This window comes from Sphaerospermopsis sp. FACHB-1194, assembly GCF_014696235.1.
Classification (GTDB): Bacteria; Cyanobacteriota; Cyanobacteriia; order Cyanobacteriales; family Nostocaceae; genus Sphaerospermopsis; species Sphaerospermopsis kisseleviana.
The window spans coordinates 1-57,671 of the sequence record NZ_JACJPU010000019.1 but is presented as its reverse complement, the minus strand read 5'-3'; the positions used below and the strand labels follow the sequence as shown (position 1 = coordinate 57,671).

49 protein-coding genes and 4 pseudogenes are annotated in these 57,671 nt (G+C 37.1%); 29 read left to right on the top strand and 24 right to left on the bottom strand.

Annotated features, from left to right (window positions below; translation table 11 throughout):
* Positions 1–49: 49 nt before the first annotated feature.
* The 8 genes and pseudogenes from H6F45_RS12985 to H6F45_RS12950 all read left to right on the top strand — a co-directional run bounded on the left by H6F45_RS12985 (position 50) and on the right by H6F45_RS12950 (position 8,057).
* A complete protein-coding gene (locus H6F45_RS12985; protein WP_190347364.1) occupies positions 50–622 on the top strand; it encodes a hypothetical protein in 573 nt (190 codons plus the stop codon).
* Between the two features lie 104 nt (positions 623–726).
* Positions 727–885 (top strand): annotated as a pseudogene (locus H6F45_RS12980) (transposase); the annotation flags it as partial.
* A gap of 619 nt (positions 886–1,504) precedes the next feature.
* Complete coding sequence (locus H6F45_RS12975) at positions 1,505–2,176, top strand: glutathione S-transferase family protein (protein WP_096572499.1); 672 nt, start codon at positions 1,505–1,507, stop codon at positions 2,174–2,176.
* 93 nt (positions 2,177–2,269) lie between these two features.
* Positions 2,270–3,229: a sulfurtransferase gene (locus H6F45_RS12970; protein WP_236104158.1), complete on the top strand. Its 960-nt coding sequence runs from the start codon at positions 2,270–2,272 to the stop codon at positions 3,227–3,229.
* Positions 3,230–3,256: 27 nt separating this feature from the next.
* Positions 3,257–3,415 (top strand): hypothetical protein, encoded by a 159-nt coding sequence (locus H6F45_RS12965; protein WP_187039102.1) that lies wholly within the window; start codon positions 3,257–3,259, stop codon positions 3,413–3,415.
* 11 nt (positions 3,416–3,426) lie between these two features.
* Positions 3,427–4,410 (top strand): formylglycine-generating enzyme family protein, encoded by a 984-nt coding sequence (locus tag H6F45_RS12960; RefSeq protein WP_190347363.1) that lies wholly within the window; start codon positions 3,427–3,429, stop codon positions 4,408–4,410.
* 127 nt (positions 4,411–4,537) lie between these two features.
* Complete coding sequence (locus tag H6F45_RS12955; RefSeq protein ID WP_190347362.1) at positions 4,538–6,877, top strand: arylsulfatase; 2,340 nt, start codon at positions 4,538–4,540, stop codon at positions 6,875–6,877.
* 304 nt (positions 6,878–7,181) lie between these two features.
* Entirely contained in the window at positions 7,182–8,057 is an 876-nt protein-coding gene (locus H6F45_RS12950; protein ID WP_137668989.1) for a bile acid:sodium symporter, read from the top strand.
* Between the two features lie 718 nt (positions 8,058–8,775).
* On the opposite strand, the gene H6F45_RS12945 is transcribed toward H6F45_RS12950, so the two are convergent.
* The 6 genes and pseudogenes from H6F45_RS12945 to H6F45_RS12920 form a co-directional block, all read right to left on the bottom strand.
* Positions 8,776–9,156: a hypothetical protein gene (locus H6F45_RS12945; RefSeq protein WP_190347361.1), complete on the bottom strand. Its 381-nt coding sequence runs from the start codon at positions 9,154–9,156 to the stop codon at positions 8,776–8,778.
* A gap of 292 nt (positions 9,157–9,448) precedes the next feature.
* Entirely contained in the window at positions 9,449–9,766 is a 318-nt protein-coding gene (locus H6F45_RS12940; protein WP_137669537.1) for a DNA-binding transcriptional regulator, read from the bottom strand.
* Positions 9,738–10,133: a type II toxin-antitoxin system RelE/ParE family toxin gene (locus tag H6F45_RS12935; protein WP_190347360.1), complete on the bottom strand. Its 396-nt coding sequence runs from the start codon at positions 10,131–10,133 to the stop codon at positions 9,738–9,740. The genes H6F45_RS12940 and H6F45_RS12935 overlap by 29 nt, the downstream gene beginning before the upstream one ends.
* A gap of 614 nt (positions 10,134–10,747) precedes the next feature.
* Complete coding sequence (locus H6F45_RS12930; RefSeq protein WP_190347359.1) at positions 10,748–11,380, bottom strand: hypothetical protein; 633 nt, start codon at positions 11,378–11,380, stop codon at positions 10,748–10,750.
* 264 nt (positions 11,381–11,644) lie between these two features.
* Positions 11,645–13,348 carry a pentapeptide repeat-containing protein gene (locus H6F45_RS12925; RefSeq protein ID WP_190347358.1) on the bottom strand — a complete coding sequence of 568 codons (1,704 nt, stop codon included), beginning with the start codon at positions 13,346–13,348 and terminating at the stop codon, positions 11,645–11,647.
* Between the two features lie 337 nt (positions 13,349–13,685).
* Positions 13,686–14,039, bottom strand: a pseudogene (locus tag H6F45_RS12920) (transposase); the annotation flags it as partial.
* Between the two features lie 72 nt (positions 14,040–14,111).
* On the opposite strand from H6F45_RS12920, the pseudogene H6F45_RS12915 reads away from it, so the two are divergent.
* Both H6F45_RS12915 and H6F45_RS27025 read left to right on the top strand, forming a co-directional pair.
* Positions 14,112–15,141, top strand: a pseudogene (locus H6F45_RS12915) (transposase).
* A gap of 104 nt (positions 15,142–15,245) precedes the next feature.
* The gene (locus tag H6F45_RS27025) at positions 15,246–15,380 is read left to right on the top strand and encodes a hypothetical protein (protein ID WP_255427055.1); all 135 of its coding nucleotides are present in this window, start codon (positions 15,246–15,248) and stop codon (positions 15,378–15,380) included.
* Between the two features lie 58 nt (positions 15,381–15,438).
* Here the strand turns inward: H6F45_RS27025 and H6F45_RS12905 are convergent, their stop codons facing one another.
* The 10 genes from H6F45_RS12905 to H6F45_RS12860 all read right to left on the bottom strand — a co-directional run bounded on the left by H6F45_RS12905 (position 15,439) and on the right by H6F45_RS12860 (position 28,129).
* The gene (locus H6F45_RS12905) at positions 15,439–17,733 is read right to left on the bottom strand and encodes an FAD/NAD(P)-binding protein (protein ID WP_347237732.1); all 2,295 of its coding nucleotides are present in this window, start codon (positions 17,731–17,733) and stop codon (positions 15,439–15,441) included.
* Positions 17,734–17,806: 73 nt separating this feature from the next.
* Positions 17,807–18,373, bottom strand: a complete 567-nt coding sequence (gene ssuE / locus H6F45_RS12900) for an NADPH-dependent FMN reductase (protein WP_096572493.1) — start codon at positions 18,371–18,373, stop codon at positions 17,807–17,809.
* Between the two features lie 34 nt (positions 18,374–18,407).
* Positions 18,408–19,577: an FMNH2-dependent alkanesulfonate monooxygenase gene (gene ssuD, locus H6F45_RS12895; protein ID WP_137666494.1), complete on the bottom strand. Its 1,170-nt coding sequence runs from the start codon at positions 19,575–19,577 to the stop codon at positions 18,408–18,410.
* 165 nt (positions 19,578–19,742) lie between these two features.
* A complete protein-coding gene (gene ssuC, locus H6F45_RS12890) occupies positions 19,743–20,582 on the bottom strand; it encodes an aliphatic sulfonate ABC transporter permease SsuC (RefSeq protein ID WP_096572905.1) in 840 nt (279 codons plus the stop codon).
* 149 nt (positions 20,583–20,731) lie between these two features.
* Positions 20,732–21,775, bottom strand: a complete 1,044-nt coding sequence (locus H6F45_RS12885; protein WP_190347357.1) for a sulfonate ABC transporter substrate-binding protein — start codon at positions 21,773–21,775, stop codon at positions 20,732–20,734.
* A gap of 61 nt (positions 21,776–21,836) precedes the next feature.
* A complete protein-coding gene (locus H6F45_RS12880; RefSeq protein ID WP_137666496.1) occupies positions 21,837–22,700 on the bottom strand; it encodes a TauD/TfdA family dioxygenase in 864 nt (287 codons plus the stop codon).
* Positions 22,701–22,734: 34 nt separating this feature from the next.
* Positions 22,735–23,856, bottom strand: coding sequence for an aliphatic sulfonate ABC transporter substrate-binding protein (locus H6F45_RS12875; RefSeq protein WP_096572489.1), 1,122 nt, complete (start codon positions 23,854–23,856; stop codon positions 22,735–22,737).
* Between the two features lie 213 nt (positions 23,857–24,069).
* Positions 24,070–24,867 carry an ATP-binding cassette domain-containing protein gene (locus tag H6F45_RS12870; RefSeq protein ID WP_096572488.1) on the bottom strand — a complete coding sequence of 266 codons (798 nt, stop codon included), beginning with the start codon at positions 24,865–24,867 and terminating at the stop codon, positions 24,070–24,072.
* A gap of 516 nt (positions 24,868–25,383) precedes the next feature.
* On the bottom strand, positions 25,384–26,205 hold the full coding sequence (locus tag H6F45_RS12865) for an NADPH-dependent oxidoreductase (protein WP_137666497.1): 822 nt from the start codon (positions 26,203–26,205) through the stop codon (positions 25,384–25,386).
* 178 nt (positions 26,206–26,383) lie between these two features.
* Positions 26,384–28,129 (bottom strand): iron uptake porin, encoded by a 1,746-nt coding sequence (locus H6F45_RS12860; RefSeq protein ID WP_137666498.1) that lies wholly within the window; start codon positions 28,127–28,129, stop codon positions 26,384–26,386.
* A 457-nt stretch (positions 28,130–28,586) separates the two neighbouring features.
* Between H6F45_RS12860 and H6F45_RS12855 the strand changes: the two genes are divergently transcribed.
* The 10 genes from H6F45_RS12855 to H6F45_RS12810 all read left to right on the top strand — a co-directional run bounded on the left by H6F45_RS12855 (position 28,587) and on the right by H6F45_RS12810 (position 38,848).
* Positions 28,587–29,627 (top strand): NADP(H)-dependent aldo-keto reductase, encoded by a 1,041-nt coding sequence (locus H6F45_RS12855; protein ID WP_137666499.1) that lies wholly within the window; start codon positions 28,587–28,589, stop codon positions 29,625–29,627.
* Positions 29,628–29,808: 181 nt separating this feature from the next.
* Entirely contained in the window at positions 29,809–30,780 is a 972-nt protein-coding gene (locus H6F45_RS12850; RefSeq protein WP_137666500.1) for a threo-3-hydroxy-L-aspartate ammonia-lyase, read from the top strand.
* Between the two features lie 183 nt (positions 30,781–30,963).
* A complete protein-coding gene (locus H6F45_RS12845; RefSeq protein ID WP_096572483.1) occupies positions 30,964–31,620 on the top strand; it encodes a class I SAM-dependent methyltransferase family protein in 657 nt (218 codons plus the stop codon).
* 3 nt (positions 31,621–31,623) lie between these two features.
* Positions 31,624–32,835: a glutathione S-transferase family protein gene (locus H6F45_RS12840; RefSeq protein ID WP_137666501.1), complete on the top strand. Its 1,212-nt coding sequence runs from the start codon at positions 31,624–31,626 to the stop codon at positions 32,833–32,835.
* 22 nt (positions 32,836–32,857) lie between these two features.
* Complete coding sequence (locus H6F45_RS12835; protein WP_096572481.1) at positions 32,858–33,298, top strand: sulfur transferase domain-containing protein; 441 nt, start codon at positions 32,858–32,860, stop codon at positions 33,296–33,298.
* Between the two features lie 134 nt (positions 33,299–33,432).
* A complete protein-coding gene (locus H6F45_RS12830; RefSeq protein ID WP_190347356.1) occupies positions 33,433–34,233 on the top strand; it encodes an SDR family oxidoreductase in 801 nt (266 codons plus the stop codon).
* Between the two features lie 170 nt (positions 34,234–34,403).
* On the top strand, positions 34,404–36,029 hold the full coding sequence (locus H6F45_RS12825) for an FAD-binding protein (protein ID WP_190347355.1): 1,626 nt from the start codon (positions 34,404–34,406) through the stop codon (positions 36,027–36,029).
* A 221-nt stretch (positions 36,030–36,250) separates the two neighbouring features.
* Positions 36,251–36,580: a 4Fe-4S binding protein gene (locus H6F45_RS12820; protein WP_096572479.1), complete on the top strand. Its 330-nt coding sequence runs from the start codon at positions 36,251–36,253 to the stop codon at positions 36,578–36,580.
* A 198-nt stretch (positions 36,581–36,778) separates the two neighbouring features.
* Positions 36,779–37,726 (top strand): D-2-hydroxyacid dehydrogenase, encoded by a 948-nt coding sequence (locus H6F45_RS12815; protein WP_137666505.1) that lies wholly within the window; start codon positions 36,779–36,781, stop codon positions 37,724–37,726.
* Positions 37,727–38,071: 345 nt separating this feature from the next.
* Positions 38,072–38,848: a PhnD/SsuA/transferrin family substrate-binding protein gene (locus H6F45_RS12810; RefSeq protein WP_137666506.1), complete on the top strand. Its 777-nt coding sequence runs from the start codon at positions 38,072–38,074 to the stop codon at positions 38,846–38,848.
* 105 nt (positions 38,849–38,953) lie between these two features.
* On the opposite strand, the gene H6F45_RS12805 is transcribed toward H6F45_RS12810, so the two are convergent.
* Positions 38,954–40,204: a tetratricopeptide repeat protein gene (locus H6F45_RS12805; RefSeq protein WP_096572475.1), complete on the bottom strand. Its 1,251-nt coding sequence runs from the start codon at positions 40,202–40,204 to the stop codon at positions 38,954–38,956.
* A gap of 281 nt (positions 40,205–40,485) precedes the next feature.
* Here H6F45_RS12805 and H6F45_RS12800 point away from each other — a divergent pair.
* Positions 40,486–40,773, top strand: a pseudogene (locus H6F45_RS12800) (NAD(P)-dependent oxidoreductase); the annotation flags it as partial.
* 74 nt (positions 40,774–40,847) lie between these two features.
* Positions 40,848–42,053, top strand: a complete 1,206-nt coding sequence (gene chrA / locus H6F45_RS12795; protein ID WP_096572474.1) for a chromate efflux transporter — start codon at positions 40,848–40,850, stop codon at positions 42,051–42,053.
* Positions 42,054–42,244: 191 nt separating this feature from the next.
* Here chrA and H6F45_RS12790 read toward each other — a convergent pair whose 3' ends face one another.
* The 5 genes from H6F45_RS12790 to H6F45_RS12770 form a co-directional block, all read right to left on the bottom strand.
* The gene (locus tag H6F45_RS12790; protein WP_096572473.1) at positions 42,245–42,775 is read right to left on the bottom strand and encodes an MgtC/SapB family protein; all 531 of its coding nucleotides are present in this window, start codon (positions 42,773–42,775) and stop codon (positions 42,245–42,247) included.
* 416 nt (positions 42,776–43,191) lie between these two features.
* Entirely contained in the window at positions 43,192–44,223 is a 1,032-nt protein-coding gene (locus tag H6F45_RS12785) for an aliphatic sulfonate ABC transporter substrate-binding protein (protein ID WP_190347354.1), read from the bottom strand.
* 335 nt (positions 44,224–44,558) lie between these two features.
* Positions 44,559–45,821 (bottom strand): MFS transporter, encoded by a 1,263-nt coding sequence (locus tag H6F45_RS12780; protein ID WP_190347353.1) that lies wholly within the window; start codon positions 45,819–45,821, stop codon positions 44,559–44,561.
* 223 nt (positions 45,822–46,044) lie between these two features.
* On the bottom strand, positions 46,045–46,794 hold the full coding sequence (locus H6F45_RS12775; protein WP_190347352.1) for an SDR family NAD(P)-dependent oxidoreductase: 750 nt from the start codon (positions 46,792–46,794) through the stop codon (positions 46,045–46,047).
* 72 nt (positions 46,795–46,866) lie between these two features.
* Positions 46,867–47,919, bottom strand: a complete 1,053-nt coding sequence (locus H6F45_RS12770) for an Mrp/NBP35 family ATP-binding protein (RefSeq protein WP_236103992.1) — start codon at positions 47,917–47,919, stop codon at positions 46,867–46,869.
* Positions 47,920–48,133: 214 nt separating this feature from the next.
* Here H6F45_RS12770 and H6F45_RS12765 point away from each other — a divergent pair, with 214 nt between their 5' ends.
* From H6F45_RS12765 to H6F45_RS12735, 7 genes are all read left to right on the top strand, one after another.
* Positions 48,134–49,207: a sulfonate ABC transporter substrate-binding protein gene (locus H6F45_RS12765; protein ID WP_096572468.1), complete on the top strand. Its 1,074-nt coding sequence runs from the start codon at positions 48,134–48,136 to the stop codon at positions 49,205–49,207.
* A 120-nt stretch (positions 49,208–49,327) separates the two neighbouring features.
* Positions 49,328–51,043: a fumarate reductase/succinate dehydrogenase flavoprotein subunit gene (locus H6F45_RS12760; protein WP_096572903.1), complete on the top strand. Its 1,716-nt coding sequence runs from the start codon at positions 49,328–49,330 to the stop codon at positions 51,041–51,043.
* A gap of 82 nt (positions 51,044–51,125) precedes the next feature.
* Positions 51,126–52,436 carry an O-acetylhomoserine aminocarboxypropyltransferase/cysteine synthase gene (locus tag H6F45_RS12755; protein WP_137666510.1) on the top strand — a complete coding sequence of 437 codons (1,311 nt, stop codon included), beginning with the start codon at positions 51,126–51,128 and terminating at the stop codon, positions 52,434–52,436.
* Between the two features lie 120 nt (positions 52,437–52,556).
* On the top strand, positions 52,557–53,618 hold the full coding sequence (gene metX, locus H6F45_RS12750; RefSeq protein WP_190347351.1) for a homoserine O-acetyltransferase: 1,062 nt from the start codon (positions 52,557–52,559) through the stop codon (positions 53,616–53,618).
* A 39-nt stretch (positions 53,619–53,657) separates the two neighbouring features.
* Positions 53,658–53,885 carry a ferredoxin family protein gene (locus H6F45_RS12745; protein ID WP_027401230.1) on the top strand — a complete coding sequence of 76 codons (228 nt, stop codon included), beginning with the start codon at positions 53,658–53,660 and terminating at the stop codon, positions 53,883–53,885.
* 10 nt (positions 53,886–53,895) lie between these two features.
* Positions 53,896–54,870: a HEAT repeat domain-containing protein gene (locus H6F45_RS12740; RefSeq protein WP_190347350.1), complete on the top strand. Its 975-nt coding sequence runs from the start codon at positions 53,896–53,898 to the stop codon at positions 54,868–54,870.
* Positions 54,871–54,928: 58 nt separating this feature from the next.
* Complete coding sequence (locus H6F45_RS12735) at positions 54,929–55,459, top strand: dual specificity protein phosphatase family protein (RefSeq protein WP_137666515.1); 531 nt, start codon at positions 54,929–54,931, stop codon at positions 55,457–55,459.
* Positions 55,460–55,505: 46 nt separating this feature from the next.
* Here the strand turns inward: H6F45_RS12735 and H6F45_RS12730 are convergent, their stop codons facing one another.
* Entirely contained in the window at positions 55,506–56,060 is a 555-nt protein-coding gene (locus H6F45_RS12730; RefSeq protein WP_190347349.1) for a DUF2808 domain-containing protein, read from the bottom strand.
* Between the two features lie 403 nt (positions 56,061–56,463).
* Positions 56,464–57,671: tetratricopeptide repeat protein (locus tag H6F45_RS12725; RefSeq protein WP_190347348.1), on the bottom strand; the 1,208-nt coding region annotated here is incomplete at its 5' end.

The following is a 57,671-nucleotide window of genomic DNA, read 5'->3' as shown; positions in this document are numbered from 1 at the left end:
AGATGTTAATTGCTGAATTATATTAGCGTATTGTTTCAGGAGGTTAAAAATGAAGTTCTTAGATAATTATAAATTCTCAAAAATTCAAATTACATTAGGTATTTTTTTTCTGTGTTTAGTTGGAATGATAGGGTTTAGTTTATTTAAAGTGTTTCTTGCAGATACACCCGAAAGAAGTACCAATAAATATTTAAAAGCATGGAAAGAAAATAATGTTAACGAGATGAAAAAATTAAACTGTTTTTCTAAAGAGGTTTTAGATGCTCCTAATTTTGATGTTCAGTCATGGGATATACAGTCATGGAATATAATAGAAACAAAGGAGAATAATGAAAACATGGACTCTAAATATTTTAGCATTTTTGTAAAAGTAAATTACTTTTATGGTAATAATTCTATCAAACGTACAATTGTTTTTGATGTATGGAATAGTGAAGAATTATTTGAAGCTGGTAAAAGAGCAATAGATAGCCATCAACAAAGCGTAGCCAAAATTTTGGATTACACAAATGAATGGTTAGGTAAGCCTACTGAAAGTCACCGTGATAACCCTATTATTGTAAATCGTGAGTCTTATTCACTAGAAAAGTACTGTATTTATAAAATGAAGGAGGATAGTTAGGGTTGCTTCGACCTTTAGAGGATGTTTGAAAAGTCGGAAAGGATGTAAAAAAGCTCTCTCAGTATAAGCTGTGAATAGATAATAAACAGGACCCAGAGAGTAGTATGAGTAAAGCATACCCCAGTAACCTGACCCGTGACCAATATGAATTAATCAGCGACCTGATTCCAGAGCCTAAACCTAGAGGACGCAAGCGTGAAGTCAATATGTGGGAAGTCCTAAACGCGATTTTTTATATCTTGGTAGAAGGAGTGAGATGGAGAGCATGTTAAAGCTTTATTAATCGAAAAGTATTGGTATGAGACATTAACTTAACAGATGGAAGTTCGCTAAACGACCCGGCAATGAACGCGGTACTGAAGAAAAGCAAGGTATGGACAAGTGTTAGATTGTTGGGCATTTTGGCTCTACATTTTGAGAAAAATGTTTGCTAAAAGACTTGTTTTTTAGTAAAAACTATGAAATACTCTTAGAATACTACTAAAAGTTGACCGATAAACCGTAGTTAATGTTGACCTCTGGTATTTTGCCAGTCAAAAGAATATAACTCGTAGAAGAGAAGCAATTTCACTTCTATCTTTGGCTGTCATTCAAATTGCAATTTTTGTAATTAGAGGATGTGGAATAAATGTAAAACCTAGACAAATCAAAGGATTGAGGCGAAAAATAGAACAATGAGGTGCAAGGTTTTTCAAGATAGGAGTAGCAAAATTGAAAATAGTGAGCGTGAAATAGGGAAAAATTTGTTGCCAACAGATAGCCCAGACTCTTGTCTTTTGCCTGTCTATACGAGAATACTTTTATGGCTTACGCCACGCTCTGCTATCAGCAAGCCCTAATTAACTAAAAAATCAAACAAATCCCAATCAAGGAAAGGACTAAATGAGTACATTACAACTGTATTTTGCTAAAGCCTCTACTTTTTCCCAAAGAACCCGTGTAGTGTTGCTGGAAAAAGGAATTGATTTTACACCGATTGAAATTGACTTACAGAATAAACCAGAAGCTTTTACCCAAGTTTCTCGCTATGGAAAAGTTCCAGCCATCAAACATGGTGATGTGGAAATATATGAATCCGCAATTATCAATGAATATTTAGAAGAAGTATTTCCCGAACCAGCTTTATTACCTCATGATCCTGCTCAAAAAGCGGTTGCAAGAATTTGGATAGATTACGCTAATACCCGTTTAGTTCCAGCTTTTAATAAATTCCTGCGTGGTAAAGATACCCAAGAACAAGAACAGGGAAAGAGAGAGTTTTTAGAGTCTCTTTTGTATATTGAAGAAGAAGGATTAGGTAAACTTTCTGGTAATGGTCCCTACTTCTTAGGCGAACATTTGAGTTTAGTTGATATCAGCTTCTATCCTTGGTTTGAAAGATTACCAGTTTTAGAAAAATTCCGTAATTTTACATTGCCCACAGAAACATATAAATTACAGGAATGGTGGGAGAATTTACGTCAACGGGAATCTATTCAACAAGTTGCTAATCCTACAGAATTTTATGTAGAAAGATTCGCTAAAATTCTTGGTTTAACGGTAACAACGGCGTAGAATGCGGTTTTTGAGATTACTTTAACATTCCTGTTAATTAAAGTAATTTCACTAAGTAATGAAGATTTTGATGAAATAGAAATAAAGGTGAAAATGATGTTTAAAAGTTTTTATTTAAAGAATTTGAAAAAACCTAAGTTATTTGCTCTGGTGACAGTGTTTTTTGCATTTTTAGTAAGTATTCCCTTATTACCTTTGCCAGTATTATCAGCTAATTCTCGCGCCAATATTCAGTTTGTTTCGCCAAATTGGGTAGCTGAAAACGCCAAAGATCCTAACCTTAGAATTTTAGATGTACGTAATTTTCCTCTCGACTATATAGAAGGACATCTTCCTAATGCTGTCAACATTGCTGATACAGCTTTTAGAGGTCCAAAAGAAGGATTACCGGTACAATATTGGGAAAATCAAAAATTAGGAGAAATATTTGCTAATTCTGGTGTAACAAATAATAGTCGTGTTCTTGTATATTCAGATGGTAGAGATGTTTTAGGTGCAACAATGGTTGCTTATTTACTAGAACGTTCTGGATTGAAAGATATTGCTGTATTAGATGGTGGTTATGCTGGTTATAAAACCGATCAAGCTGTCACAAAAGAATTTCCTAAATACTCAGTCGGTAAATTCACAGTTAAAGATAACCCTTCAGTGCGTGTGAATTTAAGTGATGTGAAAAAACTGATTGGTAAATCAGGAGTTGTTTTTATTGATCCTAGACCAGAAAAATTGTTCCGGGGTGAGGAAAATATTTGGATACGCAATGGACATATTCCTGGTGCGCGGAATATTCCTTGGGTAACGTTTACAGATGCTCAAAATCCTCACAAATTAAAGTCATTAGATGAGATTAAGAAAATTCTGGCAGATAAAAAGATTACTCCTGAAAATGACATTATTGTTTCTTGTAGTACAGGACGAGAAGCTACATTACAATATGTGGTTTTAAAGCATCTGCTTAATTATCCCAAAGTCAGAATTTATGAAGGTTCTTGGACAGAATATAGCACTCACAAAGATTTACCAGTGGCTACTGGAGAGGAGAAACTAACTTAGAAAAGAGAAGAGGTGAAAAATAAATCCATGAGATATGCAATTTTGTTAATTACTGCTGCAATTTTCATCTTGATTCCAGTATATGTATTGACTGCCAATAATCTCAATCAAGATAACTTGGTCAGTTGCAGAAGTGGTAAAGAAGAACCTCCCAGTGATTCTACAAGCGATCGCTCAGGAGCTTAATACAACGTAAAATGCGGTTCTTAATATTACTACTGGTTCAAGTAATTGCACTTATATCACTATTCACCAATCTACCAGTATTAGCATTTGCCGTTAACCCCTGTCCTCCAGGAATGGTAATGATTTCTGGAGGTACATTCAAAATGGGAGCAGATGATTCTGGTTTTGTGGAAGAGCAAACAGCAGAAAATGTCACAGTTACATCCTTTTGCATAGATAAATACGAAGTGACAAACGCTCAGTTCGCTGAATTTGTCAAAGCCACCAACTATGTAACAGTTGCAGAACGACCTTTATCAAAAGAACAGTTTCCCGACTTACTAGATGAGCAGAGATTACCAGGATCAATGGTCTTTCAAATGCCAAAACAAGGTGTGAAGGAAGTTCAAATTCTCAGTTGGTGGCATTGGACACCCAGTGCTAATTGGCAGCATCCCTTTGGTAGTGATAGCACTATTGTAGGGAAAGAAAACTACCCAGTTGTTCATATTGCATATCAAGACGCTGTAGCCTACGCCCAATGGTCAGGAAAATCATTACCAACAGAAGCACAGTGGGAATATGCTGCTCGCGGTGGGTTGGATGGAGCAACTTATACCTGGGGGAATCAATATTCAGTGAAAAAAGCCAACACCTGGCAGGGAATCTTCCCCTTTTTCAATACTAAAACTGATGGTTATGTAGGAACAGCAAAAGTAGGTTCTTTCCCAGCCAATGGTTATGGACTGTACGACATGACCGGCAATGTGTGGGAATGGACTTCCGACTTATTCAACGATAGATCCCCCACTTCTCAAAGAAGTCGGGGATCTGTTAACCAAAGTTTTGACCCTAAAAAACCTACAGAAACTGACCTTCATGTCATCAAAGGTGGTTCTTACCTATGTGCGCCAAACTATTGTAGCCGTTATCGTCCAGCCGCACGGGAATCAGAATCTACTGATACGGGAACAACCCATATCGGGTTTCGTTTGGTGAAGAATTTACAAGACTAACGCAAAATCTCTCTCTAACATTCTTAATCTTCGTGTCCTTTGTGTCCTTCGTGGTTCGTTAAAAGATTAAGCCTCACGCAAAGACGCAAAGACGCAAAGTTGCAGATTTTTTATACAAGGATATTGTATGTTACATTCAATTTTGCGGGTGCTGTCTCTATCTTTTCTCATCACATTGTTGATGGTAACAAGCCCCGCCTTAGCTGCGACATCAAAGGTTTTACCAGTACGTCCACCGTCTTTTGATGGTGAAATTGGCTTAACTTACAAAGATTCAAAACCAGATTTTCCCGCACCCATTAAAGCCCCGGAAAAAGCCCCGAATGTATTATTAGTATTATTGGATGATGTGGGTTTTGGGCAAGCAAGTACCTTTGGCGGACATGTAGATACACCGAATTTAACTCGTTTAGCTGAAAAAGGATTACGTTATAACCAATTCCACACTACAGCCCTTTGTTCACCCACCAGAGCAGCTTTATTAACTGGACGCAACCATCATTCAGTCGGTACAGGTGTAGTTGCAGAGTTAGCATCTGGTTTTCCCGGTTACACAACAATTTTACCCAAGAGTGCGGCTACTGTAGCGGAAGTATTACGGCAGAACGGTTATAATACTGCTGCTTTCGGTAAATGGCACAACACACCAGATTATGAAACCAGTGCGGCTGGACCCTTTGACCGCTGGCCGACGGGATTAGGATTTGAGTATTTTTACGGTTTTTTGGGTGGTGATACTAACCAATGGAGTCCGGCTTTGGTAGAAAATACTAAGCGAGTTGCACCACCAACCAATAACCCTGATTACCATTTGACTCCAGATTTAGTAGATCATGCCATTAACTGGATTCATTCTCAACAGTCTATAGCCCCTGACAAGCCCTTTTTTACCTATTTGGCTACCGGTGCTACCCATGCACCTCATCACGCTCCCAAAGCCTGGATAGACAAGTACAAGGGAAAATTTGACCAAGGCTGGGATAAATTACGAGAAGAAACCTTTGCTCGTCAAAAACAACTGGGTGTAATTCCTGCTAATGCCGAACTTACCCCCCGTCCGGTAGAATTGCCAGCGTGGGATTCCTTATCTCCAGATGATCAAAAAATCTATGCCCATGAAATGGAAGTATTTGCCGGATTTTTGGCACATACGGACTATGAAGTGGGAAGATTAATTGATGCCATTGACCAAATTGGTGAATTAGACAACACCTTAGTTTTCTACATCGTTGGTGATAATGGTGCTAGTGCCGAAGGTGGTTTAGCAGGTAGCGTCAATGAATTAAAAGTTTTCAATAAAGTACCTGAAAGTCGAGAACAATTATTAGCTTCTTTGGATGATTTAGGTAGTCCTAAAACATTCAATCATTATCATGCAGCTTGGGCTTGGGCTGGTACAACACCATTTCAATGGACAAAACAAATAGCGTCTCATTTTGGTGGCACTCGTAACCCCTTGATTATTGCATGGGGCGATCGCATCAAAGATCAAGGCGGACTTCGTAGCCAATTTCATCATGTTATTGATATTACGCCAACTATTTTTGAAGCTGCGGGAATTACTGCACCTACTCAAGTTAACGGGGTAAAACAACAGAAAATCGAAGGTACTAGCTTAGTTTACACTTTTGATGATCCTGAAGCTGCTTCTAAACATGAAACTCAGTATTTTGAGATGTTTGGCAACCGGGCGATTTATGATGATGGATGGATAGCTGCGGCGCGTCATCCCCGATTACCTTGGCAGGGTACAATTAACGCTGACTTCGAGAAAGATCCTTGGGAACTATACAACATTGAGAAAGATTTTAGCGAAGCTAATAACCTAGCATCTGAAAATCCAGAGAAATTAGAAAAACTGCAAAAGTTGTTTTTATCAGAAGCTCGTAAACACAAAGTTTTACCATTAGATGATCGCGTTTCTGAAAGATTTGATGTCAAAAGTCGTCCTTCCCCTGCCGCAGGACGCACAACTTTTACTTACTATTCTGGTGGAGTTAGCATTCCTGAAGGTAGCGCCCCAAGTTTAAAAAATAGATCCTTTAGTATTACTGTTGATGTAGACATTCCTGAAAATGGTGCAGAAGGTGTTTTATTAACTCAAGGTGGACGTTTTGCGGGTTGGGGATTTTTCCTAGAAGATAGTAAACCAACCTACGTTTACAACTTTGCTAATTCCGAACGGTACACTATTCAATCTCCTGAAAAATTAGCACCTGGTAAATCAACAATTAAATTTAATTTTGATTATGACGGTGGTGGAGTTGGTGCAGGTGGAATTGGCAAGTTATTCATTAATGATCAACAGGTAGCTGAGGGTAGAATTGAAAAAACTTTACCCTACCGTTTGGCATTAAATGAAACTTTTGATGTCGGTCAAGATACAGGTACTCCGATTGTGGAAACCTATCAAGTACCCTTTGCATTCACAGGTAATTTACAGAAGGTTACTTTAAATTTGAATTAAAAATGTAGCAAATATAGGTTGGATTAAATAACGAAACCCAATAGGCTAAGAGATTATACAGCAGTTTCCGTTATTATGAAGTACAGATATTAATGATAAAACCCTTGTGGGACAGGCATACTTCGACATAGTTCGACTCCGCACTTCGACTTCGCTCAGTACAAGCTCACTAACCGCTCAGTACAAGTCTTGCCTGTTCATAGTGTACCTCATGTACATGGAATATGCTGTATATGTTGGGTTTCACTTTGTTCAACCCAACCTACAGATTTGTTGAAAGTGAAATAAGTGAAATAAGAAATTTATGAATGAAGTTATCCCCATTCTTGACAAAATAGCATTCCTTTGTTTTGTTGTTGCTACTATGTTTGGTACAGGTTTAAAGTTAACTGTACAAGAAATTTGGCAGCCTCTTCGTAATATCCGTTTAGTTGTTTTATCGCTACTAGTAAATTTTGTATTAGTGCCACTTTTTGTATATTTGCTTCTCCAAGTAATACCTGTGGATGAACCTGTGAAAGATGGGTTTATCATTATGGCATTAGCATCAGGTCCGCCAGCTTTACCTAAACTTGCGCAAATAGTTAAGGGGAATTTAGCTTTTTCTACAGGGTTGATGATGATGTTAATGTTCGGTACTGTTTTTTATATGCCGATTGTATTACCTTTGGTTTTGCAAGGGGTACAAGTTAACTCTTGGGATATTGCTAAACCTTTAATATTGATGATGATAATACCATTAGCAATTGGGTTATTTATTAAGTCCAAATCTGAAAATATATCCCTTAGCTTACAAGCAATTACCGCCAAATTATCTAGTTTTGGATTGCTTTTAGGTTTAGTGGTCAGATTGATAGTTCACTTTAGTGAAATTACTGTTTTATTGACAAATGGTGTGATATTTGTATGTGCTATTTTTATTGTATTTTCTTTTACTGTAGGTTATTTATTGGGAGGACCTGGTATTGATACTCAAAGAGTTTTAGGAGTAGGAACTGCACAACGCAATTTTGCTGCTGCTTTGTTAATAGGTACAAGCAATTTTGATGATCCAAATGTGATCAGTGTGATTATGGTAACGAGTTTATTAATGATGGTTTCAGTTGTAATTTTGGGTAAAAATTTACCAGAATTAGATCAAGGACAGAGTGCGGAAATAGAGCAGTTGGAAGTTTCGTGATGACATTAACAGGACTTACGCAACTGGCACAGCGATCGCTAATTATTAGTATATGTGTACTGCAATAATGAAGATGTTATTGAATCATAGGACTTACGCAACTGGCACAAGCGATGGTGCGGCTACGCTGCACCGACCGCCTAAAGACTAAACCATTGACATAGCAATATCTGGACGTTTTAGTTGTCCTATTAAATACAGGACTTACGCAAAAGGGAACGAAAGTAGGGGTAATTCATGAATTACCCCTAAGCAAGAATAAGGTTTTCAGTCACATCTTGCGTAAGTCCTATATTTATCAAATTAAGCATAATTTGCTTTCTAATTATTTAACTCACATTCCGCATAAGCGGAGAATAAAAAAATAATTATCTCCAAAAACATTGTTTGGTAAGGGTTTTCAGGATTTTAGTTCAAAGGAACTATAAAATGTTTATTAGGAATTTATCTCATTTATTGAGAATATTTTTGGAGTAAAGTTTGTACAACCCTGAATCTTTCGTGATAATTATTCAGAATTGGATTTTATCTGCGGAATGTGGGGTAATTGTCATGTTGATTTTACAAAAAATAACTGCTTTCATTGAAAGAGAGAATCTATTTTAAAACCTCATGGAATTAATTTTAGTAATATTCTCTATTTTTTGGCAGATAAAGTTAAAATCAAACAGAAAAATTAGGTAAATAAAATTTTTCTGGTTGGGATTTTTCAAAAATATCAATTATCTGGGTCACATCTGCGGAATGTGGGATATAATTTATCTTGTTCTGAATAATTATTAAATTTTAGTCCTACCTCTGGGAGTTTGTCCCAAAATAATAAACAGCGATATGCTTGGTCAAACATATCTCTTGGGTCGCCTAATACTTCACTGTCTCCCCAAACTAACCAAGATTCTAATAAAGTGAAATATTGTTCTGTGGGGTTGAGACTCTGCCAAATTTGAAGAATTTTGGGGTCTAAAACTAATTTAGTCTTTTTACCTTTACCAATAATTTGAGCTAGTCCAGAGGTGTGGAGGAGGAAATAAAGACCGTGTATATAGGGGTAAGATTTTTGTACAGGACGTTTAAGGTTAATGTCTATAGAAAAACTCAATTGAGAGTTAAGTTCTTGCAGATATTTCAGGGGAAACTGGTGGTAAGTGCTACTAACTTCAACACCGTCAGGTTGGAGAAAATCTAAAATAGTTTGAAAGTCTTTTAAAATTGTTCCTGGGGTATGTTGACTAATAGTTTGTTGTTGCAGTATTTGTTTTTTATCATCCGTGAGTGTTAGTTTTTATCGGATGTGTTCTGGAATGAGAGAAAATACGTTAATCATCTGAGGTTAACAATGGTTTACAAGTTAAATTAGAGGAATAACCCGTAAGTTTTACGAGCCAAAAATTTTAATAAAGCACACTGTTTAACCCACGATTCTTTATCAAGTGCAGTAGTTTAAGAGATGCCCCACTAGGCCGCTTTTGTCCTATTTCCCATTTTTGAACTGTTGAAGGACTTATATTCAAAATACGTGCAAAAACAGCTTGACTGACTTGAGATGATTCCCGTATTTCTTTAATTTGTAATGGTTCTAGAGGCTCAATAGGAGGTAGGCATAGGTGTTCAAAGGAGCGCAATGTAGTTTGATTCATTAGCCCAGCTTTGTGTAGGTCTTTTGCTGTCTCATGAACTGCTTCAAGAATTGCTGATTTTTTCTGACGCATTACAAATCACCTCTATTAATGCCTTACTATTTTTTGCTTGCTCAAGCTCTTCTGCTGTATAAGCAAGTAATTGCTTGGATAACATTTTCAAAGCTTCTTCTTCATCTTTGTCAATGTTACTGCGTTCGTTTTTTGAAAAGCCAAAAATAAAAAACCAACGATCTTCATTATTAGTAGCTATTAGTGTCCGAAATCCACCACTTTTACCTTTCCCTGGTTTTGCTATGCGTTTTTTAAACAGTCCACCTCCCAGGTCAGCATCATAAAGCCCTGCTGCCATTTCGTTTACAGCGTTACAGAGACTAAGATTGTTTAAGCCCTCCTTTCTCGCCCAACGGTCAAAAGTACGGTTTTTGTAAATTTTCATTTTATAGTCTCTTTGGATAAAGTATAGCACCTAGTCCTATATTTTAGGGGGAGATAGACATCACCGTGCCAGAAAAGGTTTTTTGTACGCTAAGAAGGGGTATTGCAACGACCCAAAGAAGACAACGCAGAAAATATGGTTTAGACAAAGCCGTACAAAACAGGGTGCTATCCATCTGACCCCCATATCGGCAATTTGGCAACCAAGATTTTACTGTTACTGTTTTAATAAAAATATCAACAGGGAAGACGGGATAAAACAGAACTTCAACGATAATTTTCCCACTCCCACGCCAGTTGTTAATAGAGTGTCATAGCATACCCCCCTAAAAAGCTAATTATCAACACTCTTTCACCGCTTCAAACACAACTGGCTAGATTTACATCCATACCAGAATAGGGCAGATGCCCAATTATGCTTGCAAATATTCGCAGTCGTTAAAGAACAATTTAACGACGTTTCTGCACATGAAAATGCACGGATTGAATTAAATCAAGATTAGACAAGTGTTATAGAGGTTTTATTTTTACCTAGTAACAACTTCAGAGCGATCACATCTGATTGTTACGTTGCAATACGAATAGGACAACCGTTGTCTGCTCCAAAAAAAAAGATTACCAAATCCCTATAGCTTTCTGAAAATCTCTATAATCTTCTGTGTCTTTTTGTAATTCACTTTTGTGTGTACTTTTTTGTGTATACATGTACTCCTCATCAATCCTTTGTATTTCCTCTTTTGTCCTATCAGAACTCAGTATGGCAGCATACATTGATGATGTGTGATGATCCAAGTCTTCAGCAGAAGTGTAACACCCTGCATTTTTTAATAATTGTATTGCTTCTATCTTTTGTTTGTCAGTTAACTCAGAATTATTACTCATATTGTAAAATACGTATCTTTTAGCTATACAATCCTCAGCTACGTCATAAGCTACAGGTATAACAAAATTGCCATTTTCTTTGTTTACCAAAGCCCAATCGTATGTAAATCCGTGAGATTCAACTTCTTTCTCAAGTTTGAGATTATCATTGACTTTAAGAGCAATTAGCAATGCGTGTGCAGTAACAATCATTTGTTTTCGATATTCAGGAAGTGGTTCATCAACCTCCCTTGTCATAAAACTTTCTTTACAGTCATCACATACGTACTCACCTGTCTTCTGTCCAAAAATTATCTCTTTAGATAGGCTTGTATGTAAACATCTTGCTTGTCTCTCTAAAGTCCCACGCACAAATCTAATATTCATACTTTCATCTCACTCAATAATTGTTACTTACTTCTGCTAACCAGCCATCCCATCTGATTACCCAGTTTCCCTGCTTTAGTAAAAGTGAAGCTACCCCAGTCAAGAAGCTCTTTATTGTAATTGGGCATAACCATATCTTCCTTGTAGAGTAACGATTTTGATTAGTTCTGTGTTTTGACTGTCTATCTTGGTTTGTCCAGTTTCATACTTGACAATTTTACTTTGTCCAGTGGCTTAGTGGATAAATAAAACAGGATGTGATCTTTATTCTTTAGAATGCTGACGGTATAGATTCATAAATTCTTCAATGGAAATAAGGCTTTGACTATTATCAAACTTTTCAATTAATATTTGAATAGTTTTAGGACAATCAAATCCTAATCCTTGTTCTTTTTCTTCACTTGTATCACCGGATGTTAAAAAATTATGGCTTCCGATCATACAAAATTCATTATCACATATTAAGTATTTTTCATGTGTTCCCAATATTTTAAAATTAAACAAGATTGGGTATTGTTTTTGGATATCGAATAAATCGGGTACAGCGTTATAGTAACTTCCTTTACCCCAACCTGCTTTTATATCTTCTATTATCTTATCTTTTATATATCTTTTATCACCTCTTCCAAAACCTATATCTAATTGGCATCCTCGCTCAAGAAGTTGTTTTAATTTTTCAAGAAGTTTATCATCTACGGCAGATTTTGTGATCCAAGGACAAGTTATTATTAGGCGTTTCTTGGCTTGTTCTAGCGCATTTATTAATTCTTGTCGGCTCTCTTTTCTGCCATTAATAATTTTAAATGAAATTTTATGAGGATAACATATATTTTTAATAATATTGTTTGTTAAAATACTTTCTATATTCTTATCTGAAATATCTATAGGTAGATCATCTCCATAAAAGTAAGCATCACTAAATTTAGAATAATTAGGATTTTTAAAATCATATATATCATCGAAGTTAACACCAGTAAACAAAGCTCCTGATATATTACTATTCCTAAAGTCAGTACCATTTAAGTTGGATTGACTAAAATCGCATTTAGTTAGGTTTGCTCCTATAAAGTTTGAACCATTCAAATCTGTGCCTTTAAAATTCGCTGCATGAAGATTAGCTCTAATAAAATAAGTTTCTGAGTGGTAATCAGAATCAGAAACGTAAACTGTATAACCAATATCCATTTCAGAAAAATTTGCTTCCATGAGATTAGCTCCTGTAAAATCTGAATAAATTAGGTTGGACTGTCTAAAGTCACACTTAGTAAGATTAGCTCCTGTAAAATTTACCTCAATTAGATTGGCTTCTCTAAAATCACAATTAGAAAAATTAACTCGTCTACAGTCAGCAGAAGATAAGTCAGCTTTTTTAAAACTACTACCAGCAGGTATTTGTTTATCTTTGAAAATAGTATTTTCAAGGTTTGCTTCATCAAATAAAACAGGTTTACCTAGTAATTCCTCTAACAATTCTTTATTCTCTAACATATATTCGTCTAATTCTTTCATATTTATGCGATCCCAATAAACCTCCATCTCCCAAATTTTTATTTCCGAAAAGTCAGCTTTACTTAAATTGGATTTTGTAAATATAGTTCCACCTAAATTACAGTATCGGAAACTAGCATTTATTAAAATTGCTTTACTAAAATTTGTTCCCAGCATTGATGTATCTTCAAATTTGCAATTTTCAATATTAGCATTTATAAAACTAGCTTTATTTAATTCACTTTTATCAAATGAAGCATTAATTAGAATAGAATTATCCAATGTTGCTAAATTTAAATTGACATTATTCCAAGTAGAACATGAAAAATTTGCACCGTTTAAGTTTGCACCTTCTAAATTAACGTTGCTAAGATAAATATGGTGAAGATTAACCCCCTCTAAATTAACGTTTTTAAGATTAACATTAAAAAACCCTCTTTGTCCTTCAGCGTATTTTTGTAAAAACTCTTCAGAATTCATAGTATTGCTGTTTGGTAAGAATGAATTGGTGTTGAGGTGATCTCATTCCCCAACTGCACGCATCACAGGGGACTACAATCACTAGGTTTAGCGTATCTTATCATTGTTCTCAAGTATTCTGCTTACAATCTTATTTTTATTTTCTATAATTTATTGACAAAGATTAGCAAAAACCCCCGCTTCAAAATTACCCTTTATAGGTCGTCTTTCTGTTTTATTTTCATCAAGATAAATATAGTTACAAATTACATTATCAAAAATTGTTTGATGGTTAATTTGCCAATTGTTTATGCAGATACCTGTTAAAATAGCATTATTAAATTGAGCATCTATAGGACTAATATTTGATTTTTGAAAAAGCTCCGTACATCTGAAGGGTGGGAAAATCAAAAGTAGTGTGTCGGATAAACCATTCAAACATCCATTTTAGATGAGAAAATGTTGGTATCAACGCACAAAAACGTCGCACCCATGTTTTAGCTTGTAACCAAATATCCTCAATGGGATTTTGTATCGGACAATTAGGAGCAAAACGAACGCATTGTATTTTCCATTGATCGCTTGAAAGTCCCTGATTAATTTCGTCCAAAAAATCTCTAATTTCTTGAGAACGATGGTAACTAGCACCATCCCAAAGGATTAGTAATCGTTGTTCAGGAGACTGTTTGAGTAAATAAAGTAAATAATCTAGGACTTACGCATTGACAGAATAACAAAATAGTGCATTGATAAATAAGGGTCGTCTAGTAATGGGTATGAGAGAATGAGAGAAATTACTAAACCCTCGACAGCACAATGCAATCTAGACATCTACACCTTATTTTTACTGTCAGAGCCAAAGTATGGAGGGTGTAGTAGGTTAGCCGAGATATTGGGAGATGTTTCACATGATAGTGTCAATCGCTTTTGATTGAGAGAGAGATACGAACCAAAAGATTTATTCAGCATAATAGAGAAAATTATCAACCTGGTAGGGGGGATATTAAGTGTAGATGATACAGTCATAGAAAAGATTTACAGCGACCCTAAAAATGCGGAATTAATCAGTTATTTTTGGTCAGGGAAAGCCCATAAAACTATTATTGGCTTAATTAAATTTAATCACTCTATATTACAGCGATATTAATGGTAATTCAGTGCCAATAAATTATAGAATATATGATAAAAAGGAGGGAAAAACAAAAAACGATTATTTTAGAGAAATGGTAAGTGAAATAATAAGCTGGGGAGTCAAACCCAGAATGGTAACAGGAGATAGTTGGTACTCAGGAGTAGAAAACTTAAAATTTCTAAAAAACCAGAAATTGGGTTTCCTATTCGGAATTGAAAAAAATAGAACTGTTTCAAATGAGCCGCACAAGTATTGCCAAGTAGGCACTTTGGATATTCCTGAAGAAGGATTAAGAACTCATCTGAAAGAATTTGGATTTATAAAGTTGTTTAGGAAAGACTTTAAAAAAGAAGACTCTAGACATTATATTTTATATCTGCCAGATGAGGAGAAAATTCAAGACATAACCAGAAGTACCTTCGTCACAATTCATGATACTCATTGGGGTATTGAAACCTTTCATCGTGCCATAAAACAAGTATGTGGAATTTGTCGGTTCATGGTTAGAGATACCTGTGCAATCAAAACTCACATATTTTGTTCACTTCAAGCATTTGTGAAATTGGAGTTTATGCGCTCTGAAAATATAATTAGCAATTGGTATGAAGTACAGAGGAATCTGTTTACTTCTGTTGTCCGTGAGCATATTTTTGCCAACCTTCGCAAGGATGTCATTATCTAGACTACATAGATGATATTTTTTGTCAATGCGTAAGTCCTAGACTAATATTTGATTTATGAAAAGATATGTAGGGTGTGTTAGCGACAGCATAACGCACCAAATCCTTGATAGAAGAATCTGTACCGGGTGTACAAGCAGGATGTGCAGCAGGAATGACCGTTTTTGGTTATGCTCAACTTGGCGATCGCACTGCTTTTACTGCTGCTGGATCGAAGATAGTTTTTAATGATATGCGGTAGCTTTTTCAACTACTTTAGCTATTGGAAAGCATTTCACCAATTCCATTTTCACCTGCCACTATATATACATAGCAAAGTAATCATTGTATATTTCTGTATTTGCCATAACGGTTAGTTCTATTTGTTCTTGTTCTTCTTTTGCTAAAGTTGTGGACTGATTTAAGCTATCTTGGAGAATGAAATCACCACAGTATTCATTTGCCGGTACTGCTGCATTCATCTTTTGGGGATAACTCAATTTGAGATTATTCATAATGGTGATGAATTGACTACGGGTACGGCCACTAAATCTGGGGTTGAGACGTTTTTCTTCCCCAATGGTGGAAACTGTACGCCCTTTGTAGTCATGGGCAGGATATACTAAGGTATCATCTGGTAAGGTAAATAGGCGTTGTGTCACCACATCATAGAGAGTTCCCGCATCACCACCCTGAAAATCTGTACGTCCACAACCACGAATAAATAAAGCATCACCGGTTAACAAGTGAGTTTTATTCACCAAATAGGTTATGTGACTGGCAGTATGTCCAGGTGTAGAAATTGCTTCAATAGTTACTGAACCCAGTTCTATAATTTCCCCACCTACAAAAGAGCGATCTGCTTTTGTTACCGCAGGATTTTCAGGAACGATGATCTGACAGCCTGTTTGTTGTCTGAGTTTTCCTGCTCCTGTAATATGGTCAGCGTGGAGATGGGTTTCCAAGCAATAGCGTAGTTTTAATCCTAGTTCTTCTAATGATTGCAAATCCCGGTCAACTTGTTCTAATACAGGATCAACTAAAATCCCATCTCCTAACTGTTGATCCGCAATAAGGTAGGTATAGCTACTGGTTTCAGGGTCGAAAAATTGGCGAAATAGAAAGGTTGGCTGTGGTATTCCTGTACTGGTATTGCTCAAAGCTATGGCAGGAAGAGGACGCACACGCAATGGTAGAGACTGCAACAACTCCTGGGATAATGCCTGTGCTTGTCCTCGTAGCTCTGGAACAGCTATAGTTTCCCACAGATCGCCTTTGCGGGGTGTTCCCAAGGTATAAAGTAGGGAAGAAATTGTACCATCTGCTTGATATAAAGCACCCTGGGAGTTAGTATCTAGTCCTAAACCCAGGACATTCGGACGAATTAATCCTTGGCTTCGCAAATTAGTAACCAGAGGATGATTTGAATGCCGATAATCTGCTGCTACTCCGGTACAATTCACTATTCGACGCACTGGCAAAATCTGATTAGTCTGGGTTTTGCGTTCAGATATGGTGACAGCTACACCACCAGGAACAGCTTGATATTCTCTAATTCTGCCAGCAGAAATAGTTAGTTGACCAGAATTGAGCATTTCTGTGATTACATCTCCCACTTGTGGGGCAATGCGGTGACGATGGATGTCCCAATAAGGTGTTAAATGACGTAGAAATCGCCGTTGTTCCTCTTTTGGTAGTTTTTGCCAAATTTTCTGAGTGTGGGGACGTAGAGAGTCAATGAGCGATCGCCAACCATAACCTTGAGATGTGGCAACTTCTACCTCAGTCCGCAACCAATGTAACCAACCCCGTACTGTTGTGGGGAAAGTATCTGGAGTTAAAGAATTAGCATAAGGTTGAGCCGGTTGATGTTTTTGGGGAGACAGTCCCCGACGAGACACAGCATAAATTTTACCCCGGTGTTGGCGACTGTGCAGAGATAACACCATATCTACCATTGTTAATCCCGTACCAATCAGTAGTATAGGGGCATCAGGATCAAGATCATCTAGGGCATCGGCTGACCAAGCATTGCGGAGATAATTACTATCTGTATTCTCAATTTCTGAAGGTGTAGAAAGGGAATTTCCCAAAGCCAAGACAACTTTATCGGCATTAAAATAGCGGCCACTACGGAGAGCAATAGCTGCCCTTTTTGCTTCCGGTTGTATCCCCACCACCTCATCAGTCACCCTTTCCAGACGCACATCACTGGGTGCTGTGGCTTCTGCTTCTGCTAAAACTGACTGAATGTACAAACCATAAACTTTGCGGGGAATGAAGGTACTAGCATTGACTTCTTCGGAAAAAAATGATTCTAACTCGCTGCGGTTGTACTGAAGCCAACGTAACAGATGTCCCGGGTCATGAGGAAACGCGCTCATGTTACCTGCTGAGACATTGAGTAAATGACAGTTAGTCTCCGTACTATAAGCAATTCCCTTGCCAATTTGACGAATGCGCTCAATCAACTTAATGATCAGGGGTTGACTAGCAGTTTTTAATAGATGGGTAGCCACTAGAGTACCACTAAAGCCTCCGCCAACTATAGTGATCGTAGTTGGAGTGTGAGTAGTCAAAAAACTAGAAGTCATGGCATTGTCAGTTAAAATCACTAGTAACGCTGATTTAATCAACAGAACTTACCCATAGGCTAGGAAAATTCAGAGTTTTGATTCATAGATGCCTTTAGTTGCTATATGCTAATTCTTTAACATCAGGGTGAAATTTATTAACAGCTTGCACAAATTCTATTAAAACTTCTTGCAGACGTTGATCAATTTCTTCATCCAACTGCAAACTTCCATCAGCTTGAATTTGAATTTGCTTATCTACTGCGTAAACTGTACTTAAAATATGCCTTGCACCTAATTCACCTAAAACTGGTTTTAAGGCATATTCTATTGATAATAAATGGGCAATTGTACCACCGGTGGCTAAAGGTAATATAACCTTATCTTTTAAGGCTTTTTGTGGTAATAAATCTAAGAAAGATTTGAGTACCCCAGTATAAGCGGCTTTGTAAATTGGAGTGGCAATAATTACGCCACTTGCTTTTTCTAACAATGCTTTTGGTTTTTCTAAAGCAGGGCTATTATAACGTCCAAAAACTAAATCTTCCGCAGGTAAATCTCGCACAGAAATAATATCTGTTTCTAAGCCTTGTTGGGAAACAATTTGAGTCGCATATTCTAAAATTCCGTAGGTTCTGGAAGGATGAGAAGGACTACCAGCGATCGCTAAAATATTAGTCATGTGATCTAAACCTCTTGATTTAATTAATTTTTAACTAATCTACAGTTGCTACTGTTGTTTCTCTAAGTTGTTCTTGAAGCTGCTGGGGAAATTCCCGGTTAGCAACAATCTCACCAAAAGGACTCAATAACTGCGGTTCTACTGTTGGTAAATTATTCAAAGGTAAACGAGGAAAAAGTAATTCTGCTACCCGATAAGCTTCTTCTAAATGGGGATAACCAGAGAAGATAAAAGTATCAATTCCTAAATCTGCATACTCTTGCATTCTTCGAGCAACAGTATCAGGATCGCCTACTAATGCAGTTCCAGCACCACCACGCACTAAACCAATTCCTGCCCATAAATTGGGGCTAATTTCTAATGCTTCCCGACTACCATTATGTAATTCCTTCATCAACTGTTGTCCAACTGAATCCATGCGAGAGTAGGCTTGTTGGGCTTTGTTAATAGCCTCATCATCTACATAACGAATCAAATCATTAGCCGCATCCCAAGCCTGACTTTCAGTTTCTCTAACAATGACATGAAGACGAATCCCAAACCGTAAGGTTCTACCTTGTGCTTCTGCTAAACGTTTTACAGAAGTGATTTTTTCTGCTACTTTTTCAGGTGGTTCACCCCAAGTTAAATATACATCAACGTGCTTGGCAGCAATTTCTTGGGCAATCGCAGAAGAACCACCAAACCACAAAGGTGGATAAGGTTTCTGCACATTAGGAAATAGTATTTTCCCTTCTTTAATATTGAGATAATCACCTTCAAAGTTAGAAGTTTCACCACCTGCTATTTGTCGCCAAACTGTTAAAAATTCATCTGTCAGTTTATAGCGATCATCATGACTAAGATGCAAACCATCACCAGCTAATTCAACAGGATCACCACCAGTAACGACATTAATTAATAGTCGTCCGCCAGAAATTCTATCAAAAGTTGCTGCCATTCTTGCCGCTACCCCTGGTGACATCAATCCTGGACGGATTGCTACTAAAAATCGCATTTTTTTAGTGTGACTTACCAAAGTTGAAGCTAAAATCCAGGCATCTTCACAGGAACGACCTGTAGGTAATAAAGCTCCTGTAAATCCTAATTGATCAACCGCTTGGGCAATTTGTCGCCAATAATCAAAGTTGACTGAACGACCACCTATAGCAGTTCCTAGATAGCGTCCATCGCCATGTGTGGGAATAAACCAAAGAACTTGCATGATGTTTAAGTGTAAAACTTTGTAATCAAAAACTCAATCAATAACTACGGTAATTCTATCGATGAACCGTACTATTGAGGTAATGTTTAAGAGTATTGCACAAATGAATCAAGAAAAGCAATACTTTTACAAAAAAACACTGTAACTTTATCGAGTATTAGTAGATTAACCCTTTAAATAACTGGGATTCCACTGCAACCAGTAGTTTTCCAAAGCTTTAGCAACTATATCAGCCAGCTTGCCGAACAAGGCATAGATTAGAATGCTTAACACAACAACATCCGTTTGCATAAATTCTCTAGCATTTGTTGCCATATATCCAATTCCAGAATCAGCAGCAATTGTTTCTGCCACAATAAGTGTTAACCACATAATCCCCAAAGAAAACCGCACACCAACTAAAATTGAAGACATTGCTCCTGGGAGAATAATTCGCCAAAATAAACCCCAAGTATTTAAACCATAAATTTTACCCATTTCAATCAATCCATGATCAACACTACGAATCCCATGAAAAGTGTTTAAATAAATGGGAAACATTACACCCAAAGATACTAGAAATAATCTCGCTTCATCACCAATGCCAAACCATAAAATTACTAGAGGAATTAATGCTAAATTAGGAATATTCCGCAACATTTGCAGTGATGTATCTAGTAATTTTTCCGCAATCCGAGAAACACCATTAAGTAAACCTAAACTAAATCCAATACTTCCCCCAATTAAAAACCCGGATATCGCTCGTAAGGCACTAATACCAATATTTCTGAAAAGTTCACCTGTCTGAGCTAATTTAATAGCAGCAATAAGAACTGCCAAAGGTGCGGGTAATATTCTTGTAGGAATAACACCAATAGAGGATAACAACTGCCACACTACAATTATTGTAATTGGTACAACCCAGGGTATAAATGATTGAAAATAGCGGTTTTTCAGAAATTTAAAATAGAACTTATTTTTTCTTGTTGAATACTTTGATGAAAAATCAGTAGAAGAAAGTTTCATGACCATTTATTTATTAAGTGATGATGAGAATGATTACAAGCAGAGTTTATTTGTTCCTAGACACAAATATTCACACAAATATTCTGACTCCTGAATTCTTACCAACCAATTATGATTTGTTCTCAGAAATCAGGAATCTCAATTAGTAGTTATTTTCTACTAATTCTTCGCGGTGTAATAGCTGCATACTGCTGAGAAGTGAGAACTGAATCTTTGATAGCAATTCGCCTAGGAATCACTTTTTCGTTGTAGAATAGATCCGCAATGCGTTGTTGCTCGGCAATCAGAGATGAGTTAATTGGACGTAAACGAAATGTACGTCTACGAACTACCACAGATAAAAGCGCTGGATCAAGTTTCAATTCAGGAGCAAGAATTTTCACAACTTCATTAGGATTAGATTCTGCCCATTCCCCTAACTTATCCACTTCTTCTAAAACTATACGCACAACTTCTGGATTTTCAACGGCAAAACTACGTCTAGCCATATAAAAACCACCTTGGTTAGCAATTCCTGAAGCATTTCTCAAAACACGAGCATTAGCATTTTTCTGGACAAAAGCAATAAAAGGATCCCAAGCTACCCAAGCATCAATCTTCTTTTGAATAAAGGCATCACGGGCTTCAGCAGGAGTTAAACTCACTGCTTGAATATCACTAATTTTTAACCCGACTTCACCTAATGCTCTAAGCAGTAAATAATGTGCAGCAGATCCTCTTTGAAAAACAACTTTTTTACCTTTAAGATCCTTAACTGTTTTAATAGGAGAATCTTGTTGAACAACAATAGCACTACCTTCACCCTTACTGGGTTTACGTCCAGCAATATAGGCAAGTTGAGCGCCAGCAGCTTGAGCAAATATAGGTGGTGTTTCTCCCACAGAACCAATATCAACTCTGTTAGCATTCATCGCTTCCATAAGTTGGGGTCCAGCAGGAAATGGAGACCATTCTACTTTGATACCCAAAGGTTCAAGACGTTTATCTACTACTCCTTTGATCTTTACAATATCGCCAGAAGTTTGATAAGCCAGTCGGACTACTTTGGTGTTAATGCCTGTTTTATTAGTTGTATTTTGGGCTTCGACTATTTTACTGGAAATTGGTACAGAAAGAGTAACTAAAGCTAATGCTGATATTGAGTATTGAAGGAATTTCTGTAAAAATATGCGTCGTGGTAAGTTAAGCTTCATGCTTCTGTCTCCTCAATAAATTTCAATTCAAATTGTTTTATGACTGTTTTTATTACAAAACCTAAAATGGGCGACTACCCGCTAAACTAATCCGTTTCAAAACTCGACGTTCATTAGGATCAAAAGCTTGACGGTAATGTAATGTAGATTGATTATCCCAATAAACAATATCGCCCACAGACCATTTATGTTGATAATAAAATTGACGTTGATGCAGATGATATCGCAACTGTGCAATTAATTCTTGACCCTCTTGGGGATCTAAACCTACAATTTCCACTTCTGTGGCGTAATCTAAATATAAAATCTTCTTGCCACTTTCTGGATGTGTTCTGACTAATGGATGGGGAAATACAGGACTAATGAGAGGAATATTTTTATCCTCACGATATTTTCTTCTGGGTTCTCCTGGTTTATTTAAAAACGGATTATAAGTAATCAACTGTAAATTAGCAATTCGTTTTTTTGTTGATTCATCCAAAGTTGCATAAGCTAAATTTAGATTTAACCAGGAAGTATCTCCCCCTTGGGATGGAATTTCTAAAGCATAAAGTAAAGAACCACTGGAAGGAAAAGGAGTCCATTTATGATCAGAATGAAAAGGTATTTCACCTGTTCCTGTATAACCGTTATCAACATTGGAAACAGGAATTATCACTGGTGTGATTCCGGGCTGAGAAGCTAAAACTGGAACGTTATCTGGAGGAACAAAAAGAGAACCAAAGTAAAAACTAAAGTTTAAAAATTGCTCATCAGTCAAATTTTGATTTTTGAAGATGAGAATATGATAATCCCGCAATGCTTGTTTTAATTGTAAAATGACTTCAGGTGCAATGGTTTGACTAGCATCTAGTCCAGTAACTACTGCTCCCAAGGGTGCATCAAGAGGAGTAATTTGAAATTTGGTTAAAGTTAGAGTCGTCATAGTTGAGATTTCCAGATTAATAAATTACAAATTTTTATTTACTTGCTAACACTTCTTTGGGAGTAATTTCCGCATATTGTTCCGGTGTTAAAAACCCGTCTTTAACATTAACTTTCTTGGGTATTAGTCCCAGGCTGTACCATTTATCTGCAACTTCTTGTTGCTTGTTGATCACTGCATCGGTAATAGGCACTAATGCAAAATCATATTTACTGTGCATTTTTTCTAATGTTGGTGCATCAAGTTGAGTTACAGGAGCCAACAATTGAGCAATTTCTTTGGGATTGTTCTTAGACCAAACCTGTGCTTTTTGTAATTCTTCCAAAAATATTTTAATCACTTGAGGATTTTCTTGATAGAATTTACGGTTTGTAGAAATAAAATTATTAGTATCTCTTAAACCATTACCACCATCTATCAACACACGACCAACTTTGTTCTGCACATTTCTGGTAACGAATGGCTCCCAAATAAACCAAGCATCAACTTTACCTTGACTAAAGGCTGCATTAGCATCTGGAGGTGCTAGGAAAACAGACTCAACATCAGTTAGTTTTAAACCCTCTTTTTCTACGGCTCTAACTGTTAGATAATGCCCTATCGAGGCTTTTTGGAAAGCAATTTTTTTACTTTTTAAATCCTGGACACTTTTAACAGGTGAATTAGCTGGAACTAAAAGAGAAACTGCTTGACCATCTGAAGAATTAGCTGCTAAATAAACCAGGGGAGCGCCAGCCGCTTGGGAAAAAATAGGAGGTGATTCAGCAGTGGAAGCAATATCCAGTCCACCTGCATTTAAAGCTTCTAACTGTTGTGGACCTGCGGCAAATTCAGGCCATTCCACTTTATAACCTAGAGGTTCTAAGCGTTTTTCCAGAGTGCCTTGTTTCTCCAGAACTGCTAAGGCTGTAAGTTGTTTAGAACGGACTATCCTCACTACTTTTTGAGTAGAGGTAGAACTGTTCCCAGAGGTAGATGTATTAGTTGTATTAGATGCTGTATTGTTTATCTCTGAATTACTTTGTTTTTGTTGCGGACTGTTGCAACTAAATAGTGTAGTTGACAAAACTACACTATAACCAAAAGCAAATAAGGCATGACGACGAGTAATACGTAGGCCTTTCCATGATTCAATTTTATTTTTCCAATTTGGCATTATTAAATTACCTTTTATGATTGAGTAAGTAAAAAATTTTTCAGCTATTTAATTTAAGTTAATTTAAGAAAGTGAGGTGGGAAAGGAACACCCACCCCATTAAGGTGTGAGAAAAACTAACTGCCACTGACTGAGAAGAAAACTGAGTAATACTAGATGACAAGTCCTAAATTTATGGCTGTACAGAGTTGTGTAGAGTAAAGTTGTGGAAATTTAGGCGATCGCAGAACTAGAACTAAAAACGTATTCCACTTCTGACTTTTGATATTCTGGTTGACCCATGACTCGGTTTAAAATCTTCTCCACAGTCTTAGCAAACTTTGCATCTCCTCTAGCTCTTGGACGTGGGAGATCAATTTTCACATCCATACTAATTTGACCATCTTCAATCAAAACTATTCGGTCTGCTAAAACTACGGCTTCTTCTACATCATGAGTAATTAACAATGCTGTAAATCCTTGTTCTGTCCACAAACGTTCTAATAATTGTTGCATTTCAATTCTAGTTAGGGCATCCAACGCTCCCAAAGGCTCATCTAGCAACAGTAAAGACGGTTTACTTACCAATGCCCTGGCTAAAGCCACCCGTTGTCTTTGTCCACCGGAAAGAACGGAAGGCCATTCGTGGGCGCGGTCTTCTAACCCCACATCACGAAGCACTTGTAAAGCTGTTTGTCGAGCATAAACTTTAGAATTAGCACCTATTAAACCTAATTCTACGTTTGCCAATACTCGCTGCCAAGGTAACAGACGAGAATCCTGAAACATCATCCGAACGGCTGGATTAATAGGTTTATCAGAATATTTACCGTTTAACAAAACATTGCCATCACTGGGCGCATCTAGCCCAGCCACTAGACGCAACATTGTACTTTTACCACAGCCACTCCGACCAACAATAGCTACAAATTCTCCCGGCTGAATCTCTAAATCAATTCCTTGTAAAACAGTTTTGTTGCCAAAAGACTTTCTCAGTCCTTCAAGATTTAATTGCATTCCTTTATTAGTCATGTTCAAAACCTCTTACTTTTGGATTGTTTACTTGTCATGGGAGTAAAGCTGTCAAATAAAAATAGGCAATGCTTATGTAACAGTTTTCTGAGCCGAAATCCTTAGAAAATCAACATATTTATGCTCAGGCTTTAAGAGATATGTAAGATTGACAGCAATTCATCTCTTTTATTAGGTTGAGTATCACATTTCTGGACAACAAGCTTTAGTAAAGAAGCATCTGGTATTAATACCAGTATGCTTGTTTCCGTGCCATTGAGTAGAATCTCCGATAACTTTGTAGGAATACCGTAGTTTTATCTTAGTATTTCACAATTATCTAAAAATTGCAAGCATCTTTGAGAAAAAAATATTAAAAATAGACATAAAAAAATCCCCACTTACTTATGAGGATTTATTCCATACAAAAATTTTGCAATTAATCTATTAATTGCCTACATCAAACAATAACAAAAATTTATTTTTGAGTATTTTTTAACAAATTATTGTGATTTATACCCTGATTACAAAACTTAATTATCCTAATTCAAACCCCAAATTATTCAGAATTTCTTTTAACCTATGCCGACCAGATAAAGATTCAGCCGATGCTACCCTTTTACTAGAATGTTCCGACCAATCACCAGGAATATTCATATGTTGTGAATTGTAGAAATTTTCCATGATTTGGTTATATTCTAATATTCCTTGCTCTTGTTCTGCAAGGTTATATATTTCTCGATGTAAAACTACAGATTGCGGTAAACGTGGTTTAATTGCTATTTTAACAACGGGATCTGCATAGCCCACACACAAACCAAAAACAGCAACTACATGAGGAGGTAAATTCAAAATTTGGGCTACCTCTTGTGGTTTATTTCGCAATGCACCGATATACACAGTTCCTAATCCCAGAGATTCAGCTGCTACTACAGCATTTTGCGCTGCTAAAGCTGCATCTATAGCCGCCATCAAAAACATTTCTAAATAATCTAAACCTTCGTGAGGTAGTCCACGACTTTCAGCAATATTTGTTAGTCTAGCTAAATCTGCTAACCATACTAAAAAGAGAGGACTTTGGCGAATGTGCGCTTGATTATTAGCTAGTTTTGATAATTCTTCTTTACGATTTCCATCTTCAACTGCTACCACACTCCAAGTTTGAAGATTAGAGGAAGTAGAGGCAGATTGGGCAGCAGCGATTAAAACTTCTAAAGTTCCTGGGGGTAAAGCATCAGGTAAATAAGCACGAATTGAACGATGAGATAGCAAAGTTGCTAATGTGTCACTCCAGGGAATATCTGGATTAAATTTGTCATTACCATACCTATAATTTAGTAATTCAGTTAGGTTAGTCATAACTTTTAACTTTCGGAAAAATAATGATAGCAAAGAATGAAAATGTCTGAATCAGGATGTCCAGGATTAAAGGATTAACAGGATTAAAGAATTTTAATAAATACGAAACCCTGCAAATCCTCGAATCATGTAAATCTTGATATGGCTTGCGCTATATTATCAGAGGTACTTTACTAGGTTAAAACCTGAAAGTTGTACGCAGCCAACCGACTACACTAGCAGGATTACTAGCATCTGAGTCTGGTGCTGTTACCCAAATAAATCCAGGTGTAATCTCAATATTATCAGTGAGTTTATATTTATACCATCCCTCAATGTGCAGTGAAGTATCTTTGTCTGCTTGACCCCTACCTGCTCCTAAATCTACATTTGAACTTAAACGAGTCAGTGTTGGTGCTTGACCCACAAAGAGAGCGCCTAAGCTACCTTTTTTACCTAAATCGGGAAATGTTATTCCTGCTCCCCAATTCCAGACTTGACCATCTCCATGCCCTAAATAACGATGGGCTGAATACCCCACAAAACCATTGACTGTTAATTTTGGATTTAGTCTATATAATGCCCCAATTCCATAAAGGTTTCCCACGGTTCCCGCACCAGGTACGGTACTATTTGCTAAGTTACTACCAGCAGCAGGTCCAAAGTTTGTTCCTCCTTGACCAATTGCACCTGGTGGACTGTAGGTATTAGCGTAACTTAAACCAAGGCGAAAATTCTTTTTGGGGCTAAAGTAAGTTAATTGTCCAAAAGCCACATATCTGCCTGTAAACAAACCATTATTAGGCGAGGGGTCATTGCCATTAGGGGCGCTATAGGATGCTCCTAATTGCCACTGCTCACTTAGATTATGAAGAATAGCAATTCCCGGTCCGGTATCTCCATAGTTGTACACCATATTCCGTCGGGAAAATCGTGTTATCCCATTAGTGAAAGAACCTTCAAAGGGGTTAGTTGGTCCACTTAAACCTATTTCATTAGCTCCATCTGACTGAGCAAAAATATTAAATTGGGTCTTTTTACCAATAGGAAAACGATAACGAATACCACTAACAAAAACCTGATTGGGTTGAGCAGGATTAGGTCTACGATTATCGGCCGTTCTGCCATCAAATGTTCCCAAAAGTCCAGTCCTAGTTTGTCCCAAAGATTCAATATTTCCACCTGAAAGGACTAATCGCAGTTGATCTTTACCAGTAAAACTTGTGTTTAGTGCTAATTGAACTGCATTTTGAAATGTGATGATATTAGGTGCTGGTTTTTTGGTGATCACGTTATTGCCCGCTAAAACACCTCCCAGTACGAACTGAGCCTGACCGCTCAGTATAGTTGTTGTCGAAAACTGATTAGCCTCTATTTCTGCTGTTCTTGCTTCTAACTTATCTAGTCTCCCGCGTAATTGAGCAAGTTCGGTACTAAATTCTTCAGTTAGACGTTGTATGCCTTCCAAATCTTCTTTTACAGCTAAATCTGATGTGGATGATGCAATAAGTTTATTTACTTGATCTAAGCAAGCGTTTAATCCTGCGGCAAATTCATAGCGACTCAAGGCACGATTACCTTTAAATGTACTATCTGGATAACCAGCAATACAACCATAACGTTCTACTAAAGATTGCAAAGCTTGAAAAGCCCAATCTGTTGGTTGGACATCTGAAAGTTGGGATACAGATGTAAGTTGTGACTCACTATCTTGAAACTCATTAGATGAAAAGAAAAGTTCTGAGTTAGTTTCTTTTTGGGTAATTATTTGATTAACGTTGTCAGAGTCAGGGATATTTATACTGACGGTTGATAAGGTCTCTTTACCTGTCGTTTCCTTTTCTTGCCCTCTTTCACTAGCAGAAGATTTTGTACTAGCTGCTAAGACCAAGAGGAATATAGACATTGGTAAAGTAAGCAATAAATTCCAAGCAGTTTTTTTCATTTTGGTTGATAACCCCACACACACACAGAATTAGAGCCGACACGAAATTACATAGAATTTCACACTGAATCACAGGAGAAAATCGAACTTCTCAGATAGAACTTTCTTGTAGGTCTATCTGGGTTAGTTTTGTATTATTAATGACATAAAAGCCTAGAGTAATGACACAATTACCTTATGTATAAAAACAATATACGGTAATTCTATCAAGATACTGTAGTTAATGATTGATAAGTAGCACTATTTCATAAAAAAACTAAAATGTGAGTATTCATGGATACATTTTTTAGAATTTTAAATTAATTTTTACAAAGGCTTGTCCATCTAGTTTGGGTATGATAGTATAGTTGTCAAGCTATTAACTCCGATAAATCGGTAGACTTAGTGTATGTTTAAAAGATAGCGATATTATTAGTTTTTGTAACAAAATGGAATTAAGGAGCATTATTCAAACATTATGAAATACAACCAACTTCCTGGAAGCGACCTCAAGGTTTCAGAAATTTGCTTGGGAACGATGACCTATGGACATCAAAATACTATTGAGGAGGCGCATCAACAACTTGACTATGCTGTTGCCCAAGGGATAAATTTCTTGGATACTGCGGAAATGTATCCAGTTCCCCCTCGTGGTGAAACCCAAGGAAAAACTGAGGCTTATATTGGGGAATGGTTAAAGAAACAGCAACGAGATCAACTAATAGTTGCGACTAAAATTGCAGGTCCTGGTCGTCCTTTTTCCTGGTTGAGAGGTGGAAATAATAAAGTTGACCGTGAGAATATTACACAGGCTGTAAATGATAGTTTGCAGAGATTACAAACTGATTATATAGACTTGTATCAAATTCATTGGCCTGATCGTTATGTTCCTACATTTGGACAGACAAGTTATAATCCAGAATTAGAAAGGGAAACTGTGCCTATTGCGGAACAGTTACAGGCGTTTGCTGATGTGATTAAAGCTGGAAAGATTCGTTATTTGGGTTTAAGTAATGAAACACCTTGGGGAGTAAGTGAGTTTGTTCGCATTGCTAATGATTTGGGATTACCTAAAGTTCTGACAACTCAAAATGCTTACAATTTACTCAATCGTAATTTTGAATCAGGTTTAGCTGAAGTTTATCGTTATACAGATGTGGGTTTATTGGCTTATAGTCCTCTTGGGTTTGGGTTTTTAACTGGTAAATACATAGAAAATCAACAGTTAGAAAATACAAGAATATCTCTGTTTCCTGGTTTTGGGCAACGTTATTTGAAACCCAATGTACAAGAAGCGGTTAAGGCTTATGTGGAGATTGCTAAAAAGTATAATCTTTCAGCGACTCAGTTAGCGATCGCATTTGTCAAAAGTCGCTGGTTTGTGAAAAGTACAATTATTGGGGCAACAACTTTGGCACAATTGCAGGAAAATATAGATAGTGTCAATGTGGTTTTGGATAAAGAGATTTTCGCAGAAATAGATGCAATTCATACTCGTTATCCTAATCCAGCACCTTAACCGAGTTTTGTAAAAAAATACAAAGCGAAATTCTCACCTCACTTAATTAGGACTTACGCAAGATGTGACTGAAAACCTTATTCTTGCGTAGGGGTAATTCATGAATTACCCCTACTTTCGTTCCCTTTTGCGTAAGTCCTGTTAATATTAGTGGTGGTGAGAGTTACTTTATGAAAAAATAATGTTATTATCTGATTTTGTTACTATTACTGATGTAGAAGCCGCACAAAAACGGCTTGTGGGTATTGCTCATCAAACACCAGTAATTACCTCTGGTACTGTCAATGAACTGACTCAAAGCCAAGTATTTTTTAAATGCGAAAATTTCCAACGGACGGGAGCATTTAAGTTTCGTGGTGCTTATAATGCCCTAGTCCAATTATCAGTAGAACAGAAAATAAAAGGCGTTATTACCTATTCTTCAGGAAATCATGCCCAAGCGATCACTTTAGCCGGGAAATTACTCAATATTCCCACCATTGTAGTTATGCCTGATGATGCACCAATAGTCAAACAAACTGCAACTCGCAGCTATGGTGCAGAAGTCATTTTGTACAACCGTGACACAACTAACCGGGAAGAATTAACCAAAAATCTCGCAGCAGAACGCCAATTAACTTTAATTCCACCTTATGATTATCCTCATGTCATTGCTGGACAAGGTACAACTGCATTAGAACTAATTCAAGAAGTGGGACAACTAGACTACTTATTGGTATGTTGCGGTGGTGGTGGATTAATTTCTGGTTGTGCGATCGCAACAAAAGCACTTTTACCTAATTGTAAAATAATTGGTGTAGAACCAGAATTAGCTGATGATGCTACTCGCTCTTTTTACAGCAAAACCCTGCAAACTGTCCATAATCCCCAGACCATTGCTGATGGTGTCAGGACTCCCAGTTTAGGTAAAATCACCTTTCCCCTAGTCTTAGAATACGTAGATGATATGGTGACTGTATCGGAAGCAGCCATCATTCGCACCATGTTCTTTATTTGGGAACGCTTAAAAATCGTTGTTGAACCCACTGGAGTCATAGCCGCAGCCGCATTATTAGAAGGTAGCGTTAAAGCACCAGCAGCGAGAATTGGCGTAATTATCAGTGGTGGAAATGTAGACTTAGCGCAAGTTAGTCAATTATTACAAACCACTTAATCATTTTTCGTATTACTAGCTAGATATCTAATTATTTAACTACTTGATTTTCTGTAAATTGATATGTTAATCTGTATTTATCCTTAAACTACTAATTCTCGATAGGTTTACCGTATATTAAAATTGGAGTGATAAAAAACACACTCCAAAATCTAAGTTTTTAGCAATCGGGGAATCTTTTTTATGCCAAAAGATTGGTTAGAATGGCACGATCTTTACAACACTGAACCCAAATTACAGCAGCGTTTAGAAATCGTGCAGGAATATATTTCCTATAGTTTAGATCACTCCCCAATAGGAGCTATTCGGGTAGTTAGTGTTTGCGCTGGTGATGGACGAGATTTATTAGGAACATTAGCAAATCATCCCCGTACTAAAGATGTATATGCAAGATTAGTAGAAATCAATCCTGGGTTAGTTGAACGGGGACGTGCGACTATAGAATCATTGGGTCTAACAAAACAAATTGAGTTTATCAATGGTGATGCAACTGCTGCTGATAACTATGTAGGAGCAGTACCAGCAGATATTGTCATTGTCTGTGGTATTTTTGGCAATTTAGCTGATGAAAATGAACTCAATCGTTTATTAGGAAATCTCAGTTTTCTGAGTAAAAAAGGCACATTTGTGCTTTGGACTCGTGGACATTCTAACGGTATTGCTTATTCAGAAACCGTGCGTAAATACTTCCGTGATTTTGGATTTGAGGAAGTTAACTTTAAACTCACAGCAACAGGAGATATGGGAGTAGGAATTCATCGTTATTTAGGTGAACATCTACCTACACCAAAAGAAGAAGAATTATTTGTATTTTCCGGCGTTCCAAATAAAGCGAGATAAGAAATGGCCATTGCAAGCACTACCATATCCAGTTGGGAACAATTATTAGAAAAAGCTCGACAAAATACCCCCGCCCGTCGAGTTAAAAGACCAGGACAAGCACCTTCTACTACTCCTATTCCTAGTAGTCTGTATAAACTTCCCCCTGAGAGAAAACCACCAGTATTGTTATATAGAGATAGTAACTCTTGGTGTCCTTTCTGCGAAAGAGTTTGGTTTGCGTTAGAAGAAAAACAAATTCCCTTTGAAACAGAATTTATTGATCTGAGTAATAAACCGAAATGGTACACAGATTTAGTGCCAACAACTCTTGTACCTGCTGCTAAAATTGAGGGTAAGTTAGTTTATGAATCTAAAGATATTCTTTTAGAATTGGAAGAGCATTTTGGGGAAACGTTATTACCAGAAGATCCAGAAGAAAATGCGATCGCCAGACAATGGGTTGAAGATGCAGAAACCAATGGTTTTCGGGATATTGCCTATAAATTCTTGAGACAACCTCCAGAAGATGCCAAAGAATTAGCAAATTTACAAGCAGAATTTGAAGCTAAATTAGATGAAATTGAAAAGACTTTAGGGAGATATCCAAAACCCTATTTTTTATCAACATTTAGCCTGGTAGATATTATGTATAGTCCCCATTTAGATAGATTGGCGGCTAATTTACCAGTATATAGAGGATATCACATCAAAGGAAATTCTCGTTTTCCTCTCATCAATGTTTGGTTTGCAGCACTTAAAAAACGTCCTGCTTACAACAGAGTTAAATCAGACAACATTACTAATAATTTACTTTTAAGGCGGAGATTTGGCATAGAACCTATTGGTAATCCCTTACCTTTAGATTTAGCTGAGGCTGAATTTATTGAATATCGTGCAGAAGCGGCTGAAAGATTAAGTGATAATCGAGAAGTTGCTATTAGCGATATTCTCAAAAATTCTGGAGTTCAATCTTTAGGTGATATCTCAATCATTAAAGACGCTGTGGATTTTCACCTACGATTATTAGCTGATTATCTCCTGAATGGTAATAACGAATTATTACCAGGCGGTAGAACTGGAGGTAAAGAAAGTATAGATCCAATTATCGCTGCTACAGGGACTATTACGCTGGCTTATATCAGAAATAGAATTTGTGCGCCACGAGATATGAGTGCTGGCGCTGCTACTGCATTACGAGCAGCAGCAGATAAAGTTTTTGCATCTATTTATTGATTTGATAACAAGAGGAATTAAAATGACTGATTTTAAAAAGGTGAGCAATGATTTGAGTATTGCCGGACAAATTTCATCCGATGAATTAAAACAATTGTCAATAGAAGGTTTCAAATCAGTTTTAAATTTACGTTCTCCTGATGAAAATGGTTTTGTTCACGATGAAAAGCAGGAAGCACAAATTGTAGGACTGGAATATACAAACATTCCCTTAAATTCTCAAGCGGCAAATCAAAAATTAACAGCAGAAGCAATTCAAGCTATTGAGAAATTGCCGAAACCAATTTTAATTCACTGTGCTGGTGGTGCAAGAGCCGGAGGAATAGCCTTAATAGCAGAAGCAATTCAAGCAGATTTAACCTATGAACAAATTGCTCAAAAAGCTAATGAATTAGGAATTAATTTAGAACAGCCACATCTCAAGCAATTTTTATTAGAAAAATTTGCAGCCAGACAAAATTAAATTTTCATCTCAGGAGCAAATAAAAATTCAAAATCTAAAACTTAAAATCTAAAACTTTGTGTCTTTGCTCCTTTACCTCTTGGCGCGAAATACATTAACGAATCCACTGGGTAAATTTATCGGGTACAACTGTTATGAGTTTAGAACTAAATCTATCAGGTAGAACAGCAATTGTTACAGGTGGTAGTGCCGGAATTGGATTAGCTACCGCCAAAGGTTTATATAGTGAAGGTGTGAATGTCGTTATTGCTGCTCGCAACCAAAAAAGACTTGATCAAGCAGTAATTGATATTCAATCCTTAGATGATACAAATGCTAAAGTTATTGGTGTGAGTGCCGATTTAACTAAAGCAGAAGATATTGAAAAAGTTGTTTCTAAAACATTAGAACAATTTGGAAAAATTGATATCTTGATTAATAATGCTGGTTCAGCCCGTGCAGGGTCATTTTTAGAATTAAGTGATGAAGCATTTTTAGATGCTTGGAATTTAAAACTTTTGGGTTATATTCGCTTTGTGAGAGCCGTTGTACCTCATCTAAAAAAACAGGGTGATGGACGTATTGTTAACATTATCGGTGGTGCTGGACGTACACCCCGTCCTAATTTCCTACCAGGAGGAACGACAAATGCAGCATTGCTCAACTTTACACGAGGCATTTCTAAAGAATTAGCCCTAGATAATATTAAAATTAATGCCATTTCTCCTGGTTTAACAGACACAGAAAGAGCGAAAACTTTAGCAGTGCAAAATGCCGAAAGTTTGGGTATTACTGTGGATGAATATAAAGCGCAATCAGTGAAATCAATACCTTTAGGAAAAGTAGTTCAACCTGAAGAAATTGCTGCACTAGCTTTATTTTTAGTTTCTGATTTAGCTGGTTCTATTACTGGTGCAGAAATTCAAGTTGATGGTGGAACTACACCGGGAGTCTAAGTTATTCCGTAGGTTGGGTTAAGCGACAGCGCAACCCAACATTTTCAGAATTTTGTTGGGTTTCCTTACGTCAAACGCCACTCGTTTCAAGCCGGGAAACCCGTCCACAACGGTGGCTTCCCAACCTACGGTTTTTCAATCAATTAATGTTACAAAAAAGAGGAAGTTCCATGACTCAAAAACAACTATTTTCGCAAGATAGCGATTTTGATCAAACCTTATTAGCTGATGTGTTAGTAATTGGTGGTGGTCCTGCTGGTACTTGGTCGGCTTGGAGTGCTGCTAATACTGGTGCAAAAGTGGTTTTAGTAGATAAAGGCTATTGTGGTACAAGTGGCTGTGCAGCCGCATCAGGTAACGGTGTATGGTATGTGCCACCAGAACCCGACAGTCGAGAAGCAGCAATGGGTTCTAGAGAGGCTTTAGGAGGGTTTTTATCTAGCCGTGATTGGATGCAACGGGTACTAGATCAAACTTATGCGAACGTCAACCAACTAGCTGAATGGGGTTATCCTTTTCCTACAGATGAAGATGGTAGACTCTATCGGCGCAGTCTCCAAGGTCCAGAATATATGCGTTTGATGCGGCAACAAATAAAACGGGCAGGGGTGAAAATTTTAGATCACAGTCCGGCTTTGCAGTTGTTGGTAGATGCAGAAGGGGCTGTAGCTGGGGCGACAGGGGTTAACCGTCAGACTGGTGAAAAGTGGGTTGTGCGATCGCATTCAGTGATCATTGCTACCGGAGGCTGTGCTTTCTTGAGTAAAGCCTTGGGTTGCAATGTGCTAACAGGGGATGGATACCTGATGGCAGCCGAAGCGGGTGCAGATATGTCAGGAATGGAATTTTCCAACGCCTATGGCATCGCACCTGCTTTTTCTTCTGTAACTAAAACCCTATTCTATAATTGGGCAACTTTCACCTACGAGGATGGTACACCTATCCCCGGCGCTGGTTCGCAAAAAGGGCGTTCTGTCATTGCCGAAACTTTGCTAACTCAGCCTGTTTACGCCATCATTGACAAAGCATCAGAAGAGATGCGGGTGACAATGCGTTTATCTCAACCCAATTTCTTCCTACCTTTTGATCGTGCAGGTATTGATCCCTTTACTCAACGTTTCCCTGTCACCTTGCGTTTAGAGGGGACTGTTCGAGGCACAGGTGGCATTAGAATTACTGATTATACTTGTGCTAGTTCTGTACGTGGACTCTATGCCGCCGGTGATGCCGCAACCAGAGAATTAATTTGTGGTGGCTTTACCGGTGGTGGTAGTCATAACGCAGCTTGGGCGCTATCTTCAGGATATTGGGCAGGACAGTCTGCGGCTACATACTCCCATAATTTAGGTATGCAAGCCAACCAAAGACCAGTTCAAGCTGTAGGTGGTGTAGGATTTATCTCTGGTAGTGAGAAGCAAATTCACAGTGAAGACATCATTAAAGCTACTCAAGCGGAAGTTTTCCCATACAATCACAATTATTTCCGTAATGAAAAAACTTTAACGGAATCATTGCAAAGATTACATTTCCTTTGGCATAAAATTCGTCATAGTGAAGTTGCAGATAATAGTAATATTGTCCGCACAAGGGAAGCTGCGGGAATGGTAGCCACAGCTAGATGGATGTATAGCAGTGCCTTGGAACGGAAAGAAACTCGCGGAATGCACAAACATTTAGATTATCCACAACAGGATGCTAACCAACATCATTATTTAATTAGTGGTGGTTTGGATCAAGTATGGGTAAAAGCTGCACCTATCCAGGAAACAAAAGCGAAAGAACTCGTAACTGTTTAATTGTAGGTTGGAGAGCCATCGCCTTGGACGGGTTTCCCGTCTTGTGGCGAATGGCGTTTGACGCAAGGAAACCCAACATGATTACAACTTAAATTGAACGCAGATGGACGCAGATGAACGCAGATAAAGATGGATTAATTAAGGGATTTCAGGATTATGTGCAGCCTCACATAAAATTGGCTTAACCCAACCTACATCAATATTAATTTTGGTTTTTTATTATGATTGAATTAGTTAGTGAATCCCGGTGCATTCAATGTAATCTCTGTGTGAAAGTTTGCCCAACAAATGTTTTCGATAAAGTACCAGATGCACCTCCAAAAATTGCCAGACAAAGCGATTGTCAAACCTGCTTTATGTGTGAATTATATTGTCCAGTTGATGCGCTGTATGTTGCCCCAGACGTAGAACCATTAACAGGGATCAACGAAGAATCATTAGCAGAATCTCAACTTTTAGGCAGTTATCGTAAAAATATCGGTTGGGGAAAATCTGTTACAACCACGGCTAAAGAAGACTCAACATATAAATTGTTGGAGAAGATGAAATAGAATATCAAAAATAATCGAAGTTATCAATTATGAAACGGGAGCATCCCAATTTTGAAAAAATAATTGCAGCAACACTAAAAAATCTCTTAAACTCTCTTAGCTTTGAGTCCTTTGTGTCCTTTGCGGTTCAATCATATCAAGTCTTTAGAACATTTTGACCTTAGATAAAAATAAATTTACACATTTGGGAGACTCCCTATGAAACTGATTTTACCAGTAGAAATTGCCCATGAGATTGAGCCGCATTTACCTAAAAATACTATTGTATTGCGTGTAGATAGTGAGGGTAATATAGATGGTGATGCCACAGATGCAGAAGTTTATTTTAGTTGGTTTTATCTCAAACCAACTACTTTACATCGAGTATTATATGCAGCGCCTTCATTACGTTGGCATCATGCCCCAAATGCGGGTGTCAATCATATTTTGACACCAAAATATTTAGAAAGAGATTTAATTTTAACTAATGGTGCAGGGGTTCATGGTATCCCTATTGCTGAATTTGTGATTACTTATCTACTGGCTTATTCTAAACGATTACCAAGTTTATATAAACTACAAAATGAGCATGATTGGCAAAGAGGTTTACCAATTCAAGAATTATTCGAGAAAACTTTATTAATTATCGGCGCAGGTGGAATTGGTCAAGAAATTGCGGTTCGTGCTAAAGCTTTTGGAATGCGTATTTTTGGCAGTTCTCGTCATCCAAAACCATTACCAAACTTTGATAAAGTAGTTGGTGCTAATGATTGGAAAGAACTACTTCCAGAAGCAGAATTTGTGGTGATTGCTACACCTTTAACGCCGGAAACAAAGGGAATGATTGATGTGGAAACCCTGCGTTTATTCCGCCCAGATTCCTATTTAATTAATATTGCACGAGGGGCAATTGTTGATGAATCAGCACTTATACAGGCTTTACAGGAAGGTTGGATTGCTGGGGCGGCTTTAGATACAGTATTTATAGAACCATTACCAGCAGAAAGTCCTTTGTGGACATTGCCAAATGTGTTTATTACACCCCATTGTTCTGGAAATTCTCCTAGAGTCAAAGAGAGAACACTTGCTTTATTTCTTGATAATTTCACTCGCTATCGTCAAGGTAAGCCTTTACGCAATGTGGTAGATAAAACTGCTGGTTATTAGGAATTTTTATTCGTCAAAATAGGAAAACCAGATTTTTTTTGATATAATCTACGGTAAACCTATCGAGTTGCTGTGCTTTAGTTTTTTATTGACAAGAGAATTTATCATGACATTAGGCCAAGACATTAATATTCAGATCCATCAAAAAGCATATCCTCATTTTTTAGGGAAGGTATCAGAACTAGGAGTATCCTTATTTAAGGGGACATGGTGGTATATTTATCCTTATATAATAGTTTTCAAAATCATGCTGCTTGCTTTTGCTAGTCTCAGTTTTTTATATATTCATTACTCTAGGCAAAAGCTAATTAAAATTTTCCAAAATAGCAGTGTTTAAAAAAAAGAATGACTAAGATTACAAAATTACAGGCTGTATCTTATTTAGCTCCTAATTATTTTGGATTATATCAGGAGATTACAGCTTATTTAGGTCGTGTTTTACAAGTAGAAATTGCACTACATCAAAGTAAATACGACCCCTTAAAAGACACTCTATTATTTAAAGACCAAATAGACTTGGCTTTTATTTGTGGATTACCACTAATTCGTTATAGTCAAATAGCACCAAATCAATTACAGACATTAGTTGCGCCTGTGATGCAATCATCTCGATATGGTGATTGTCCTATATACTATGCAGATGTGATTGTTAAGACTGATAGCAATATTCAGAAGTTTGCTGATTTATCAGGGAAAACTTTTTGCTATAACGACTCTGGTTCTAATAGTGGTTATCATTTACTTTGGCGGTGGTTGATTCAAGAAAAATATTCACCCAATTTCTGGGGAAAATCTTTAGAATCAGGTTCTCATCAACGTTCTATTCGTTGGGTAATTGAAGGACTGGCTGATTGTGCAGCCATTGATAGTGTTGTATTAGAACAAGAATTACGGGATTTTCCTGAATTATCACACCATTTACGTGTGGTGCAAATAATCGGACCCTCTCCTATGCCACCATTGGTAACAGCGCGGCGTTTAGGTATCTCTTTGATTCAGCAAATGCAATTGGCTCTACTCCAACCAGATGCTCAGTTGCAAGAAATTATGAAACAATTTAGTGTTAAGCGTTTTGATGCAGTGAAGTTAGAGAATTATCGGGTACTTAATCAGTGCCAATAATATAGGGACGGGCAAGACTTGTACTGAGCAGTTCGACAAGCTCACTGTAACACTTGCCGTTAGCGTGGCGTGGCGTTAGCCATAGTATGCCCATCCCATAAGATTTTAAGCACTAATAGGATAAATTCGATGCTGCTTTTGTTCGCGCAAGAGAGCATCTTGATAAATTTCTGCAAATAATACTCGCTGTGCATGACTTCCCCCAATCTCATGCAACCGCGATAATACAAATTTGAGTTCGTTAACAGTTGTCTGGAAATCACCTTGAGCATGAGCTACCATGCCCTTAGCTGCGGGAATTGCTATCTTTACCCAACTCCTGCGGAGAAAGGGATTAATACTCAAGGCGTGATGTTCCATACTTTGAAGCATTTCTTTTACCCAGTTATTGTGTCCAGCTTTGGTAAGGGCATAGACATAATGCAAATCCTGGAATGGTAATGCGTGTTCATCAATGCGACTGTAAAGATAAGGACTGATATCTTGCCAACGGTTGCCTACATCTACCCCACGTAATTCTAGCCGTAATAACATGGAAATTGCCCCTACTTGGTCTTTGGGAGATTGTTTGTTAGCACGTTGCCAAATATGCTCATCGTAGATTTTCAGAACCTTTTCGTAGTTTTCTAATTGCCAATAATACAGTGCTATATGCCACCAGTTGTGGGTATAAAGCATAGAGTTACAGTTGTCCCAGGTGTATGCAAAATTCTCCATCCAAATTATTCCCTCCTGGGTTCTTCCTTGGGTTTCCATTACATGAGCAATAGCATGATGCGCCCAAGGATCATATATATTTAACGCTATCGCCTCAAGTGCCATTTTTTCTGCTGCTGGTAATTGGTGACATTGTTCTAAGCCAAAAGCCACCATCCCATATAGATAATCTTGTTGGGGATTGTTAGGTAAAACTTTTTGGGCAATTTCTAGTAATTTTTCTTTATTACCTGTATAAAAATAGTGATATTGCCCCTGCTGCACGGAAATTAAATCAGTGGGAAATTGATTGGTAATCTCTTCATGAAGAGCTATTGCTACATCAATCTCTTGATTTGCCCAAGCTAAAATTGCTTCTACGTATAACTGTTCTCTGGCAGTAATTTTGCCTAAATTTCTTTGTGCGACTTGCAAATATGGTTGTGCCTGTTGCCAATCTTTTGTACTTTCTTGACTCAGATGATAAGCGGCTGCATAAGCATTAGCTAAAGCACAATTTGGATCAGCGTCAACTGCTTCTAAAATCGCTGTTTTTGCATCTTTACCATAAGCAAGGGATTGATCAATAAAACGGTTAATAGCAGCGATCGCTTCGGCTGAATCTGTTGTCACTAACAGCCCTTGTCCATCTTTAAGCATCATAAATTCCTTGCAGCAAGATTTATAAAGTAAATTTTTAACTACGGTAACTCGGTCGGAATACTGTACTTAACAGCTAGATTATGCCACAACCTCTCCCAAACCGCAAGCAAAAACTACGGTAAGTTGATAAAGTTACCGGAGAATATATCTTTGCAAAGCTTTATTTCCGAGAACTACCTCGATGAATGAATGCTGTCGATTGGGTTTAATCTAAATAAATACAAAATTACGGTATAATAGTTAAGTCACTTGAATTGGGTGTTATTAATGCAGCCACTACATTTTTAATTAATATTGCGCGAGGGGCAATTGTTGATGAATCAGCACTTACTCAAGCTTTACAAGCAGGGTGGATTTCTGGGGCAGCTTTAGACACTGTATTTACAGAACCATTACCAGCAGAAGGTCCTTTGTGGACATTGCCAAATGTGTTTATTACACCCCATTGTTCTGGAAATTCTCCTAGAGTCAAAGAGAGAACACTTGCCCTATTTCTTGACAATTTCAACCGCTATTGTCAAGGTAAGTCTTTACGCAATGTGGTAGATAAAACTGCTGGTTATTAAATAATAATAAATATAAAATAAGTAGGGATAAACGTAAGTTTGCTTTTACATTTTTAACGTAGATTACGCAGGCTATGCAGTATAACTTATTTAGTCGGTTGGGTGAAATAGCTACACTATTTTTTAAATTGGGTGTTATTGGCTTTGGTGGACCAGTTGCCCATATTGCCATGATTGAAGATGAAGTAGTGAAGCGTCGTCGGTGGTTGACACAAGACCATTTTCTGGATTTACTAGGTGCAACTAATTTGATTCCTGGTCCCAATTCCACTGAAATGGCAATTCATGTCGGATATATTTATGCAGGATGGCCAGGGTTAATTGTCTCAGGTGTTTGTTTTATATTACCTGCGGTTTTAATAACAGGGATATTTGCCTGGATTTATGTTAATTATGGTAGTTTACCTCAAATTTCACCTTTACTTTATGGTATCAAACCTGCTGTTTTAGCGGTTATTGTAAATTCCCTTTGGGGTTTAGCAAAAAAAGCGGTTAAAAACCGTCAATTACTGATTATTGCTATAGCTGTAGGATTATTGGTATTAATTCGGCAAGTGAATGAAGTAATTGCCTTATTGTTTGGAGGATTACTAGGTATGATTTGGTTACATCCTAGAAATCAAGACAAACCACCAGGAAATAAACCTAACTTATTGATTGCTGTCTTAACTACAGGGGCAACTTTACAGACAACATCTACAATTAGCACTGTGGCAGGTACATCTATTCCTTTATGGCAATTAGGTTGGTTTTTTCTGAAAGTTGGTAGTGTTTTGTTTGGTGGTGGCTATGTGCTAATTGCATTTTTGCAGGGGGGATTAGTTCAAGAATATGGCTGGTTAACACAACAGCAGCTACTAGATGCGATCGCTATTGGTCAATTTACCCCTGGTCCAGTGCTGTCTACTGCCACTTTTATCGGCTATGTCTTAGCTGGTATACCTGGTGCGATAGTAGCTACCATTGGTATTTTTCTACCATCTTTTCTCTTTGTTGCTGCCTTAAATCCGATTATTCCCCGTTTACGCAGTTCTGCTTGGATAAGATCATTTTTAGATGCTGTGAATGCCAGTGCTGTAGCACTGATGGTAGTAGCTACCTTGCAACTGGGAATAGCTACTTTAAAAATAGCAAAACCACCCTATGTAGATATTTTGGGGATAGCGATCGCACTCATCTCCACAGTTTTGATTACTCGTTACCGCATCAATGCTGCTTGGCTAGTTTTAGGTAGTAGTTTAATTGGTTATGGTGCTATGGCTTTAGGCTATATCAAATAAAAAATTGTTGAATATTTTAGCAGAGAAAATTCACGGAAAGGATTTTTCAGCAACCCCTAATTAGAGAAATATTTTTTTTACAGCAGATTGGAGATTATGAAGTACATTAGCCTATTGAACTTCAAGTTTTAAAACTATCTTCTAAAATTGACGTACCTCATTTACTCCAAAAGTGCTGTCATTATTTACTGTTAATCATCATCATCAGCAGGAGCATTTAGCTGTGAAGCAATTGGTTGATTATTTTGACCAATTAAAAATCTAAAAAAACGATTAAGTCGCTTCATACCACTCAAAGTAATTAAAGTCAAAAATCCTCCCAACAATCCCATTTGCCACAAACCACAACCAATAGCTGCTCCTAATCCTGCCGCTGTCCAAACACAGGCCGCTGTAGTCAAACCCCGTACTTTTGGCACTTCAGATTTTCTGGGAGATTCTTGCAAAATTAATCCTGCACCAAGAAAGCCTATACCAGTAGTTACACCTTGAATAGTACGACTCAGAGCATTAGTCGCAGCAAACGAACTTTCACCTTCAGCTTGCAAAGGAATCATCACAAATAATGCTGCTCCCATAGTCACCAGCATAAATGTCCTCATCCCTGCTGCTCTACCACCTTTCTGGCGATTCAATCCAATTATGCAACCGACTAAAAGTGCCAGTATTAGTCTAAAACCTATATGTATCCAATCATCGGCAGCCAAAAACATTACACTCATGGATTGATTCCTCTGAAAGATGGAACGGAGTTTTGCACCTATTACCCACAGGAGAAAAGATTACCTATTGATGATTGCAGCAAATATAACTCCAGTAAGTTGATAGGTTTAAAGTAGTTGGTTTTTACTTTAACAGAAAATTAACAATAAGTAAAATAACTTAGGTACTGCCCAATAGCTACAGCAGTTGAGAAAGCTGCCGCATATCATTAAAAACTATCTTTGTATAATTGGTGCGCTATCTACTAACACTCCATCCCAATCAAAAATTACAAGTTTGAACTGAGTTTTGTCCATATTGTTATCTATATCATTAGATATATCCAGCAGAAATTAAATATACGTTTCCCCTGACCTTTGTAAGGACAATTTATGAATTGTCCCTACGATAATTGTAACTACTAAGTCTAATGAGTCTACTTCAGTCGTTTAGGTGTAATAGCTTCAGCTAATTGAGCAGGTAAAGTTGCATCCTTAACATTTATCTTGCGGGGAATAACTTTTTCTTCAAAATAGAAATCTGCCACTCGCTGTTGTTCAGAAATAATAGCAGGTGTGAGTTTTCTTAACCGATATGTACGTCGCCGTGCTACAACTTCTAAAACTGATACATCTATTTTCAATTCCGGTGCAAAAGCTTTGGCGACTTCCTTAGGGTTTTTATCAGCCCATTCTCCTACCTTGTCTGCTTCTTCTAAAAATACTTTTGTTAATTCGGGATTTTTAGTAACAAATTCCCGTCTACCGATATAAAATCCGCCGAGAGTATTAATCCCTGATGCATTTCTCAAATTACGAATAGGAATAGTTTTCTCTACAAGAGCTAAAAAGGGATCACCACCTACCCAAACTTCAACTTTATTTTGAATGAAAGCATCACGGGCTTCAGATGGAGTTAATCCCACAACTTGAACATCACTAATCTTTAAACCCACTTCTTTTAAAGCTTTAGCTAATAAATAATGGGCGTTTGATCCACGTTGAAAGGCAACTTTCTTACCCTTAATATCCGCTAATTTCTTAATCGGAGAATCGGCTCTGACTATAATACCTTGTCCTAGTCCTCTACTGGGTACACGCCCAGCAATATAAATGACTTCTGTGACACCTGCCGCTTGGGAAAATATTGGGGGTGTTTCTCCCACAGTACCGATATCAACTTTACCTGCATTCATTGCTTCTATTAATTGTGGACCGGCTGGAAATGGTCCCACCCAATTCACCTTTACACCTAAGGCTTGAAAACGTGGTTCAACAACTTTTCTGATTTTGACAATATCACCAGAAGTTTGATAAGCTAAGTTGATTACTTTAGAAGTAAATCCAGGTTTTGTCTGAGCTTGGCTTGTTTCCAATAAACTACTTGTTATGGGTATAGATAGAAAAAACAATCCCAATAACAACCGTGTTAAAACTATAGGATGTTGTGCTAAAAATTGTGTTTTCATAGATGAAATATTCAGAGTGTATTTGAAGTTGAATAAAATTTTAGAAAAACTACTGTATGTCTACCGTAATTAAGTAGTTGCAGATATTAATATTGCATAAATAAATCCTAAAATCAAGTATTTTCTAATACATTTTTCTCTAAAAATTTGAATTTGGTTTAAGCATTCGACTAATCGCTGAGGTTTAATCGCTGAGGTTTAAATAATTGCAAGTATTTATTTATAACATTAATTTATACCCAGATCCTGAATCATTTGATTTATTGTGTTAACCAATCATCAATTGATGTCAGAAGTCGGGGATCTTATTTTATCTATATGTTTATAAATAATCTTTAAGAAAGTAATCCCATTTCCTCATATATTGGGTTTACCACTTTTCTGATAGTCGATATTTTTGTGGCAAAAGAATAAGTTACAAAAATACAACAAACACCGCTAAATAATAAAGCATTAGCAACACCAATATAATTTGCTAATCCTCCGAAAAATAAATTACCAAGAGGCAATATTCCCAAAAAAGTAGTCATAAATATACTAGTTACTCGTCCTCTTTTATCTTCTTCCACTAAAATTACTTGCATAAAATTACTAATTGAAGCTAAAGTTAGTGTGTTAGTTAATCCCACAATAAAGATCAATACTAAACAAACTTCTAGCTGTGTTGAGCGAGAAAATAATATTAAGCATACTCCCAGCACTAAAGTAGAAATTGCCATAACTTTTTCTAGTCCTATGACTTGCTTGCGCTGCATTAGATAAATACCAGAAAAAATAGAACCAAAAGCTGTAGAAGTCATCAAAAAACCCATTGTTCCTGCATTTCCTTTCAGCACTTCTTTAGCAAATATCGGTATAAGATTTACATGAGTCATTGCCATAAAGCAAACTATCATTTGCAATATTAAAATAGCTTTAATAGGCACAAAATTATAAACAAAAATAAATCCTTCTTTCAAGTTATACCAGATTTTTGGAGGTTTTGATATGGATGAAATATTGATATTTGTTTTTATCTGCATAGTGAAGATAACTAATATAAAAGGCAAATAACTAATAGCATCTACTAAAAAACATAAACCTGCTGCATTTCTAACAAGTATCAAACCCCCAATCATCGGACTAACAAATTTAGCTGTATTCATTAAAAATGAATGCACAGCCATCACAGTATAAGTATCACTTCTATTTTCTAGTAATCTAGGAAGAGTTACTTGACGTGCTGGTAAATCAAAAGCTTTTACTGTGCCTTGAAGAATACCAATAATAATAATATATGTAAAATTAATCTGATTACTAAAAGTTAAAAAGGTTAATAGTGAAGATAGGAAAATAGATACTATCTGGGTAGTTAATAGAACATACCTTAAATTCCATCTATCTAATAATACTCCTACCAATGGTGTAATCACTAAACCCATAGCTTGATTGCTAAATCCAGCTATACCAACTAACATGGCTGAATCTGTCAATTGATAAACCAGCCATACCAAGGTAATTTGTGTCATCCAAGAGCCGAAAAAAGACACGCTTTCCCCAATCAAAAAAGCAGATACTTTGTTATTTTTATTTAATGATTTTACATTTTCTTCTAACATTAATATTACCTATTTTTTCGGTATAATTGTGAATAGCTGTCAGTATCATCTGAGAGGATGTTTTAAAAGTGGTATACCGTAATTTTAATCACATTGCTACCCCCCTTCTTGTAAAAGGGGGAAACAATAAAAATACAGTTCCCTCCCCTTTATAAGGGGAGGGTTAGGGAGGGGTAAAAATATGTGATACACCATGACAGAATTTTCAAACAACCTCTGAGTATCATCGATCTTGCAAAGTTGGGCGAATTAAGATTTCATTCACATTTACGTGCTGTGGTTGGGTAATAGCATAAACTATTGCTGCTGCTATATCTTCACTTTGTAATGGTGTAATTGCTTTGCGTCTGGCTTCAATTTCCTGTTTAGCTACCATATCAGTAATATGCTGATCAATTTCTGTTTCAACTAAACCAGGCTCAATAATAGTAACACGGATATTATCTTGATAAACTTCCTGTCTTAATGCTTCCGAAAAGGCATTTACACCCCATTTAGTGACATTATAACCAGCCATTCCTGCACGAGCGATGCGGCCTGCTACGGATGAAATATTAACGATATGTCCTGATTTTTGCGTTTTGAATATAGGTAAGACTGTACGAGTTGCATACATTAACCCCAAGACATTAATATCAATCATTTTTCGCCAATTTGCGGGATCTGCATTTTCAATCCTGCCAGGAAATGATATACCTGCATTGTTTACTAAAATATCTACGCGACCAAATTTTGCATTAGCTTTTTGGATCAAATTTTGAACCTGTGCTTCATCGGTAATATCTGCAATAACAGATAATCCTTGTCCACCATTTTCAGTAATATACTTTATTATCGCTTCTAAACGGTCTCTCCTTCTAGCTGCAATTACTACTTTTGCTCCTTCTGCTGCTAATGAAATAGCCGTAGCTTTACCAATTCCCGAAGATGCTCCCGTAATAATAGCCACCTTACCATCTAATTTACCTGCCATAGTAAACACCCATTGATTAATTTTAAAGTACGGTATCTTGATAAAGTTACTGTAGATTTAAAATTAAAGATATCACAGATCATTAGAAAAAGCAAAAAAAGTAGCTTCTAATGCCGTAGCAATGTGTATAAATATTTGACTTGTAATTGTGCTAGAGTCAGCAAGAGTAAGAGGTTGTCCAGTATCACCACCATTACAAATACGCGGATCGAGGGGAATTTTACCTAAAAGCGGTGCTTGGAGTTCATTAGACAGTTTTTCACCGCCACCACTACCAAAAATCGGAGTTTCTTCGCCATTTACGCCCATAAAATAGCTCATATTTTCGATAATACCGAGAACAGGAACACCCACTTGACGAAACATATAGATACTGCGACGCACATCAGAAATCGCCACTTCTTGAGGTGTTGTTACTAATATGACTCCACAAATCGGGCTTTCTTGCACAATCGTGATTTGAGCATCACCAGTACCGGGAGGTAAATCTATTAACAAATAGTCCAATTCTCCCCATTCAACATCATGTATAAATTGAGTAATGATTTTATGTAATACTGGTCCACGCCATGCTAGAGGATGATCTGGTTCTGCCAACAATCCTACAGACATGACTTTGATACCATGAGCTTGTAACGGTAAAAATTTCTGACCATTAACAGTATCAATAACTGTAACTTCCGATTGTCCTAACCCTAACATCTGAGGAACATTAGGACCATAAACATCAGCATCTAATAACCCAACTTTTGCTCCTTTTAACCTCAAAGCTGCTGCTAAATTAACTGCGGTTGTGGATTTACCTACACCTCCTTTACCGCTAGATATGGCTAATGTCGTTTTCACTCCTGGAATTGTACAAATTTGAATATAGATTTTTTTACACCAAGATAATGATGATAATACCGCTTTAATCTCTGCCTCTAAATGCTGTTGACGAGAACCTATATACAAGCGCAAATAAATATATTGATCAACTATCCGTAGATTTCGCACCATTCCCAAACTAACGATATCGTTTTTCAGACTGGGTTCAATTACTTGTTTGAGGAGTTGGATAACTTCTTCTTGTGGGAGATGGGAAGAATCTCTTTGTAGTTCTTCTTGCAAAAGGCCATTGTTCAAATCTGATTTTTTCAACATTTTACGGTTATCTGGTATAGAAAATCACAAAATCAATAACTAGGTAACAGGATAATTACTTTTTTTAAAGAAAAGCTTGCATTTCAATTACCTTTATGTGATATTTTAAAAAATACGGTAACTTGATTGGTATACTGTACTTTATCATAAATTGACCTAAAGTCTGAATAATATATTGACCTTTAGCACTAGAGTTATGTTGAGTAAATTCTCTCTATTCCGATTATTTGAAGTTGGAATCACTTTTCTGAAAAAATCTAATATTCGCAATTTTTCCTTATTGTTTGCAGTTGGACTAAGCCTAACTTTAGCTATTTCTGCTTGTTCTCCCAACGCCAGCGAAAACACGGGAACAACTCAGACACCTAATTCAAGTCCAACTTCTCAAGCAACAAATAGCAGTGTCGTAGTTCGCATTGGCTACCAAAAAGCTGCAACCGTTCTTTACGCATTAAAGGCAAAACGGGAATTAGAAGAAGCGTTAAAAGGCTCTGGTAATTCTGTGACATGGACTGAATTTCCCGCAGGTCCTCCAATGTTAGAAGCTTTAAATGCTGGTAGTATTGATTTTGGTTATACAGGAGAAGCGCCACCAATTTTTGCCCAAGCGGCAGGTACACCTTTTGTTTATGTTGCCTATGATCCTTGGACTCCCAAAGCAGAAGCGATTATTGTTCATAAGGATTCACCTATTAAAAACGTAGCTGATCTTAAAGGTAAAAAAGTTGCTTTTGTAAAAGGATCAAATACCAATTATTTAGTAATCAAAGCCCTAGAAAAAGCCGGATTAAAATACACCGACATCAAGCCAATTTTCCTGAATCCTTCTGATGGACGTGCTGCTTTTGAAGGAAAAAATGTTGATGCTTGGGCAATTTGGGATCCATTTTTAGCTGCGGCAGAAAAAGCTACTGGCGCACGCACTCTCACAGATGCAACTGGACTAGCACCCAATTTAGGTTATTATTTAGCTGCTCAATCTTTTGTAGAGAAAAATCCAGAAGTGTTAAAAACTGTTTTAGATGGAGTGAATAAAGTCAGCGATTGGGCAAAAAATAATCCTACTGAAGTTGCTAAATTACTCTCACCTGTTTTGGGTATAGATGCGGCCGTTCTAGAAACAGCAGAAAAGCGGCGTGATTATGGTGTATTACCTCTGACAGAGGAAGTAATTACCAAACAGCAAGAAATTGCAGATGCTTTCTACAAAATTCAATTGATTCCTAAAGAGATCAAGGTTAAAGAAGTAGTTTGGCAAGGCAATAAATAGGTTAGTAATTGGTAATTGGTGATTGGTGATAAGAAAATTGCTAATCATCAATTATTTCTAAAAATCTTCCTTGACTTTCTCTGGGTGAGAAAAAATTTTAAATTATTGCAAGAGTTGTATATGGTAACAAACATTAATACACAGTGGCTAAAAACCGATGTTTTAGTAATTGGTGGTGGTACAGCAGGGACAATGGCAGGGATTAAAGCCAAACAGGCAAATCCTAATGCGGAGGTATTGATTTTAGAGAAAGCGAATATTCGCCGCAGTGGGGCGATCGCTATGGGTATGGATGGAGTAAATACAGCGGTTATTCCTGGCAATTCTACCCCAGAACAATACACCCGTGAAGTCACCATTGCTAACGATGGTATTCTACACCAAAAAGCCGTTTATCAAACAGGTAAATTAGGTTTTGAAACCATTCAAGAATTAGAAAATTGGGGTGTTAAATTCCAAAAAGATCCTCAAGGAAATTACGACGTTAAACAAGTGCATCGAGTAGGAAAATATGTCTTACCCATGCCAGAAGGCAAAGATTTAAAAACCATTCTTACTCGTCAAGTTAAACGCCATAAAGTGAAAGTTACAAATCGCGTTATGGCAACTAGAATACTAGTAAAAAATAGTAGAGCGATTGGTGCAGTTGGATTTGATGTGCGTGGTGGTGATTTTGTAGTTATTCAAGCTAAAGCCGTGATACTTTGTACAGGTGCTTGTGGCAGATTAGGACTACCTGCATCTGGTTATCTTTATGGAACTTATGAAAACCCCACAAATGCCGGAGATGGTTATTCAATGGCTTATCATGCAGGAGCAGAATTAAGCAATATTGAATGTTTCCAAATCAACCCATTAATTAAAGATTATAATGGTCCAGCCTGTGCGTATGTTGCTGGTCCCTATGGAGCATATACCGCCAACGCTGAAGGAAACCGCTTCATTAATTGTGATTATTGGAGTGGGCAAATGATGCTAGAGATTTGGAAAGAATTAAACTCTGGTAAAGGACCAATTCAAATGAAAATGACTCATTTGGATGAGGATACAATTTCGGAAATTGAGTCTGTTTTATGGGCAAATGAACGACCGAGTAGAGAACGTTTTCATGAAGGTAGAGGCGAAAACTACCGGACTCATGGGGTTGAGATGAATATCTCAGAAATAGGATTATGTAGTGGACATAGTGCGTCTGGTGTGTGGGTGAATGAAAAAGCAGAAACTACAGTACCAGGATTATATGCAGCCGGAGATATGGCCAGTGTTCCTCATAATTATATGATTGGTGCATTTGTATTTGGTCGGTTAGCAGGAGAAAATGCGATAAATTATATTCAAAATTTAGAATATTTAGAACCAGATGTTGATTTTTTAGAAGCTGAAAAAGCGAGAATTTACGCACCATTAAATCAACCTAATGCTATTCCCCATACTCAAGTTGAATATAAATTACGCCGACTGGTGAATGATTATTTACAACCACCAAAATCCGGGAATAAAATGGAAATTGGACTAAATAATTTTCTTCGCTATCATGAAGTATTAGACCAAATGGGAGCGCGTGATCCCCATGAATTGATGCGATGTATGGAAGTACATTTTATTCGTGATTGTGCAGAAATGGCAGCACGATCATCTTTATATCGTCGGGAAAGTCGTTGGGGTTTATATCATTATCGCTTGGATTTTCCAGATAAGAATAATGAAGAGTGGTTTTGTCATGTGAATTTGAAAAAAGACGAATCAGAAGAAATGATTTTGTTTAAACGTCCCGTTGAGCCTTATGTTGTAGAGGTGGATTTACAGCAAGAAGTTTATAATGTTGCAGTTAGATAACTAGATAATTAGTAAATCAAAAACTAATTAAAAACCTCCTTATTTTTTGATAGTCAGTCTACTTGAATAACTACAACTACCTATGTCAGAAAATTATCGTTTTGAAACCCTACAAGTCCATGCTGGACAAGAACCTGCACCTGGTACTAACGCCCGCGCTGTACCAATTTATCAAACTACTTCCTACGTTTTTGATGATGCTGAACATGGAGCGCGGTTATTTGCTCTCCAGGAATTTGGCAATATTTATACTCGCATCATGAATCCGACAACGGATGTATTTGAAAAAAGGATTGCCGCATTAGAAGGTGGTGTAGCAGCTTTAGCTACTGCAAGCGGTCAAGCAGCACAATTTTTAGCAATAAGTACGATCGCTCAAGCAGGAGATAATATTGTTTCCACCAGTTTCCTCTATGGAGGAACTTATAACCAATTCAAAGTTACTCTTCCACGATTAGGGATCAATGTCAAATTTGTGGAAGGAGATGATCCAGAAAACTTCCGTCAAGCAATTGATCAAAATACCAAAGCTTTGTATGTTGAAACAATTGGTAATCCCCAATTTAACATTCCTGATTTTGCAGCTTTAGCCCACATTGCCCATGAAAATGGTATTCCTTTAATTGTAGATAATACCTTCGGTGCAGGTGGATATTTAGCACGACCAATAGAACATGGTGCTGATATTGTTGTCGAGTCTGCAACTAAATGGATTGGAGGACATGGTACATCCATTGGCGGCGTAGTAGTTGATTCTGGTAAATTTGATTGGGGTAACGGCAAATTTCCCCTCTTTACCGAACCTTCCCCCGCTTATCATGGATTGAATTTTCAAGAAGTATTTGGCAAAGGTAGTCAATTTGGTAATATTGCTTTTATTATTCGCGCCAGAGTGGAAGGATTACGAGATTTAGGAGCAGCATTAAGTCCATTTAATGCTTTTCTATTACTACAAGGATTAGAAACTCTTTCCCTGCGTGTAGATCGTCATGTAAATAATGCTTTAGAATTGGCTAAATGGTTAGAACAACAAGAGCAGGTAGCATGGGTTAATTATCCAGGACTTCCCAATCATCCCTATCATGAACGAGCTAAAAAATATCTTCGACATGGCTTTGGAGGAGTTCTTAATTTTGGTATTAAAGGGGGATTAGAAGCTGGTAAAGCCTTTATTAGTAATGTTAAATTAGCCAGTCATTTAGCAAATGTTGGTGATGCAAAAACCCTTGTTATTCATCCCGCTTCTACAACCCATCAACAGCTAAGTGAGAGTGAACAAATTTCGGCTGGTGTAACACCAGATTTAGTACGGGTATCTGTGGGAATTGAACATATTGACGATATTAAGGAGGATTTTGAACAGGCATTTAGGAAGGTGACAGGTGACAGGTGACAGAAAGAAGAATACAGGAGTTGCAGGAGTTACAGGAGTTACAGAATAATCTATCTACACCTAATACTCCTCAATTACTAAACACCTGTGTTCTATTCCCTATTCCCTATTCCCTACTATATGAAATACCTAGACTTCATTTCACCAAAAACTCAGTTTTATCAACTTTCAAAACCATTTTCATTAGAATCTGGTGAAGTATTAATTGGTGTTCAGGTTGCTTATCGTACCTGGGGAAAATTAAACGCCAACGGTGATAATGGAGTCTTAATTTGTCATGCTTTAACTGGCTCTGCTGACGCTGACGACTGGTGGAAACCTTTATTTGGTGCTGGGAAATCCTTTGATCCTGATCAGGATTTTCTTGTATGCAGCAACATTTTAGGAAGTTGTTACGGTACAACTGGAGCAACTTCTATTAACCCAAATACAGCAAGAATTTATGGTGCATCTTTTCCTAGAATTACAATTAGGGATATGGTGAATTTGCAAGCCGCACTATTAGAATATCTGGATGTTAAATTTCTGCGATTGGTAATAGGTGGTTCACTGGGTGGGATGCAAGTTTTAGAATGGGCATTATTATATCCAGAAAAGGTGAGAGCGATCGCACCAATAGCCGCACCTGGAAGACATTCAGCATGGTCTATTGGTTTAAGTGAAGCACAAAGACAGGCAATTTATACAGATCCAAATTGGCAAGATGGGAACTATACAAGTGATGCACCTCCGAACCAAGGGTTAGCCGTAGCGCGGATGATGGCAATGATTACTTATCGTTATTGGGAGAGTTTTACAAATCGTTTTGGCAGGGAGAAGGATGAATTTAATCAATTTGCCATATCTAGTTATTTACAATATCAAGGTCAAAAACTCATAGAACGTTTTGATGCTAATACTTATATTACATTAACTCATGCAATGGATAGTCATGATGTTAGTTGGCATAGGAAAAATTATCAATCTGTTTTGCAAAGTATCAAACAACCAACTTTAGTTGTAGCGATTGATTCTGATGTTCTTTATCCCCCAGTAGAACAACAAGAATTAGTAGATTTAATTCCTAATGCTCAATTAGGATTAATCAAATCACCTCATGGACATGATGCTTTTTTAATTGATATGGAGGAATTGAATGAAATGGTAGTTTCTTTTAGGAAAGGATTAAAATTTTGTGTTTAATTTGTTTAATTTTCAATCAAATTAGGGAGTTAAAAAATTATGGCTTTAATTAATCAAAGAGTAGATGTTCCTGTAATTGTGGATGAATCTAAATGTTTAGAAAAATGTGTTGCTTGTATTGAAGTTTGTCCTCTGGATGTATTAGCAAAAAATCCAGAGACGGGAAAAGCCTATATGAAATATGATGAATGTTGGTTCTGTTTACCCTGTGAAAAAGAATGTCCAACAAATGCGATTACAGTCCAAATTCCTTTTTTATTGCGGTAGAGGTGCAGAAATGTTTACAAATACAGATTCAGAGTTAAATCAATGGTTGGAAATGTTGCGATCGCCTGATGTGAGCGATCGCCTAGTTGCGGTAAAATCTCTACAGCATCTCGGAGAAGATGCAGCACTTGATGCTTTAATTATCGCACTGGAAGACGAAAGCACCCCAGTCCAAAAAATAGCTGTATCCGCACTTTGGGAAATTGCCAATCCTCAAGCAGTTCCAGCTTTATTAAAAACCCTCGCTTCCCCAGATGAAGACGTTCGCACCCAAGCATTATCAGCTTTAGGTGAATTAATAAATGCAGATGATTTACTGTTATTGTTAGATGCACTAAATCAAGAAAATATCAACCTGCAAATTAATATTTTAATCTTATTGCGGAAGATACATGATGTTCAATCTTTACCTGCGGTGTTATCTTTCTTTGATTCCAAATATCCAGAACTACGAGAAGCTGCTATTACAACTTTGCGCTATTTAAACCAAGTCCAAATCTGTCCACCAGCTTTATCATTAATCAATGATCCTGATGATAATGTCCGTCGTGCAACAGCATTAACTTTAGGACATTTAGCAGATCAAGAAATTGTAGATTTATTAACTAAAGCACTAATTTCTGATTTTGATTGGCAAGTACGACGCAATGCAGCTAAATCTCTAGCAATTCATGCTAATTCAGCAGCAATTCCCGCTTTAAAAATTGCGCTAAAAGATGAACATTGGCAGGTGCGAAAATTCACGCTTCAAGTATTACAAAAAACGCCAGATCAAAATTTATTACCTGATTTGATTAAAGCATTAATAGACGAATATTCTGATGTCAGAAAAGAAGCAGCCATAGCACTTGGTAATTTAGAAAATGCTGATGCTTTAAATGCACTACAACAAGCACTAGATGATCCTGATCGAGATGTTTGTATTTACGCAGAAAGAGCAATTAAAACAATAATAGGGGCGAAGCATTCGGAAAATAAATTTTGACAAGAACCGATAATTAACAGACCGAATGCTTCGCCCTTACAACACAACTTCGCTAAATATGTACAAATTTGCTCCTGCTTGGGAACAAGAAACAATAGTATTTGGTGCTTCTCAACCTGGATATACTGATAATCAGGTATATGATTGGATTGAGTTTATGAAATCACAAAATATCAAGCGAGTTTGCTGTTTACTTAGTGAAAAACAACTAGCTAATTATGCTCATCTTTTAGATACATATCGGCAAGAATTTGGTAATCAACAAATTTGTTGGACACCAATTGAAGATTTTTATTTATCTGATTTAGAAACACTCATAGAGAAAATCCTACCTTTTTTGATCACAGCAAATCAACAAAATGAAAAAGTAGTTGTGCATTGTGCTGGTGGAATTGGCCGGACTGGGCATATATTAGCAGCTTGGTTAGTGAGTGTGCGGGGATTTTCTAACAAAGATGCAATTTCTGCTGTTATAAGAACAGGGAGAAATCCTCATGAAGCTGTAATGTTAAGTGAAAATCCGTTACAAGTTGCACAAGAATTGAATTTGTTACTTAATAATTGTCGCCTAGCATTCTTAACTAATTGAATACTATTGCTGATTTTTCAGACAAATTCAGCAATTTATAAACACTTTACCATTGATAAAATAGGTGATCATCAAAACTATTATAAAATTGGAATCTAGCAGTTCCTACAATTAAATTATTTGCCTTTTCATCGGAGGAAATAACATGAACTCGAAATAGATAAATACCTTCGCTGGTAGGATTATAAAAAGGTTTTAAAGCGATAATAATTGTTTGATTTGCAGAAACTGGTTTATCAAAAGTAGCAATGATAGTTTGTGGTTGAGTTGAACTTTTGGTTAGGGTAATACCTACCTTTTCTTTTTGTCCACTTGCTTCTACAAAAGCAAAACTGTTTTTCTGATCAAATTCAATATTTTCTACACCTTCTATTTGTGTTAAAACAACCTGTTGCAGTTGCCAATTAGCTAGAGATTCTGGTAATTTGATTGTAAAATAATAAGTTGCGTCCCAAGAACCTGTTTGATTATAGGTTGTTTTGGCAGTTAACAACGGTTTTGATGGTATCCCGTAGGTAGTATGTACAGATAATAAAAAGATTCCTGTACTAATAGCTAGGGTTTTACAAAGAGTTTTACCAAGAGTTTTAAAGTTGTTCATGTTTTGAGGATTTGATATTTTAAATAGGTTTTTCTATTGAATTACACCCTTTTAGTTTAGCAAGTGGAAGTCACTAATAATTACACATATTAGTTAATTTTAATCGTCCTAATTCCTATCTGATTAGGTGGATTAAATGAGAGGTTATATTGCAATACTGCTAAGTTAACTAAATTAGATCAGATTCTCTCATTGTTGTTTGGGTAATTTTATTAATAAATGTTAAGTAATTTTATGTTTTTTATCTCACGCAAAGACGCAGAGGCGCAAAGAAAGAGAGAAGAACAGAAGGAAATGAAAGCATCAAATTTAGATCCCTGACTTCTTTGAATGATCTTCATTATTTACAAAAAATTTAATTAAGAAGTCGGGGATCTTTCGTACCTGGCTTAACTTATATTCATTATTTGTTAATTTTTCTGATTAGCTCCATAGTATCTTGATAGTCTGTTTCTTTACCTTCTTTTTTATAGATATTTGCGGCTATTTGGATATCTTTAATTGCACCCTGCTTATTTCCTAAAGCATAACGGATCAATCCCCGGTCGATGTAGGCATCTACATAATTGGGATTAAACTTGATAGCTAGGTTGTAATCATCAATTGCACCCTGCTTATCTCCTAATTGATAACGGGTCAATCCCCGGTCGCAGTAGGCATTTGCATAGTTAGGATTAATCTTGAGGGCTTGGTTGAAATCTTCTATTGCTCCTTGTTCATCTCCTAAATTAGAACGAGCAACTCCTCGGCTGTAGTAAGCTAAGGCCAAGTTAGGATCAATCTTAATAGCCTGATTGTAATCCTCCATTGCACCCTGCTTATCTCCTAATTTAGAACGGATCAATCCCCGGTCGATGTAGGCATAGGCATTGCTAGGATTAATCTTGAGGGCTTGGTTGAAATCATCTATTGCTCCTTGCTTATTTCCTAAAGCATAACGGATCAATCCCCGGTTTTTGTAGGCTTCGGTAAAGTTAGGATTAAACTTGATAGCTAGGTTGTAATCTTCTATTGCTCCTTGCTTATCTCCTAATTGATTACGGACACCTCCCCGGTTGTTGTAGGCTAGTGCATAGTTAGGATTAATCTTGATAGCTTGGTTGTAATCTTCTATTGCTCCTTGCTTATCTCCTAATTGATTACGGACACCTCCCCGGTTGTTGTAGGCTAGTGCATAGTTAGGATTAATCTTGATAGCTTGGTTGTAATCTTCTATTGCTCCTTGCTTATCTCCTAATTGATTACGGACACCTCCCCGGTTGTTGTAGGCTAGTGCATAGTTAGGATTAATCTTGATAGCTTGGTTGTAATCTTCTATTGCTCCTTGCTTATCTCCTAAATCATCACGGACAACTCCCCGGCCGTAGTAGGCTAGGGCAAAATTAGGATTAAACTTGATAGCTAGGTTGTAATCATCTATTGCTCCTTGCTTATCTCCTAATTCATTACGGACATTTCCCCGGTTGTAGTAGGCTTCGGCAAAATTAGGATTAAACTTGATAGCTAGGTTGTAATCATCTATTGCTCCTGGCTTATCTCCTAATTCAGAACGGACACCTCCCCGGTTGTTGTAGGCTTGGGCAAGGTTAGGATTAATCTTGATAGCTAGGT

Excerpts from the sequence above, each read along its gene's own strand:
- H6F45_RS12965 (WP_187039102.1), top strand. The coding sequence starts at position 3,257 with ATGAGATATGCAATTTTGTTAATTACTGCTGCAATTTTCATCTTGATT.
- H6F45_RS12955 (WP_190347362.1), top strand. The coding sequence starts at position 4,538 with ATGTTACATTCAATTTTGCGGGTGCTGTCTCTATCTTTTCTCATCACA.
- H6F45_RS12760 (WP_096572903.1), top strand. The coding sequence starts at position 49,328 with ATGGTAACAAACATTAATACACAGTGGCTAAAAACCGATGTTTTAGTA.
- H6F45_RS12730 (WP_190347349.1), bottom strand. The coding sequence starts at position 56,060 with ATGAACAACTTTAAAACTCTTGGTAAAACTCTTTGTAAAACCCTAGCT.
- H6F45_RS12815 (WP_137666505.1), top strand. The coding sequence starts at position 36,779 with ATGAAACTGATTTTACCAGTAGAAATTGCCCATGAGATTGAGCCGCAT.
- H6F45_RS12875 (WP_096572489.1), bottom strand. The coding sequence starts at position 23,856 with ATGCCAAATTGGAAAAATAAAATTGAATCATGGAAAGGCCTACGTATT.
- H6F45_RS12925 (WP_190347358.1), bottom strand. The coding sequence starts at position 13,348 with ATGAATTCTGAAGAGTTTTTACAAAAATACGCTGAAGGACAAAGAGGG.
- H6F45_RS12855 (WP_137666499.1), top strand. The coding sequence starts at position 28,587 with ATGAAATACAACCAACTTCCTGGAAGCGACCTCAAGGTTTCAGAAATT.
- H6F45_RS12975 (WP_096572499.1), top strand. The coding sequence starts at position 1,505 with ATGAGTACATTACAACTGTATTTTGCTAAAGCCTCTACTTTTTCCCAA.
- metX (WP_190347351.1), top strand. The coding sequence starts at position 52,557 with ATGAAATACCTAGACTTCATTTCACCAAAAACTCAGTTTTATCAACTT.
- ssuC (WP_096572905.1), bottom strand. The coding sequence starts at position 20,582 with ATGAAACTTTCTTCTACTGATTTTTCATCAAAGTATTCAACAAGAAAA.
- H6F45_RS12850 (WP_137666500.1), top strand. The coding sequence starts at position 29,809 with ATGTTATTATCTGATTTTGTTACTATTACTGATGTAGAAGCCGCACAA.
- H6F45_RS12885 (WP_190347357.1), bottom strand. The coding sequence starts at position 21,775 with ATGAAGCTTAACTTACCACGACGCATATTTTTACAGAAATTCCTTCAA.
- H6F45_RS12930 (WP_190347359.1), bottom strand. The coding sequence starts at position 11,380 with ATGAATATTAGATTTGTGCGTGGGACTTTAGAGAGACAAGCAAGATGT.
- H6F45_RS12765 (WP_096572468.1), top strand. The coding sequence starts at position 48,134 with ATGTTGAGTAAATTCTCTCTATTCCGATTATTTGAAGTTGGAATCACT.
- H6F45_RS12860 (WP_137666498.1), bottom strand. The coding sequence starts at position 28,129 with ATGAAAAAAACTGCTTGGAATTTATTGCTTACTTTACCAATGTCTATA.
- H6F45_RS12985 (WP_190347364.1), top strand. The coding sequence starts at position 50 with ATGAAGTTCTTAGATAATTATAAATTCTCAAAAATTCAAATTACATTA.
- H6F45_RS12845 (WP_096572483.1), top strand. The coding sequence starts at position 30,964 with ATGCCAAAAGATTGGTTAGAATGGCACGATCTTTACAACACTGAACCC.
- H6F45_RS12960 (WP_190347363.1), top strand. The coding sequence starts at position 3,427 with ATGCGGTTCTTAATATTACTACTGGTTCAAGTAATTGCACTTATATCA.
- H6F45_RS12935 (WP_190347360.1), bottom strand. The coding sequence starts at position 10,133 with ATGAAAATTTACAAAAACCGTACTTTTGACCGTTGGGCGAGAAAGGAG.
- H6F45_RS12780 (WP_190347353.1), bottom strand. The coding sequence starts at position 45,821 with ATGTTAGAAGAAAATGTAAAATCATTAAATAAAAATAACAAAGTATCT.
- ssuE (WP_096572493.1), bottom strand. The coding sequence starts at position 18,373 with ATGACTAATATTTTAGCGATCGCTGGTAGTCCTTCTCATCCTTCCAGA.
- H6F45_RS12870 (WP_096572488.1), bottom strand. The coding sequence starts at position 24,867 with ATGACTAATAAAGGAATGCAATTAAATCTTGAAGGACTGAGAAAGTCT.
- H6F45_RS12775 (WP_190347352.1), bottom strand. The coding sequence starts at position 46,794 with ATGGCAGGTAAATTAGATGGTAAGGTGGCTATTATTACGGGAGCATCT.
- H6F45_RS12805 (WP_096572475.1), bottom strand. The coding sequence starts at position 40,204 with ATGCTTAAAGATGGACAAGGGCTGTTAGTGACAACAGATTCAGCCGAA.
- H6F45_RS12755 (WP_137666510.1), top strand. The coding sequence starts at position 51,126 with ATGTCAGAAAATTATCGTTTTGAAACCCTACAAGTCCATGCTGGACAA.
- H6F45_RS12940 (WP_137669537.1), bottom strand. The coding sequence starts at position 9,766 with ATGCGTCAGAAAAAATCAGCAATTCTTGAAGCAGTTCATGAGACAGCA.
- H6F45_RS12840 (WP_137666501.1), top strand. The coding sequence starts at position 31,624 with ATGGCCATTGCAAGCACTACCATATCCAGTTGGGAACAATTATTAGAA.
- H6F45_RS12830 (WP_190347356.1), top strand. The coding sequence starts at position 33,433 with ATGAGTTTAGAACTAAATCTATCAGGTAGAACAGCAATTGTTACAGGT.
- ssuD (WP_137666494.1), bottom strand. The coding sequence starts at position 19,577 with ATGCAAGTTCTTTGGTTTATTCCCACACATGGCGATGGACGCTATCTA.
- H6F45_RS12785 (WP_190347354.1), bottom strand. The coding sequence starts at position 44,223 with ATGAAAACACAATTTTTAGCACAACATCCTATAGTTTTAACACGGTTG.
- H6F45_RS12835 (WP_096572481.1), top strand. The coding sequence starts at position 32,858 with ATGACTGATTTTAAAAAGGTGAGCAATGATTTGAGTATTGCCGGACAA.
- H6F45_RS12735 (WP_137666515.1), top strand. The coding sequence starts at position 54,929 with ATGTACAAATTTGCTCCTGCTTGGGAACAAGAAACAATAGTATTTGGT.
- H6F45_RS12790 (WP_096572473.1), bottom strand. The coding sequence starts at position 42,775 with ATGAGTGTAATGTTTTTGGCTGCCGATGATTGGATACATATAGGTTTT.
- H6F45_RS12740 (WP_190347350.1), top strand. The coding sequence starts at position 53,896 with ATGTTTACAAATACAGATTCAGAGTTAAATCAATGGTTGGAAATGTTG.
- H6F45_RS12950 (WP_137668989.1), top strand. The coding sequence starts at position 7,182 with ATGAATGAAGTTATCCCCATTCTTGACAAAATAGCATTCCTTTGTTTT.
- H6F45_RS12825 (WP_190347355.1), top strand. The coding sequence starts at position 34,404 with ATGACTCAAAAACAACTATTTTCGCAAGATAGCGATTTTGATCAAACC.
- H6F45_RS12810 (WP_137666506.1), top strand. The coding sequence starts at position 38,072 with ATGACTAAGATTACAAAATTACAGGCTGTATCTTATTTAGCTCCTAAT.
- H6F45_RS12880 (WP_137666496.1), bottom strand. The coding sequence starts at position 22,700 with ATGACGACTCTAACTTTAACCAAATTTCAAATTACTCCTCTTGATGCA.
- H6F45_RS12745 (WP_027401230.1), top strand. The coding sequence starts at position 53,658 with ATGGCTTTAATTAATCAAAGAGTAGATGTTCCTGTAATTGTGGATGAA.
- H6F45_RS12970 (WP_236104158.1), top strand. The coding sequence starts at position 2,270 with ATGATGTTTAAAAGTTTTTATTTAAAGAATTTGAAAAAACCTAAGTTA.
- H6F45_RS12865 (WP_137666497.1), bottom strand. The coding sequence starts at position 26,205 with ATGACTAACCTAACTGAATTACTAAATTATAGGTATGGTAATGACAAA.
- H6F45_RS12820 (WP_096572479.1), top strand. The coding sequence starts at position 36,251 with ATGATTGAATTAGTTAGTGAATCCCGGTGCATTCAATGTAATCTCTGT.
- chrA (WP_096572474.1), top strand. The coding sequence starts at position 40,848 with ATGCAGTATAACTTATTTAGTCGGTTGGGTGAAATAGCTACACTATTT.